Source organism: Metabacillus dongyingensis (assembly GCF_019933155.2).
Lineage (GTDB): Bacteria > Bacillota > Bacilli > Bacillales > Bacillaceae > Bacillus_P > Bacillus_P dongyingensis.
The window spans coordinates 4,812,572-4,870,242 of sequence record NZ_CP082944.1 but is presented as its reverse complement, the minus strand read 5'-3'; the positions used below and the strand labels follow the sequence as shown (position 1 = coordinate 4,870,242).

The 57,671-nt window shown below is 42.1% G+C and carries 49 protein-coding genes and 1 pseudogene (1 of these 50 cut by a window edge); 43 read left to right on the top strand and 7 right to left on the bottom strand.

The genetic code is table 11. The annotated features are described in order from the left end of the window. Nucleotides 1-41: 41 nt before the first annotated feature. Nucleotides 42-473, top strand: a complete 432-nt coding sequence (locus K8L98_RS24025; RefSeq protein ID WP_223438686.1) for a YwiB family protein — start codon at nt 42-44, stop codon at nt 471-473. Further along, a complete protein-coding gene (argS, locus tag K8L98_RS24020; RefSeq protein ID WP_223438685.1) occupies nt 470-2,140 on the top strand; it encodes an arginine--tRNA ligase in 1,671 nt (556 codons plus the stop codon). Before K8L98_RS24025 ends, argS begins: the two co-directional genes overlap by 4 nt. Before the next feature lie 2,050 nt (nt 2,141-4,190). Here the strand turns inward: argS and uvsE are convergent. Further along, nucleotides 4,191-5,147 carry a UV DNA damage repair endonuclease UvsE gene (gene uvsE, locus K8L98_RS24015; RefSeq protein ID WP_223438684.1) on the bottom strand — a complete coding sequence of 319 codons (957 nt, stop codon included), beginning with the start codon at nt 5,145-5,147 and terminating at the stop codon, nt 4,191-4,193. A gap of 29 nt (nt 5,148-5,176) precedes the next feature. Beyond that, nucleotides 5,177-6,370, bottom strand: coding sequence for a cardiolipin synthase (gene cls, locus K8L98_RS24010; protein WP_223443747.1), 1,194 nt, complete (start codon nt 6,368-6,370; stop codon nt 5,177-5,179). 210 nt (nt 6,371-6,580) lie between these two features. Between cls and K8L98_RS24005 the strand changes: the two genes are divergently transcribed. The 19 genes and pseudogenes from K8L98_RS24005 (at nt 6,581) to K8L98_RS23915 (ending at nt 31,056) form a co-directional block, all read left to right on the top strand. Then, on the top strand, nt 6,581-8,692 hold the full coding sequence (locus tag K8L98_RS24005; protein WP_223438683.1) for a (Fe-S)-binding protein: 2,112 nt from the start codon (nt 6,581-6,583) through the stop codon (nt 8,690-8,692). Nucleotides 8,693-8,847: 155 nt separating this feature from the next. Next, nucleotides 8,848-10,026: an acetyl-CoA C-acetyltransferase gene (locus K8L98_RS24000; RefSeq protein WP_223443744.1), complete on the top strand. Its 1,179-nt coding sequence runs from the start codon at nt 8,848-8,850 to the stop codon at nt 10,024-10,026. A 27-nt stretch (nt 10,027-10,053) separates the two neighbouring features. Continuing rightward, the gene (locus tag K8L98_RS23995) at nt 10,054-10,908 is read left to right on the top strand and encodes a 3-hydroxybutyryl-CoA dehydrogenase (protein ID WP_223438682.1); all 855 of its coding nucleotides are present in this window, start codon (nt 10,054-10,056) and stop codon (nt 10,906-10,908) included. Nucleotides 10,909-10,932: 24 nt separating this feature from the next. Then, a complete protein-coding gene (locus tag K8L98_RS23990; RefSeq protein ID WP_223438681.1) occupies nt 10,933-12,069 on the top strand; it encodes an acyl-CoA dehydrogenase in 1,137 nt (378 codons plus the stop codon). Between the two features lie 21 nt (nt 12,070-12,090). Then, on the top strand, nt 12,091-13,230 hold the full coding sequence (locus K8L98_RS23985; protein WP_223438680.1) for an acyl-CoA dehydrogenase: 1,140 nt from the start codon (nt 12,091-12,093) through the stop codon (nt 13,228-13,230). Between the two features lie 31 nt (nt 13,231-13,261). After that, the gene (locus K8L98_RS23980) at nt 13,262-13,900 is read left to right on the top strand and encodes a TetR/AcrR family transcriptional regulator (protein WP_223438679.1); all 639 of its coding nucleotides are present in this window, start codon (nt 13,262-13,264) and stop codon (nt 13,898-13,900) included. A gap of 25 nt (nt 13,901-13,925) precedes the next feature. Next, nucleotides 13,926-17,189, top strand: a complete 3,264-nt coding sequence (gene icmF, locus K8L98_RS23975) for a fused isobutyryl-CoA mutase/GTPase IcmF (RefSeq protein ID WP_223438678.1) — start codon at nt 13,926-13,928, stop codon at nt 17,187-17,189. A gap of 529 nt (nt 17,190-17,718) precedes the next feature. After that, nucleotides 17,719-18,732 carry an ATP-grasp domain-containing protein gene (locus K8L98_RS23970; protein WP_223438677.1) on the top strand — a complete coding sequence of 338 codons (1,014 nt, stop codon included), beginning with the start codon at nt 17,719-17,721 and terminating at the stop codon, nt 18,730-18,732. A 219-nt stretch (nt 18,733-18,951) separates the two neighbouring features. Beyond that, a complete protein-coding gene (locus K8L98_RS23965; protein ID WP_223438676.1) occupies nt 18,952-19,560 on the top strand; it encodes a TerD family protein in 609 nt (202 codons plus the stop codon). Between the two features lie 43 nt (nt 19,561-19,603). Beyond that, nucleotides 19,604-20,182 carry a TerD family protein gene (locus K8L98_RS23960; RefSeq protein WP_223438675.1) on the top strand — a complete coding sequence of 193 codons (579 nt, stop codon included), beginning with the start codon at nt 19,604-19,606 and terminating at the stop codon, nt 20,180-20,182. A 373-nt stretch (nt 20,183-20,555) separates the two neighbouring features. Further along, nucleotides 20,556-21,773 carry an HpcH/HpaI aldolase/citrate lyase family protein gene (locus K8L98_RS23955; protein ID WP_223438674.1) on the top strand — a complete coding sequence of 406 codons (1,218 nt, stop codon included), beginning with the start codon at nt 20,556-20,558 and terminating at the stop codon, nt 21,771-21,773. Beyond that, nucleotides 21,712-23,079: a phosphoribosyltransferase family protein gene (locus K8L98_RS23950; protein ID WP_223438673.1), complete on the top strand. Its 1,368-nt coding sequence runs from the start codon at nt 21,712-21,714 to the stop codon at nt 23,077-23,079. The genes K8L98_RS23955 and K8L98_RS23950 overlap by 62 nt, the downstream gene beginning before the upstream one ends. After that, entirely contained in the window at nt 23,072-24,190 is a 1,119-nt protein-coding gene (locus K8L98_RS23945; RefSeq protein WP_223438672.1) for a cysteine protease StiP family protein, read from the top strand. Before K8L98_RS23950 ends, K8L98_RS23945 begins: the two co-directional genes overlap by 8 nt. A gap of 12 nt (nt 24,191-24,202) precedes the next feature. Next, nucleotides 24,203-25,018, top strand: a complete 816-nt coding sequence (locus K8L98_RS23940) for an HAD family hydrolase (protein ID WP_223438671.1) — start codon at nt 24,203-24,205, stop codon at nt 25,016-25,018. A gap of 128 nt (nt 25,019-25,146) precedes the next feature. Beyond that, nucleotides 25,147-25,332 (top strand): annotated as a pseudogene (locus K8L98_RS23935) (helix-turn-helix domain-containing protein); the annotation flags it as partial. Between the two features lie 91 nt (nt 25,333-25,423). Continuing rightward, nucleotides 25,424-27,031 carry a YceG family protein gene (locus K8L98_RS23930; protein WP_223438670.1) on the top strand — a complete coding sequence of 536 codons (1,608 nt, stop codon included), beginning with the start codon at nt 25,424-25,426 and terminating at the stop codon, nt 27,029-27,031. A 26-nt stretch (nt 27,032-27,057) separates the two neighbouring features. Next, nucleotides 27,058-28,146: a toxic anion resistance protein gene (locus tag K8L98_RS23925; RefSeq protein WP_223438669.1), complete on the top strand. Its 1,089-nt coding sequence runs from the start codon at nt 27,058-27,060 to the stop codon at nt 28,144-28,146. A gap of 283 nt (nt 28,147-28,429) precedes the next feature. Beyond that, nucleotides 28,430-28,984: a DNA-directed RNA polymerase subunit delta gene (rpoE, locus tag K8L98_RS23920; protein ID WP_223438668.1), complete on the top strand. Its 555-nt coding sequence runs from the start codon at nt 28,430-28,432 to the stop codon at nt 28,982-28,984. A 467-nt stretch (nt 28,985-29,451) separates the two neighbouring features. After that, a complete protein-coding gene (locus K8L98_RS23915; protein WP_223438667.1) occupies nt 29,452-31,056 on the top strand; it encodes a CTP synthase in 1,605 nt (534 codons plus the stop codon). 342 nt (nt 31,057-31,398) lie between these two features. Here the strand turns inward: K8L98_RS23915 and K8L98_RS23910 are convergent, their stop codons facing one another. After that, a complete protein-coding gene (locus tag K8L98_RS23910; RefSeq protein WP_223438666.1) occupies nt 31,399-31,932 on the bottom strand; it encodes a DUF2529 domain-containing protein in 534 nt (177 codons plus the stop codon). Nucleotides 31,933-32,333: 401 nt separating this feature from the next. On the opposite strand from K8L98_RS23910, the gene K8L98_RS23905 reads away from it, so the two are divergent. The 9 genes from K8L98_RS23905 to K8L98_RS23865 all read left to right on the top strand — a co-directional run bounded on the left by K8L98_RS23905 (nt 32,334) and on the right by K8L98_RS23865 (nt 40,565). Further along, a complete protein-coding gene (locus K8L98_RS23905) occupies nt 32,334-32,705 on the top strand; it encodes a response regulator (RefSeq protein ID WP_223438665.1) in 372 nt (123 codons plus the stop codon). Between the two features lie 188 nt (nt 32,706-32,893). Continuing rightward, the gene (locus K8L98_RS23900; RefSeq protein WP_223438664.1) at nt 32,894-33,751 is read left to right on the top strand and encodes a class II fructose-bisphosphate aldolase; all 858 of its coding nucleotides are present in this window, start codon (nt 32,894-32,896) and stop codon (nt 33,749-33,751) included. Nucleotides 33,752-33,872: 121 nt separating this feature from the next. Next, nucleotides 33,873-34,517, top strand: a complete 645-nt coding sequence (gene fsa, locus K8L98_RS23895; RefSeq protein ID WP_223438663.1) for a fructose-6-phosphate aldolase — start codon at nt 33,873-33,875, stop codon at nt 34,515-34,517. A gap of 356 nt (nt 34,518-34,873) precedes the next feature. Continuing rightward, nucleotides 34,874-36,163, top strand: coding sequence for a UDP-N-acetylglucosamine 1-carboxyvinyltransferase (locus K8L98_RS23890; protein ID WP_223438662.1), 1,290 nt, complete (start codon nt 34,874-34,876; stop codon nt 36,161-36,163). 158 nt (nt 36,164-36,321) lie between these two features. Then, nucleotides 36,322-37,284, top strand: coding sequence for a class II fructose-bisphosphatase (glpX, locus tag K8L98_RS23885; RefSeq protein ID WP_223438661.1), 963 nt, complete (start codon nt 36,322-36,324; stop codon nt 37,282-37,284). 317 nt (nt 37,285-37,601) lie between these two features. Next, nucleotides 37,602-38,885, top strand: a complete 1,284-nt coding sequence (gene rho, locus K8L98_RS23880; protein WP_223438660.1) for a transcription termination factor Rho — start codon at nt 37,602-37,604, stop codon at nt 38,883-38,885. 134 nt (nt 38,886-39,019) lie between these two features. Then, nucleotides 39,020-39,220, top strand: a complete 201-nt coding sequence (gene rpmE, locus K8L98_RS23875) for a 50S ribosomal protein L31 (RefSeq protein WP_029283312.1) — start codon at nt 39,020-39,022, stop codon at nt 39,218-39,220. Between the two features lie 229 nt (nt 39,221-39,449). After that, on the top strand, nt 39,450-40,070 hold the full coding sequence (locus tag K8L98_RS23870) for a thymidine kinase (RefSeq protein ID WP_223438659.1): 621 nt from the start codon (nt 39,450-39,452) through the stop codon (nt 40,068-40,070). A gap of 84 nt (nt 40,071-40,154) precedes the next feature. After that, nucleotides 40,155-40,565 carry a hypothetical protein gene (locus K8L98_RS23865; protein WP_223438658.1) on the top strand — a complete coding sequence of 137 codons (411 nt, stop codon included), beginning with the start codon at nt 40,155-40,157 and terminating at the stop codon, nt 40,563-40,565. Between the two features lie 33 nt (nt 40,566-40,598). Here K8L98_RS23865 and K8L98_RS23860 read toward each other — a convergent pair whose 3' ends face one another. Both K8L98_RS23860 and gloA2 read right to left on the bottom strand, forming a co-directional pair. Continuing rightward, entirely contained in the window at nt 40,599-41,117 is a 519-nt protein-coding gene (locus K8L98_RS23860; RefSeq protein ID WP_223438657.1) for a MerR family transcriptional regulator, read from the bottom strand. A 127-nt stretch (nt 41,118-41,244) separates the two neighbouring features. Beyond that, nucleotides 41,245-41,658, bottom strand: a complete 414-nt coding sequence (gene gloA2, locus K8L98_RS23855) for an SMU1112c/YaeR family gloxylase I-like metalloprotein (RefSeq protein ID WP_223438656.1) — start codon at nt 41,656-41,658, stop codon at nt 41,245-41,247. A 228-nt stretch (nt 41,659-41,886) separates the two neighbouring features. On the opposite strand from gloA2, the gene prfA reads away from it, so the two are divergent. Further along, entirely contained in the window at nt 41,887-42,957 is a 1,071-nt protein-coding gene (prfA, locus tag K8L98_RS23850; protein WP_223438655.1) for a peptide chain release factor 1, read from the top strand. Between the two features lie 5 nt (nt 42,958-42,962). Beyond that, nucleotides 42,963-43,829 carry a peptide chain release factor N(5)-glutamine methyltransferase gene (gene prmC / locus K8L98_RS23845; protein ID WP_223443741.1) on the top strand — a complete coding sequence of 289 codons (867 nt, stop codon included), beginning with the start codon at nt 42,963-42,965 and terminating at the stop codon, nt 43,827-43,829. Here the strand turns inward: prmC and K8L98_RS23840 are convergent. Continuing rightward, the gene (locus K8L98_RS23840) at nt 43,823-44,818 is read right to left on the bottom strand and encodes a nuclease-related domain-containing protein (RefSeq protein ID WP_223438654.1); all 996 of its coding nucleotides are present in this window, start codon (nt 44,816-44,818) and stop codon (nt 43,823-43,825) included. The two genes, prmC and K8L98_RS23840, sit on opposite strands and share 7 nt — an antisense overlap. Nucleotides 44,819-46,375: 1,557 nt before the next feature. On the opposite strand from K8L98_RS23840, the gene spoIIR reads away from it, so the two are divergent. The 8 genes from spoIIR (at nt 46,376) to K8L98_RS23800 (ending at nt 52,600) form a co-directional block, all read left to right on the top strand. After that, nucleotides 46,376-47,047, top strand: coding sequence for a stage II sporulation protein R (spoIIR, locus tag K8L98_RS23835; RefSeq protein WP_223438653.1), 672 nt, complete (start codon nt 46,376-46,378; stop codon nt 47,045-47,047). A 234-nt stretch (nt 47,048-47,281) separates the two neighbouring features. Continuing rightward, complete coding sequence (locus K8L98_RS23830; protein WP_223438652.1) at nt 47,282-47,725, top strand: hypothetical protein; 444 nt, start codon at nt 47,282-47,284, stop codon at nt 47,723-47,725. A gap of 163 nt (nt 47,726-47,888) precedes the next feature. Beyond that, nucleotides 47,889-48,929, top strand: a complete 1,041-nt coding sequence (locus K8L98_RS23825; protein WP_223438651.1) for an L-threonylcarbamoyladenylate synthase — start codon at nt 47,889-47,891, stop codon at nt 48,927-48,929. Nucleotides 48,930-49,004: 75 nt separating this feature from the next. Then, a complete protein-coding gene (locus K8L98_RS23820; protein ID WP_420828808.1) occupies nt 49,005-49,565 on the top strand; it encodes a manganese efflux pump MntP in 561 nt (186 codons plus the stop codon). A 106-nt stretch (nt 49,566-49,671) separates the two neighbouring features. Beyond that, nucleotides 49,672-50,121, top strand: coding sequence for a low molecular weight protein arginine phosphatase (locus K8L98_RS23815; RefSeq protein ID WP_275976728.1), 450 nt, complete (start codon nt 49,672-49,674; stop codon nt 50,119-50,121). Between the two features lie 20 nt (nt 50,122-50,141). Further along, nucleotides 50,142-50,591, top strand: a complete 450-nt coding sequence (rpiB, locus tag K8L98_RS23810; protein ID WP_223438650.1) for a ribose 5-phosphate isomerase B — start codon at nt 50,142-50,144, stop codon at nt 50,589-50,591. A gap of 5 nt (nt 50,592-50,596) precedes the next feature. After that, nucleotides 50,597-51,169, top strand: coding sequence for a TIGR01440 family protein (locus K8L98_RS23805; RefSeq protein ID WP_223438649.1), 573 nt, complete (start codon nt 50,597-50,599; stop codon nt 51,167-51,169). Between the two features lie 195 nt (nt 51,170-51,364). Beyond that, nucleotides 51,365-52,600, top strand: a complete 1,236-nt coding sequence (locus K8L98_RS23800; RefSeq protein WP_223438648.1) for a serine hydroxymethyltransferase — start codon at nt 51,365-51,367, stop codon at nt 52,598-52,600. A gap of 79 nt (nt 52,601-52,679) precedes the next feature. Here the strand turns inward: K8L98_RS23800 and K8L98_RS23795 are convergent, their stop codons facing one another. Next, nucleotides 52,680-53,507: an undecaprenyl-diphosphate phosphatase gene (locus tag K8L98_RS23795; RefSeq protein WP_223438647.1), complete on the bottom strand. Its 828-nt coding sequence runs from the start codon at nt 53,505-53,507 to the stop codon at nt 52,680-52,682. 374 nt (nt 53,508-53,881) lie between these two features. Between K8L98_RS23795 and K8L98_RS23790 the strand changes: the two genes are divergently transcribed. The 3 genes from K8L98_RS23790 to K8L98_RS23780 all read left to right on the top strand — a co-directional run. Continuing rightward, entirely contained in the window at nt 53,882-56,008 is a 2,127-nt protein-coding gene (locus K8L98_RS23790; RefSeq protein WP_223438646.1) for an alpha-amylase family glycosyl hydrolase, read from the top strand. Nucleotides 56,009-56,243: 235 nt separating this feature from the next. Continuing rightward, nucleotides 56,244-56,873, top strand: a complete 630-nt coding sequence (gene upp / locus K8L98_RS23785; protein ID WP_070877078.1) for a uracil phosphoribosyltransferase — start codon at nt 56,244-56,246, stop codon at nt 56,871-56,873. A 210-nt stretch (nt 56,874-57,083) separates the two neighbouring features. Then, nucleotides 57,084-57,671 carry the 5' portion of a S8 family serine peptidase gene (locus K8L98_RS23780; protein WP_275976727.1) on the top strand. It continues 1,641 nt past the right edge of the window, so only the first 588 of its 2,229 coding nucleotides appear in the window; it begins with the start codon at nt 57,084-57,086; the stop codon falls past the right edge of the window.

The following is a 57,671-nucleotide window of genomic DNA, read 5'->3' as shown; positions in this document are numbered from 1 at the left end:
TAGATAAGTTAATAGCGGATACTTTAAAAGGATGTGTCAAAATGACAGTCAGTAAACCAGTTCAAATTATCGTGAAAACCGAGATCAGCCAGGGTGATGATTCAGAGAACCTGGAGCTTTTTACGAACGGTGAACACTATGTTAAAAATAACGCCTCCTATTTAAGCTATCACGAGGAACACGAGTACGGAAAAGTAAAAACCGTCGTTAAATTCAAAGACGACGAGGTTTTTATTATGAGGTCCGGATCCATCTCAATGAAGCAGCGCTTTATTGTAGGAACCGAAACGATCACGAATTATCAGACACAATTCGGACAGCTCCAGCTTGAAACCACTACTGCAGCGATTTCCGTCCGCACAATGGAAGGGAAATCAAACGGCATCATCAAAGTTGATTATGAATTGCAGATTGGCGAAGAAGATTCGCATTTACATACTTTACATATCATGTTTAGGGAGGAAAAAGGATGAACATCGTTGATCAAGTAAAAGAACGGTTAAAAGGTGAAATTAAAGCGTCAGTGCTTAAGGCAGGCCTGGCAGAAGAAAGTCAAATTCCGGATGCTATTCTTGAGCTGCCTAAGGATAAAGCCCATGGAGACTATTCCACAAATATGGCGATGCAGCTTGCACGCGTTGCTAAGAAAGCACCTCGCGCAATTGCAGAAGACATTGTTGCTTCGTTTGATAAAGGAAAAGCATCTATAGAAAAAATTGAAATCGCAGGACCAGGATTTATCAATTTTTATATGAACAACTCATACTTAACAGATCTTATCCCATCCATTCTTGAAGCTGGTGACTCTTATGGAGAGGTCAATATCGGCAATAAAGAGAAGCTTCAAGTTGAATTTGTATCTGCTAATCCGACTGGAACTTTGCATTTAGGACATGCGCGCGGCGCAGCAGTCGGCGACTCTCTTTGCAATATTCTTGAAAAAGCGGGCTATGATGTTTCACGTGAATACTACATCAATGATGCAGGAAACCAGATTAACAACCTTGCACTTTCAGTTGAAGCCCGTTATTTGCAGGCTCTCGGACAAGATGCAGCAATGCCTGAGGACGGCTATCATGGTCAGGATATCATCGAAATCGGCAAAAAGCTTGCTGATGAATTCGGCGATCGTTTTGCAAATGAAAGCAAAGAAGAGCGTCTTGGATTTTTCCGTGAATACGGATTGAAATTCGAGATGGATAAATTGAAAAGGGACCTGGAAGAATTCCGTGTACCATTTGATGTGTGGTATTCAGAAACTTCCCTTTACCATAACGGAAAAATTGATCAGGCTCTTCAAGTACTCCGTGAAAAAGGCCATATTTTCGAAGAAGATGGCGCAACATGGTTCCGTTCCACTGTGTTCGGAGACGACAAAGACCGTGTATTAATTAAAAATGACGGCTCTTACACGTATTTAACCCCGGATATCGCTTACCACAAAGATAAGCTTGACCGTGGATTTACGAAGCTGATCAACATTTGGGGAGCAGATCATCATGGCTACATCCCGCGCATGAAGGCTGCTATTGAAGCCCTTGGCTATGAAAAGGATACTCTTGAGGTTGAAATTATTCAGCTTGTTCACCTTTACAAAAACGGCGAGAAAATGAAAATGAGCAAACGTACAGGCAAAGCTGTTACAATGCGTGACCTGATGGAAGAAGTAGGTCTTGACGCTGTTCGTTATTTCTTCGCAATGAGAAGCGCTGACACACACATGGATTTTGATATGGACCTTGCTGCATCACAATCCAATGAAAATCCAGTTTTCTATGCACAGTATGCACATGCACGGATTGAAAGCATGCTGCGTCAAGGAGCAGAACAAGGATTATCTTATGACGCTGTTTTGAATTTCACAGATGTTTCATCTGAAAAAGAAATTGAACTGCTGAAAATACTCGGTGAATTCCCGCAGGCAGTGGCAGAAGCAGCAACAAAACGCATTCCGCATCGCATCACAAATTACGTGAATGATGTGGCATCTGCTCTGCACAGCTTCTATAATGCAGAAAAAGTACTGGATCCAGAAAATGAAGAGAAAAGTAAAGCGCGCTTGGCTCTAATGAGAGCAACGCAAATTACGCTGAAAAATTCACTTTCATTAATCGGTGTTTCTGCACCAGAAAAGATGTAATTTTGTAGGAACGGCCATTGGCCGTTCTTTTTTTGTTTTCTAGGTTGTGCGAGTTGGATGCCAGTTTCCGCGAGTTGAACCGTGATTCTTGCGAGTAGGAGAAGGATTTTTGCTAATTGAAAGGCGTTTTTTGCGAGTTGAGTGCTTTGGATCCGGGTCTGAGACCCAATGCAGCTGAATTTGTTTTATAAAGTTAGCTTATCTACGATAAAATAGCCAACGGCAGCTAGAAACAGGCATTTTTATGTAGTTTTTTCGTTTGAAATCGAGGTTTGAGAGTTGGATGATCTTTTCCGCGAGTTGAACCGAGATTCTTGCAAGTTGGAGAAGGGTTTTTGCTAATTGAAAGGCGTTTTTTGCGAGTTGAGTGCTTTTGAACCGGGTCTGAGACCCAATGCAGCTGGATTTCTCTTTATATAGTCAGCTGCATCTACGATAAAATAGCCAACGGCAGCTAGAAACAGGCATTTTTATGTAGTTTTTTCGTTTGAAATCGAGGTTTGCGGGTTGGATGATCTTTTTCGCGAGTTGAACCGTGATTCTTACAAGTTGGATAAGGGTTTTTGCTAATTGAAAGGCGTTTTTTGCGAGTTGAGTGCTTTGGATCCGGGTCTGAGACCCAATGCAGCTGAATTTCTCTTTATAAAGTCAGCTGCATCTACGATAAAATGGCCAACGGCAGCTAGAAACAGGCATTTTTATGTAGTTTTCTCGTTTGAAATTGAGGTTTGCGAGTTGGATGATCCTTTTCGCGAGTTGAACCGTGATTCTTGCAAGTTGGAGAAGGGTTTTTGCTAATTGAAAGGCGTTTTTTGCGAATTGAGTGCTTTGGAACCGGGTCTGAGACCCAATGCAGCTGAATTTTTCTTTATATAGTCAGCTGCATCTACGATAAAATGGCCAACGGCAGCTAGAAACAGGCATTTTTATGTAGTTTTTTCGTTTGAAATCGAGGTTTGCGAGTTGGATGATCTTTTTCGCGAGTTGAACCGTGATTCTTGCAAGTTGGATAAGGGTTTTTGCTAATTGAAAGGCGTTTTTTGCGAATTGAGTGCTTTGGAACCAGGTCTGAGACCCAATGCAGCTGAATTTTTCTTTATATAGTCAGCTGCATCTACGATAAAATAGCCAACGGCAGCTAGAAACAGGCATTTTTATGTAGTTTTTTCGTTTGAAATCGAGGTATGCGGGTTGGATGATCTTTTTCGCGAGTTGAACCGTGATTCTTACAAGTTGGATAAGGGTTTTTGCTAATTGAAAGGCGTTTTTTGCGAGTTGAGTGCTTTGGATCCGGGTCTGAGACCCAATGCAGCTGAATTTCTCTTTATAAAGTCAGCTGCATCTACGATAAAATAGCCAACGGCAGCTAGAAACAGGCATTTTTATGTAGTTTTCTCGTTTGAAATTGAGGTTTGCGAGTTGGATGATCTTTTTCGCGAGTTGAACCGTGATTCCTGCGAGTAGGAGAAGGGTTTTTGCTAATTGAAAGGCGTTTTTTGCGAATTGAGTGCTTTGGATCCGGGTCTGAGACCCAATGCAGCTGAATTTTTCTTTATATAGTCAGCTGCATCTACGATAAAATGGCCAACGGCAGCTAGAAACAGGCATTTTTATGTAGTTTTTTCGTTTGAAATCGAGGTTTGCGAGTTGGATGATCTTTTTCGCGAGTTGAACCGAGATTCCTGCGAGTAGGAGAAGGGTTTTTGCTAATAGAATGGCGTTTTTTGCGAGTTGAGTGCTTTGGAACCGGGTCTAAAACCCAATGCAGCTGAATTTTTCTTTATATAGTCAGCTGCATCTACGATAAAATAGCCAACGGCAGCTAGAAACAGGCATTTTTATGTAGTTTTTTCGTTTGAAATTGAGGTATGCGAGTTGGATGATCTTTTTCGCGAGTTGAACCGTGATTCCTGCGAGTAGAAGAAGGGTTTTTGCTAATAGAATGGCGTTTTTTGCGAGTTGGGTTTTATAGGACCGGGTTTCAAACCCAATACAATAAGTATTGGCTTTTCATAAAAACAGAATCACAGGGCAAAACCCTGTGATTCTGTTACCAATTGATTGAACCGCCGCTTAGCCGTTTTACCCCGCGAATAGCTGAAATCTCTTCAACAAGCTTCAAAACAGCTCGGTCCTTCTGCTTCGCCTCAATCATAAAATCACAATCCATTTCCATCTCCTTCAGCTTTTTCAGAAGGGGCATGATAAAATCCAGATCTACGTAATCAGCGTGGCTTCTGAATTCTTTTTCAGTCTTAGGGGAGGATATATGTATTTTTGGCTTGGCCCCTTTGCCTTTCCACGTTTTTTCAAATCTTACCAGCAGCTCTTCCAAATCATCTTCATCTAATTTGTTCGCGCAGTAGTGATGATAATCAAACATAAGCGGAATTCCTTCATTTTCACAAATGGCAAGCGTTTCAGATGCAGTATATGTTTTGTCGTCATTTTCAAGAGTCATCCGCTGCTTGATATCCTGTGGAAGCTTCTTTATATTGCTGTAAAACCGTTCTGTTGCTGTTTTTTTATCCCCATAGGCTCCGCCAACGTGAATATTGATATAACCTTCTTTTTCAAGTCCCATGCCTTTTAGCAGGTCATAATGGTACTGCATATCGATAACCGCATTCTCCGTAATATGAGGCTTGTCGCTTGTGAATAATGTAAACTGATTCGGATGAAAACTTGTTCTCAGGCTGTTTCTTCGTACAAGATCCCCGATTTCTTTTAAAATGTCCCGAAAAGGGGTGAGAAAATCCCATTTCACATCTGGATGAGTGGCAAGCGGAACCAGGGATGATGAGAAACGGTAAAGTTCGATTTGATGTGCGATATTGTAATGAATCATCCGCAGAGTATGCTCCAAATTCTGCTTTGTAACCGAATGGAGCGCTTCTATCCCAGCCTCTTCATCAAGCTTGGAATAGCGGGCAAACGTCAGTGATTTTGAAGGAGAGCAGTCCCACAAGTTTAATGCACTTGATACATATCCGAATCGAATGAACATATAACTGCTCCCTTTCCTTATGAAATGGCCTATAAAAAATGAGAAATCATGGTGGCAACTGCTTCTAATCCTTTTTGTGCAATAGGTCTTTGAGTAAATTTGTCATAGGTCAGCTGCACAGAACCTCTAATATCATCGTTCACCGTAGTCTTCACATATTTAATAAATTCCTTGTCATAAATAAGACAGTTCATCTCATCATTTAAATAAAGGCTGCGCTTATCAAAATTAGCTGTTCCAATATCGCATAGCTTATCATCAACAACAATGACTTTTGCGTGATAAAAACCATAATAATATTGATAAATCTCACAGCCCGAAAGAATCAGGGGGCCAAAGTAAGGAAAGGAGGCCTCTTTGACAAAAGGATGGTCCGCCCTCATTGGCACAAGTATTTTAATATCTACTCCGCGCCTCCTTGCTTTTATCAGCTCTTCCTGTATTTGTTTGCCCGGTATAAAATAAGGCGTGCAAATCATAAGCTCTTTTTGTGCCTGCTTGATGAACGATAAAAAATGGCCTTCTAAACTTTGACCGTAGGTAGAAAGGAATTGATGTTCAAGCGTGCCTTGTGAGAGGGGAGGAAAGTAAGCTTGAACAGTCTTAAGATCTTCATCTGTCGCTTCATGCCAATCACGTAAAAATTGTGATTGGAGATCCTGCACACCTTCACTTGTTACGCGCAGGTGATAATCCCGCCAAAAACCAAGCTTAGGGTCCTTTCCTAAATACTCTTTTCCAATATTGAATCCTCCAGAATAACCGATTTTTCCGTCAATAACAGTTATCTTACGGTGATTGCGTGCCTGAAGAGTATAAAAAAAGTAAGGAGGAGCGGGGTTATGTGTATACGAAAATGAAATTCCGCTCTTTTTTAATTCTTCAATTTTCTCTTTTTTAAGTGATTTGCTTCCAACATAGTCCAGAAGGAGTCTGACCTCGATGCCCTGTTCTGCTTTTTTAATGAGAAGGGCAAGAAAGTCGTCGCTGTCAGGGTCATTTTTTACAATATAAAATAACACATGGATCGAATGTGTGCTATTTTCGATGTCCGCAAACAATTTTTTATAAAAGTGTTCACCCACAATATATAATTCAATATCACTTTTTCTCAGGGGATACTTCATTTCATTTAAGCTGCGGAGATGTTTTTTTCTTCCAAAGTAATAGTCGAGCCTCAGCCAAACAACAAATATCAATGCGATTAATCCTATTAGTAACATGCTGTTCAACGTAAGCCCTCCTTATCGCTTTATCATCTACCTATTATGTTTTACGTCTTGCAGAAAAATTATCAGCATAAAATCATTGACTGAATGCTCATTCATTATTATCATGTAAATATAGGGTAAGATTCAGAAAATTACATGGATTTTAAGTTTTTAGAATGATGGGGCAATGGGAGTATTCAGCACAGAAACGGGGGAGACAAATTGGAAGCACTGTTATGGATCAATTTTGCTGCATTCATACTTGTAACCGCTTACGGAGCGAGTTTGTTTATTTACTTAATCCGTTCAAGAATGGCATACATCAAGCTCGGGAAGAAAACAGAGTTTGATCAGCAGTTAAATGAAAGACTGAAGAACATTATGGTCAATGTTTTCGGTCAAAAGAAGCTCCTCAAGGATAAAAAAAGCGGCATCATGCATGTGATGTTCTTTTACGGGTTTATTCTGGTACAGTTTGGAGCGCTTGACTTTATTATTAAAGGCTTACTGCCAGACAAACACCTTCCCCTTGGACCGCTTTATCCAGGCTTCACTTTCTTTCAGGAACTTGTCACTTTGATGATCCTGGTTGCGGTAGTATGGGCTTTTTACCGCAGGTACATTGAGAAGCTTGTGCGGTTAAAGAAAAACTTTAAAGCAGGTCTTGTTTTAATCTTTATCGGCGGCTTAATGCTGTCGGTTCTGCTCGGTAACGGAATGAACCTGATCTGGCACAATCATGAATTAACATGGACAGAACCAATTGCTTCAAGCTTTGCCTATTTGCTGAGCTTTGTCGGCGAGACAGGCGCTGCTGTTATCTTCTACATTTCATGGTGGGTGCATTTGCTGATTCTTTTAACGTTCTTAGTTTATGTGCCTCAATCAAAGCATGCTCACTTGCTTGCGGGTCCGGCGAATGTTTACTTCGGCCGTCTTTCAAACCCTGGAAAGCTTGAGAAGATTGATTTTGAGGATGAATCACAGGAATCATTCGGTGTTGGGAAAATTGAGGATTTCAAACAAACACAGCTGATTGATTTATATGCGTGTGTCGAATGCGGACGCTGTACAAATATGTGTCCTGCAACGGGAACAGGCAAAATGCTTTCTCCGATGGATTTAATTTTAAGGCTGCGTGATCATTTAACGGAAAAAGGGGCAGCAGTAACGTCAATGTCACCATGGGTGCCAACGTATGCTTTTGCCGGCACTAAGGGCAATCAGCTTGCAGCCATGGCATCAGGACAGGGCTCTCAGGAAGCAGCAGCGACGATTGAATATAACCCAAGCCTCATTGGCGAAATCATCACAGAAGAAGAAATCTGGGCTTGTACAACATGCCGCAACTGTGAAGATCAGTGTCCTGTTATGAATGAGCATGTAGACAAAATTATTGATATGCGCCGTTATCTAGTCTTGACAGAAGGAAAAATGGATCCTGATGCTCAGCGCGCCATGACAAACATCGAACGTCAGGGCAATCCATGGGGCCTTAACCGAAAAGAGCGTGAAGATTGGCGCGAGGCGCGCGACGACGTTCATGTTCCAACGGTAAAAGAAATGAGTAAAGCAGGCGAAGAGTTTGAATACCTGTTTTGGGTTGGATCCATGGGATCTTACGATAACCGCAGCCAGAAAATCGCATTATCTTTTGCGAAGCTTCTAAATGAAGCTGGAGTGAAGTTTGCGATTCTTGGAAACAAGGAAAAGAACTCGGGAGACACGCCTCGCCGCCTTGGAAATGAATTTTTATTCCAGGAGCTTGCGACGAAAAATATTGATGAATTTCAGAAGAATGAGATCAGGAAAATTGTCACCATTGATCCGCATGCGTACAATATTTTCAAAAATGAGTATCCTGATTTTGGACTAGAGGCAGAAGTGTTCCACCATACAGAGCTTCTAGCCAAGCTTGTAGAGGAAGGAAGACTTGTTCCTAAATTTGAAGTGAATGAGACGATTACCTTCCATGATTCCTGCTATTTGGGACGCTACAACGAAGTATATGAGCCGCCTCGCGAAATTTTGAAGTCCATACCGGGTGTGAAGCTTGTTGAAATGACCCGAAACCGTGAAACGGGAATGTGCTGCGGTGCAGGCGGCGGACTTATGTGGATGGAAGAGGATGCCGGTTCACGTATAAACGTGGCAAGAACAAATCAGGCGCTTGAAGTGAACCCGACCGTCATCAGCTCTGGCTGTCCATATTGCTTAACGATGCTGAGCGACGGAACGAAGGCAAAAGAAGTTGAAGAAACAGTAAGCACGTATGATGTAGCAGAACTTCTTGAAAAAGCGGTTCTCGGCGAGAAAAAAGAGAGCGTTGCTTAAAAGGAATTTCAGCATAAATGGAGAATGACAGAGATAGATATATAGGAAGGTGGAGCGATTTCGTTTCACCTTCTTCCCTGGGGGTAAGCTGAGCGAGCGTTCAATCGGAATTTTGTAAACGTTTTCTTATAAAAGAATTGAGGGGATGAAGAATGATGAATCGAACAGTGATCGTAAGCGGTGTTAGAACACCATTTGGAAAATTTGGAGGAGGCCTCAGTTCCCTTACGGCCTCAGAGCTTGGAGGCATTGCCATTAAAGAAGCCTTGAAGCGTGCAAATGTAAACGCGGAAGAGGTGGATGAAGTTATTATGGGATCTGTTCTGCAAGGCGGTCAGGGGCAAATTCCTTCCCGTCAGGCTGCAAGACATGCAGACATTCCCTGGAACGTAAAAACAGAAACCATCAACAAAGTATGTGCATCAGGAATGAGAAGTGTCACGCTGGCTGATCAAATCATCCGTGCAGGAGATGAAGAGGTCATTGTAGCAGGCGGAATGGAATCAATGAGCAATGCTCCGTACATCATGCCTAAAGCAAGATGGGGCTTGCGTATGGGAGATGCCAAGGTTCAGGATTTAATGGTCCATGATGGTCTTACGTGCAGCTTTACTGGGGTTCACATGGGCACGTACGGAAATGAAACAGCATCAGACTTGGAAATTTCAAGAGAAGCACAGGATGAGTGGGCACTAAGAAGCCACAAACGTACAGTTGCAGCGATCGAATCAGGGAAATTGGGCGAAGAAATCGTGAGTGTAGAGATTCCGCAGCGTAAAGGGGATCCCCTTAAAATAGAGCACGATGAAGCTCCGAGAAAAGATACATCGATTGAAAGATTGTCTAAGTTAAAACCAGTCTTTAATCAAGCCGGCACCATTACGGCAGGAAATGCACCGGGAGTCAATGACGGCGCGGGAGCTCTTGTACTGATGAGCGAAGAACGTGCAAAGCAAGAAGGAAAGCAGCCGATTGCGGCGATTATCGGTCATACATCCATTGCGCTTGAAGCGAAGGATTTTCCGAAAACACCAGGACTTGTCATTCTTGAGCTTCTGAAAAAAACAGGCAAGAAGCTTGAAGAAATTGATTTGTTTGAAATAAATGAGGCATTTTCAGCAGTCGCTTTAGCAAGCAATCAGCTGGCGGGACTCGATCCTGAAAAAGTAAATGTAAACGGCGGAGCCGTAGCTCTAGGGCATCCAATTGGAGCGAGCGGGGCACGAATCATTATTACATTAATTCATGAGCTGAAAAGACGCGGCGGCGGAATCGGCATTGCGGCAATCTGCAGCGGCGGAGGCCAGGGCGACGCAATTATGGTAGAAGTATAAGCGTTAAAACGAACAAGGGGGATGTACATGAGTATTCAAAATGTAATGGTTATCGGGGCAGGTCAAATGGGTGCAGGCATTGCGCAGGTTTGTGCAATGGCAGGATACAAGGTTTACTTGAATGATTTAAAAGAAGAATTCGTTCAAAAGGGATTTGCTGCGATTGATAAAAATCTTCAAAGACAAGTAGATAAAGAAAAAATGACAGCGGAGCAAAAGCACGAAATCTTAGGCAGATTGACAGCTTCCATAGATCTTCAGGATGCAGCACAAACAGATTTAGTGATTGAGGCAGCTGTTGAAAATATGAAGATCAAATCAGATATTTTTGCGAAGCTTGATGAGGTTACACCAGAGCAGACCATTCTTGCGACAAATACTTCTTCTTTGCCAATTACAGAGATCGCAGCCGCAACAAAGCGTCCTGAAAAAGTAATCGGCATGCATTTTATGAATCCGGTGCCTGTGATGAAGCTGGTTGAAATTATCCGCGGTCTTGCAACGAGTGAAGAAGTCTATCAGGCGATTGAAGATATGACGAAAACATTGAAAAAGGTTCCGGTTGAAGTCAATGATTTTCCGGGTTTCGTCTCAAACAGAATTCTGATGCCGATGATCAATGAAGCCATCTACACTCTGTACGAAGGGGTTGCAGAGAAAGAAGCGATTGATGAAGTGATGAAGCTCGGAATGAATCATCCGATGGGCCCGCTCACACTTGCTGACTTTATCGGTCTTGATACATGTCTTTATATTATGGAAACACTTCACGAAGGCTTTGGCGATGATAAATACCGTCCATGTCCGCTTCTCAGAAAATATGTAAAAGCTGGATGGCTTGGCCGCAAAACTGGCAGAGGTTTTTATTCATACGAGGGTTAATCAGACATCACAGGGGGACAGGACATGAATATTCGCTTCACAGAAGAGCAGGAAATGATGAGGAAGATGGTTCGGGATTTTGCTCAAACAGAAATCGAGCCGTTTGTTGAAAAAATGGAGCAGGGAGAATTTCCAAAAGAGATTCTCCGTAAAATGGGTTCACTTGGTCTAATGGGAATTCCAATACCTGAGGAATACGGCGGGGCAGGTATGGATTTTACCTCTTACATTATTGCCATCCACGAGCTATCAAAAGTAAGTGCGACAGTCGGGGTCATTCTAAGCGTTCATACATCAGTCGGCACAAATCCGATTCTTTATTTTGGATCAGAAGAGCAGAAAAAGAAGTATATTCCAAAGCTTGCAAGCGGCGAATACTTAGGGGCTTTCTGTTTAACGGAGCCAGGATCAGGATCTGACGCAGGCAGTTTAAAAACAAAAGCGGTTAAAAAAGACGACAAATACATTTTGAATGGATCTAAGGTGTTTATTACAAATGGAGGAGAAGCAGACACGTATATCGTGTTTGCGTCAACAAATCACGCGGCGGGCACAAAGGGGATTTCAGCATTTGTTGTTGAAAAGGATACGAAGGGCCTTGTGATTGGGAAAGATGAGCACAAAATGGGGCTTTATGGGTCACGGACTGTCCAGCTTTCCTTCGAAGATGCTGAGGTTCCGTTTGAAAACCTTCTTGGGGAAGAAGGAGACGGGTTTAAAATTGCCATGGCCAATCTGGATGTGGGGAGAATCGGAATCGCTGCCCAATCACTTGGCATCGCGCAGGCTGCGCTTGAGAACTCCATCAACTATGCAAAAGAGCGTGTTCAATTCGGCAAGCCGATCGCGGCTCAGCAAGGCATCGGTTTTAAACTTGCAGACATGGCAACAAGTGTTGAATCCTCTGAACTTCTGACATACAGAGCCGCTTTCTTAAGGCAGAACGGACTTCCTTGCGGAAAAGAAGCGTCAATGGCTAAGCTGTTCGCCTCAAAAACAGCGATGGAGGTTGCCATAGAAGCGATTCAAGTATACGGCGGCTATGGCTATACAAAAGATTATCCGGTCGAACGTTACTTCAGGGACGCAAAAGTGTGCGAGATTTATGAAGGAACCAGCGAGATTCAAAGAATCGTCATCAGTAAACATATCTTAAATTAATCAATACGGGGGATGAAATAGATGTTTTTTAAACTATCAGATGAGCATGAAATGATTCGCAAAATGGTAAGAGACTTCGCTAAAAATGAAGTAGAGCCTACAGCTGCAGAACGCGACGAGGAAGAGCGTTTTGACCGTGCACTTTTTGACAAAATGGCGGAGCTTGGCTTAACAGGCATTCCCTGGCCAGAAGAATACGGCGGCATTGGCAGCGACTACTTAGCGTATGTCATTGCGATTGAAGAGCTTTCACGAGTGTGCGCGTCGATTGGAGTTACCTTATCTGCCCATACATCACTTGCGGGCTGGCCTGTTTTCAAATTCGGAACAGAAGAACAAAAACAGAAGTATTTGAAGCCAATGGCACAGGGCGAAAAGATCGGCGCTTACGGATTAACTGAGCCAGGTTCAGGCTCTGACGCAGGCGGCATGAGAACGACGGCTAAATTAAACGGCGACCATTACGTACTTAATGGTTCTAAGATCTTCATCACAAACGGAGGAATTGCCGATACGTATATCGTGTTTGCTGTAACAGATCCTGAAAGCAAGCATAAAGGCACAAGCGCGTTTATCGTTGAAAAAGACTTCAAGGGCTTCTCTGTGGGCAAGAAAGAAAGCAAGCTTGGCATTCGTTCCTCGCCGACAACAGAAATCATCTTTGAAGATTGCATCGTGCCAAAAGAAAACCTGCTTGGTCAAGAAGGAGAAGGCTTTAAAATTGCCATGATGACACTTGACGGCGGCCGAAATGGAATTGCTGCTCAAGCTGTCGGAATCGCCCAAGGCGCTCTTGATGCTTCTGTTGCTTATGCGAAAGAACGCCAGCAGTTCGGAAAACCGATTGCGATGCAGCAGGGTATTGGCTTTAAATTGGCTGATATGGCTACAACGGTTGAAGCATCCCGTCTCTTAACCTATCAGGCTGCATGGCTTGAATCAGAAGGGCTGCCTTATGGAAAAGAATCGGCCATGTCAAAGCTTTTTGCAGGGGATACTGCAATGAAGGTGACAACAGAAGCTGTTCAGGTTTTCGGCGGCTACGGCTATACAAAAGATTACCCAGTAGAACGGTATATGAGGGATGCAAAAATCACTCAAATCTATGAGGGAACACAGGAGATTCAAAGACTGGTGATCTCTAGGATGATTACAAAATAAGAGGACAATTAAAACAGGGAGGCGGTGGAAGATGACGAAACGTGAAGTGCATGCTTCTGTCAAAGATGAGCGGCTTGTTCAAAAACGCCGTGACCAAATGATTAAAGGTGCGGTAAATCTCTTTAAGCAAAAAGGATTCCACCGCACAACCACAAGAGAAATTGCAAAGGCTGCGGGATTCAGCATCGGCACGCTGTATGAATACATCAGACAAAAGGAAGATGTGCTGTATCTAGTCTGTGACACGATTTATGACCAGGTTCGCGACAGACTGGAGAAAGACATTGATATTAAGCAGGGCACAATTGAAAGCTTAAAGGTTGCCATTGCAAACTATTTCAAAGTTGTCGATGAAATGCAGGATGAGGTGCTTGTCATGTACCAGGAGGCAAAGTCACTGTCGCGTGATGCTCTCCCGTACGTCCTGCAAAAAGAAATCGAAATGGTCGGGATGTTTGAAAAAGTGATTGCAGGCTGCGTGGATAAAGGAGAAATCTCGCTTTCCTTAAGGGAGCGGGAATTATTGGCGCACAATATATTCGTTCAGGGGCAAATGTGGGGGTTCAGAAGATGGGCTCTGCAAAGAAATTACACGTTGGATGAGTATATTGAAGTTCAGACAAAACTGATTCTTCAAGGGGTAGGAAAAAACGGGAATCATACGAAATAACGAGAGTAAAGGGGATGCGGGACGTATGCATAAACAGGAGACCTATAAACCGAAATATGCCGTTCGTTTTGTAACGGCTTCAAGTTTGTTTGACGGACACGATGCTTCGATTAACATTATGCGGAGAATTCTGCAGGCCAGCGGAGCAGAGGTCATTCATCTTGGACACAATCGTTCGGTTGAAGAAATCGTAAATGCAGCTATTCAGGAGGATGCGCAGGGGATAGCAATCTCTTCTTATCAAGGCGGACATGTTGAATTTTTTAAATACATGTATGACCTTTTAAAAGAAAGAGGAGCCTCGCATATCCGCCTGTACGGCGGAGGCGGCGGTGTCATCATTCCGCGTGAAATAAAAGAACTGCATGAATATGGCATTGCACGTATTTTTTCTCCTGAAGACGGCAGGGAGCTTGGTCTTCAGGGAATGATTGAGCTCATGATTAAAGAGTGCGATTTTCAAACAGTTACTAAAATTGAAGACGAAATCGAAAAGCTGAAAACTGGTGATGTTGGGGCGATTGCTAAGCTGATTACGGTTGCTGAATCACAGCTCGGAAGCAAAAACGAAGCAGCGGCAACAGCCGAAAAGGTGATTTCTGAAGTGAAGCAGCTTACTTCAGACGCTCCTGTTATTGGGATAACAGGTACTGGCGGCGCCGGGAAAAGTTCACTTACAGATGAACTGATCCGCAGATTTTTAAATGAAGTCCCTGAAATCAAAATTGCCGTCATCTCCATCGATCCTACAAAGCAAAAAACAGGCGGCGCCCTCCTGGGTGACCGTATCCGCATGAACGCTATCTTTTCGCCAAGGGTCTACATGAGAAGTCTTGCGACAAGACAATCTAGATCTGAATTGTCTCTTGCGATCAATGATGCGATTGCCGTTGTCAAAGGTGCAGGCTATGACCTGATTATTGTTGAAACAAGCGGAATCGGCCAAGGTGATGCAGCAATTACTGAAATCTGTGATCTCTCTTTATATGTCATGACAAGCGAATTCGGCGCCCCGTCCCAGCTGGAAAAAATAGATATGATTGATTATGCAGATCTGATTGTAATCAACAAGTTTGAAAGAAAAGGATCTCAGGATGCAAAGCGCCAGGTGCAAAAGCAATATCAGCGCAGCCACTTGCTGTTTGAAAGTCCATTCGAAGACTTGCCGGTTTATGGAACAATTGCAAGCCAGTTCAATGATCCAGGAACAAATACACTGTTTGTGGCCCTTTTAGATCTAATTAATAAAAAGGCAGACAAAAGCTGGTCTTCAACCCTTCCAGTCGTGAAGGATGTAGAAAAGCAAAACGTCATTATCCCGACAGACCGCCGCTACTATTTAAGAGAAATCAGCGAATCTGTACGCACCTATCATCAAAAAGCTGAATATCAGGCTGACATTGCGAGAAGGTTATTTCAGCTGCAGGGCGCGATCGAAAGTGTGAAAGAAAGAGACGCTGCACCAGAAGTGCTGGAATCATTGGAATCTATTAAAAAGAGTGTAGAAGAAGAACTTTCACAAGAATCAAAACGGATCTTAGATTCATGGGCGGAATTGAGAGAGAAATATGAAGCTGATCAATTTGTGACCAAAATCCGCGATAAAGAAATCGTGACAAAATTAAAAACGGTTTCTCTTTCAGGATTATCCATTCCTAAAGTATCTTTGCCGAAATACAAAGATTACGGTGAAATTTTGAAATGGGTATACAAAGAAAATGTTCCGGGTTCATTTCCATATACGGCCGGCGTTTTTCCATTCAAACGTGCAGAAGAAGACCCGAAGCGCCAATTTGCCGGAGAAGGAACACCTGAACGGACGAATCGCCGTTTTCACTATTTGTCCAAAGACGATCCTGCGAAGCGCCTGAGCACAGCATTTGACTCTGTTACACTTTACGGGGAAGATCCTGCTTACCGCCCTGATATTTACGGGAAAATCGGGGAAAGCGGTGTAAGCATCTGTACACTGGATGATATGAAAAAGCTTTATGCGGGATTTGATCTGTGTGCACCTGCAACTTCCGTTTCAATGACCATCAACGGTCCTGCACCTATCATTCTTGCAATGTTCATGAATACAGCGATTGAACAGCAGATTCAAAAACAGGAAAAAGAGCTTGGCCGGGCACTAACTGCAGATGAGCTGAAAGCGGTGAAGGAGAAAACGCTGCAAACAGTCCGCGGTACGGTTCAGGCAGATATATTAAAAGAAGATCAAGGTCAAAACACGTGTATTTTCTCTACTGAATTCGCACTTAAAATGATGGGTGACATTCAGGAATACTTTATCAATGAAAAAGTGAGAAACTACTATTCTGTTTCTATTTCGGGCTATCATATTGCTGAGGCCGGAGCTAATCCGATTTCCCAGCTGGCCTTTACTCTTGCCAATGGTTTCACTTACGTTGAATATTATTTAAGCCGGGGCATGAAAATCGATGATTTCGCACCGAATCTCTCTTTCTTCTTCAGCAATGGATTAGATCCGGAGTATACGGTGATTGGACGCGTCGCACGCCGCATCTGGTCAACGGTTATGAGAGAAAAATACGGCGCCAACGACCGAAGCCAAAAGCTGAAATATCATGTGCAGACATCAGGACGCTCTCTGCATGCACAGGAAATCGACTTTAACGATATCCGCACCACTCTGCAGGCATTAATGGCCTTGCAGGATAATTGCAACTCGCTTCATACGAACGCTTATGATGAAGCAATCACAACACCGACGGAAGAATCCGTCCGAAGAGCGATGGCCATTCAGCTGATTATTACAAAAGAACACGGATTAACGAAGAATGAAAATCCGCTTCAAGGATCCTTTATTATTGAAGAGTTAACAGATTTAGTAGAGGAAGCGGTTCTGAAGGAGTTCGATTCCATCAATGAGCGCGGCGGTGTACTGGGTGCCATGGAAACTCAGTATCAGCGCGGAAAAATTCAAGACGAGTCCATGCATTATGAAATGCAAAAACATTCAGGACAGCTGCCGATCATAGGTGTAAATACGTACATCAATCCAAATAAGCCGTCAGAAGAATCAGTCGATAACATGGAAATCGCACGCGCATCCAAAGAAGAAAAAGAAACTCAGATCCAAAACTTAAGAGCGTTCCAGGAGCGCAATGAGGCATACGCAGCCGAAGCAATTGACCGCTTAAAGCAAGCGGCCATCCACAATCAGAATATTTTCGCTGAATTGATGGAGACGGTAAAATTCGCAAGCTTAGGCCAAATCACGCAGGCATTATATGAAGTAGGCGGGCAGTATCGCCGCAATATGTAAGTGAATGGCCTCCCCGGAGTTCCGGGGAGGGTTTTTTATTTTCCGCAGAACAAGGGGTTTGGAAGTTGGATGCCCGTTTCTGGGTGCTGCGAAGTAATTCCCGTGAGTTAGAGGGGGAAATTCTTTAATTGGAGGGTGTTTTATGAGAGTTGAGTGTTAAAGATCCAAGATTGATTCTCAATACCCAGCCTGAATTTAGCAGGATTAACAATAAAATGGCCAGCAGCAGCTATAAATAGGTATTTTAAAGTGGTTTTACCATAGGAAATGCCGGCTTGCAAATTGGACGCCAGATTCTGAGAGTTGGGCTTTGATTCTCACGAGTTGAAGGGGGATTTTTGGCAATAGAAGTACAGTTTTTGCGAGCGGGATGCTTTGGTTCAGAATGGTGCCCAATACTAATCTGAATCTCTTTATGACAGAACAATTCTCCTTCCTGAATTTTTCATTTAGTTCATTCCATATTTAGTATAAAATGAAAGAACATAGAAAACTTCGGCACACGCTGAAGAGAGGGGTTTTCATAAAAATGAGTACATATAAAATATGGTTTAACCGCTGGTTCTCAGTTGCCTATCATTACATCGACATGATCCGGGCCAATGAAGACGGCATAAAGTTCGAAGTGTACGGTACGCACCCGGATCCTGACCACGTTATGCTTGCCAACTGCGATTATTCTGAAGTAGAGCCAAAGTTTGAAACAGACGGGGAGTACGTCAGGTATTGTCTGAATTTTTGTAAAAAACATGGGATTGAACTGTTTGTTCCAAGATATAAAATGCTGCCTATTGCCAAAGCTATAAAAGAGTTTGAAGCAATCGGCACAAAGGTATTAGTAAATAGAGACGCAAATCTATTAGAAACAATCGAAAATAAAGATGAATTTTATGATGTATGCAAAGAAAAAGGCATCTTTGAAATCCCCTCTTTTTATACGGCAAGCACAGCTGAAGAATTTAAAGAAACCTATGAAAAACTGAAAAATGAAGGTCTTGGCGTTTGCTATAAGCCGGTTGTAGGAGAAGGCGGCTATGGTTTTCGGATTATTGATGATGGGCTCGACCCTTTAAAAGAAGTGATGGCGCCGAGCTACCGCATTCCATTTCAAAGAGTGTACGATGGCCTGAAAGCTGTCCCGGAATTTCCTGAGCTGATGGTGATGGAGTTTTTAGAGGGCGAAGAATACAGCATTGACTGCCTGGCTTTTAACGGGGAATTGCTTGCTGCGGTTCCGCGGAAAAAAGGCGGGGGAAGAATCAGGATTTTAGAGAATAACAAAGAGCTTATCAGACTTGCAGAGGATTTCACAAAGGAATTTAAGCTGGATTATATTTTTAACATTCAAGTGAAATTCAATCATGGCTTGCCAAAATTACTGGAAATTAATCCGAGAATGTCAGGCGGACTCTATTTCAGCTGTTTATCCGGGGTGAATTTCCCGTATCTTGCTGTCAAATTGCTTCTTGGGGAAAAAGTGGGTAAGCAAGAAATGAAGCTTGATATTAAAGCGACATTCCTCGAAAAAGAAATCATTTTGTAAGCATTTAATATGAAACTTTTTTTTAATTAAATCGTATGAAAGATTAACACCTGCTAAAAAGGTTTTTAGTTTAAATTTTGTTAATTTATTGGTAGTATTAAACTTGTGGTCACGTTACCGTGATGATAGATCAAATGATCCATTTGTTCTATAAGAGTGACTTTGGTCTTGGTTTCAGACTTGCAAGTTTCCACATTACCCAAGAGGGAGAGTGAAGAAATGGCAATTACATTACAAAAGGGTCAGAAGATTGATCTGACAAAAGGCAATGCGGGCCTGAAGAATTTAATGGTAGGCCTTGGCTGGGACCCTGTACAGCAAAAAAGCGGCGGACTGCTTGGCGGCTTATTCGGCGGCGGAGGCGGAAGCAATGTGGATTGTGACGCATCTGTAATGATGCTGGATGAAAACGACCGTCTGCTTGACAAGAAAAGTGTGATTTATTTCGGCAACCTTACAAGCAAATGCGGTTCTGTCAAACATACAGGCGACAACTTAACAGGTGATGGCGATGGAGACGACGAGCAGGTTTTAATCGACCTCAGCAAAGTGCCGTCGAACGTGCATAAGATTGTGTTTGTTGTAAACATTTATCAAGCTGTGCAAAGAAAGCAGCATTTCGGAATGATTCAAAATGCGTTTATCCGTGTAGTGGATTCAGCAACTAAAACAGAGCTTGTGCATTACAACCTGTCTGATGACTATTCCGGCTTAACATCTCTTATTCCGGGAGAAATTTACCGTCACGGCGGCGAGTGGAAATTCGCAGCAGTCGGATCAGGCACTAAAGATGCATCAATCACTGAAATTGCAAATCGTCACTCATAATTATTAAAAATAAAAACTTATACATAAAAGGAGTCGAATCGAAATGGCAATCAGTTTATCTAAAGGTCAAAAAATCGATTTAACAAAATCAAATCCTGGTTTAACAAAAGTATTAGTAGGTCTTGGCTGGGACACAAACAAGTATGACGGCGGAAATGATTTTGACTTGGACACATCTATTTTCCTATTAGATGCAAACGGCAAAGCTGCAAGCGAAGCAGATTTCATTTTCTACAACAATCTTGTAGGCGGAAACGGTTCTGTTGAGCATACTGGGGACAACCGTACTGGAGAAGGTTCAGGCGATGATGAAGTAATCAAAGTAAACCTTTCTCAAGTACCATCAACAATCGACAAAATTGCGTTCACAATTACGATCCATGATGCTGAATCACGCAGCCAAAACTTCGGACAAGTTTCAAATGCATATGTACGCATTTTAAACGAAGAGAGTAATCAAGAATTAATCCGCTACGATTTAGGAGAAGATTTCTCTATCGAAACAGCGGTTGTAGTTGGCGAGTTATACCGTCACGGCGCTGAATGGAAATTCAACGCAATCGGAAGCGGCTACCAGGGCGGCTTAGGATCACTTGTAAAAGACTACGGTTTAGACGTTTAAAAACCGGACTGAAAAATAATGATGAGAGGTGCGTTGTTTTTATAAACAACGCGCCTTTTTAAAAAGAAAAAGTTTGAATGCACCGCTCAAAGGCTCCTCGGTCAGAACGGGTCCGTCAGCAAAGGCAAAAAGCGCCTTATCTGCCGGATCCTTATTTGCCTGCCCGAGTCTGCCCAGGGCGGTTCCGCTTTTCGATTGTCCAGCTGCACCGCCCAGCCCCTCGGTCAGAACGGATCCGTCAGTAAAGGCAAAAAGCGCCTTATCTGCCGGATCCTTATCTGCCTGCCCGAGTCTGCCCAGGGCGGTTCCGCTTTTCGCATAAGCAATTTACCACCTAGTACATCACGCAGAGGGTCTGAATGGAGGAACAAGCTTGAAGCATTTTCAATATTTATCAAAAGAAAAGCGAAATGAAATCTTTTTATACGAACCAATCCATTTTTCAAAAGAAACAGAACGGGAAACATTGGCCTATACGTTAGGTGCGACTCTCTACATGCCTGGTAATCGGACAGCAATTTCAAGCGATGTACTATCTGGTAAATTTCTTAATGGAAAGCATGAAGGATTAACTTCAATGGTTATTTGTCTTGAGGATTCAATCGGTGATACGGAAGTAGAATCAGCGGAAGAGAATACAGTCAGGCAAATCGAAGTAATCTCAAACAGCATCTTAAAAGGCCAGTTTGATCAGAGGAATCTGCCGCTTATTTTTGTGCGGATCAGAAGTGAAGACCAAATGAAACGCCTTGCCTCAAAGCTTAAGCATCATATCCAGCTTTTAAGCGGGTTTGTCTTCCCGAAATTCACTTCTGAAAATGGAAGAGGCTATTATGCTGCCCTGCAGGAGGTCGCCGCTCTTTATTCTGTCACACTGTATGGGATGCCTATTTTAGAGACGAAGGAAATTATTTATAAAGAGTCGCGTATAGCAGAATTGCTCGGCATCAAAGAGATTCTTGATGATTACTATGAACTCGTTCTGAATGTTCGCCTTGGCGGAACGGATTTATCAGGATTATTCGGCATCAGAAGAAGCCGAGATACAACCATTTATGATATTTCCGTCATTCGTGACTGCATTACGGACATCATTAATGTGTTTGGAAGATGTGAAAAAGAATATGTCATTTCAGGACCCGTTTGGGAATATTTTGGCGGAGGCCAGCGGATTTTAAAGCCTCAAATCAGACAGACTCCTTTTCAGCAGGCATACGGCACCGAGGGTCTTGAGTTCAGAGCAAACCTGATCGACCGTTATGACGATGGATTAATCCATGAAATCGTCCTTGATAATACGAATGGCCTTGTAGGCAAGACCATTATTCATCCGCTGCATATTAAAATAGTAAACGCGCTGAATGCCGTGACAAAGGAAGAATATTTGGATGCATCATCAATCCTTGATCAGGCGCAATCTTATAACGGCGTCATCAGAAGTGAGTTTTCAAATAAAATGAACGAAATTAAACCCCATTACAATTGGGCGCGGAAAATCATCTTGAAATCAAAAATATACGGGGTGTTCCATGAGCAGCAATCATTTATTGACCTTATCAGCGAAACAACAAACGAACAATTATACATTTGATTTATTAGGAAAGCTTTCTGTGGAAATTGAATTGACAAGCAATCCGTATCTTCTTCCTTTGGAAAACCTGTTTTCAATGGCAGCACGGATTAATAAAAAAAGAGGCTTCTTATTTGTGAGCAAAGTCCTCGGCAAACATATTCCTGTTGATCCTGCGCTTGCTCTTTTAACTGGACAAGCTCTTGCAGCAAGATATATGGAGGTTGTACACGGAGAAACCCATCCTGAAAGAGACCAAATCCTTGCTGGATTAAACGGAGAAGCGATTCAAAAGAGTGGGTACCGCTGCACTTTAAACGATCAGGCTCTATTTATAGGATTTGCTGAAACAGCAACTGCCCTTGGACATGCAGTTTTTGAAAACTTTGAAAATGCTTCTTTTTTTCATACGACAAGGGAATTGGTATCTGGAATGGATTCCATAATTAATTTTGAAGAAGAGCACTCTCATGCGACCTCTCACCGCTGTTATGTGGACAATAGTCTATTTGAAAATGACAGTCCGATCGTTTTAGTGGATGATGAAGTAACAACAGGGAAAACGGCTCTGAATATCATTGAATCTATCCAATCGAAGTATCCTCGCCGTGAATATACAGTCGTGTCTATTCTGGATTGGCGCTCAGAAGAGGATCAAAAAAGATTCAAAGAAACAGAAGAAAGACTTGGTGTTACGATTCATACTGTTTCTTTAATAACAGGTCTTATTTCAACAACCGGGAACCCGGTTGCAGAGAACCAGGCTGAAAAACGATCAGAACAGGTGTCTGAATCTGAGATAAATGAAATCTATATATCTGGTAATGATACGACTTCATATTCCTCTGAACTTCTTTCTGCACCCTATATAATACACACAGGCAGATTCGGTCTTTCAGATCAGGAGCAGCTTAGTGTCGATGATTATTGTCAAAGCGCAGCAGCCAGGCTTTTTGAATTCCGTAAAGGAAAGAAAACGCTATGCCTTGGTACAGGGGAATTTATGTATGTGCCTATGAAAACGGCATCCTTTATGGGAGAAGGGATCTTCTATCAATCAACCACCAGAAGTCCGATTCATCCGGTTGACAGGGAAGATTACGCGGTGAAAAGCGGTTATCCTTTTACAAGCCCGGAAGACGGAGAAACGGCTAATTTCTTTTATAATGCAGAACAGGGTCAATACGATGAAGTCTTTGTCTTTTTTGAACGGGCTGTTTTAAGTGATCATATGAAATCAATGATGAACCAGCTGAAAAGAGTTTTTCCAATCATCAATCTCGTTTTTTTCAGTACAAACAAAAAAGGAAGTGCAGCAGATGAATAAGGTGGAGCAGCAATTGCCAAAACCGGCAGCAATGGGAAGCTACTCGGAGCAGGACGTTATTTTCTTATTAAAGGATCTGAGTCAGGTCAGCCTTGAAAAATCAACCTTAGAAAGAGAGCAGGCAGTTCAAAGCGGAACCCATTACTCAGAAATGCTACCGATTGAATACAAGCCGACAGATGAATATTTACAGCTTTTTCATCATTCTTTAGATATGTACAAACAGAAACTGGCGATTGCAGTAGGAACAGTTGCAGAGCGCATCCTTAAAGTGAAGGGCCGCAGCATCGTTCTTGTATCACTTGCAAGAGCAGGTACACCGATCGGCATTTTGATGAAGAGATATCTGCTGAAAACCTATAATCTTAACGTTCCTCATTATAGTGTTTCCATCGTCAGAGGCCGCGGGATTGATGAAAATGCGATAAGATATATTGCTCAGAATCATCCGAATGATCATGTACAGTTTGTGGACGGCTGGACTGGTAAAGGCGCTATTACGAGAGAACTGACAGAGGCTGTCGCCGGCTTCAATAGGAAATACGAAATGAATATCGATGATTCACTTGCTGTCTTGGCAGATCCTGGTTATTGCACGGAGATTTACGGAACTAGAGAAGATTTCTTAATTCCAAGTGCCTGCTTGAATTCTACCGTTTCAGGATTGGTCAGCAGGACCGTATTAAATGACCAGTTCATTGGACCTGATGATTTTCACGGGGCTAAATATTATTCTGAACTGCTTCCTGAGGATGTTTCGAATCACTTTATTGACGTTGTCGTCTCTGAGTTTTCACATGTTTCGAAAGAAATCGCCGAGCAAGTGTTAAAGCTTGAGGCAGAGGATAAAGAACCGACTTGGAAAGGCATCCAGGACATTAAACAAATTCAGGATGATTTCAGCATTGAAAATATTCACCATGTTAAACCAGGGGTCGGAGAAACAACACGTGTGCTTTTGCGCCGAATACCATGGAAAATTCTTGTGAAAGATTTAAACAATAAGGATCTTGAACACATTTTCCTGCTTGCAAAAGAAAGAAACGTACCGGTCATCGAATACAAGAACATGTCATATTCATGCTGCGGCATTATTAAGCCCCTAAACTAGGAGGAACAATCTGTGATTTTTGCAAGTGATCTGGATCAAACACTCATTTATTCAAGAAGGTCCTTCCGGGAGCCGGTGAGCGAATCTGATATTCGCCTGATCGAAACGCTCGAAGGTCAGGAAATTTCATTTATGACGAAAAAAGCCATTTCCATGCTGAAGGAAATTGCGGAGCAAATGACATTTGTGCCCGTAACTACAAGAACCCCCTCACAATACGAGCGCATCACTGTTTTCCAGGAAGAAATTATCCCAGGCTATGCGGTCACCAGTAACGGTGGACATGTATTCAAGAACGGGAAGCTCGACTCGGAATGGAAAGAGCATTTAGAAAACCTGATGAAAAATGAATGCACAAGTTTAGAAGAGGTTTCCCTCAAGTTTCAGGAGATTGCAGCAGATGATTGGGTGTTAAAACAAAAAAATGCTGAAAATCTCTTTCTATATAATATTATCGATCGCGCTCTCATTCCTGAAGTGCGTCTGCAGGAATTTATCCTGTGGCTGGATCGACATGGCTGGAAGCACTCTCTGCAAGGGAGAAAGCTTTACTTTGTACCAAAGCCGATCAACAAATGGGATGCCGTTGCTTATGTCAAAGAAGCAATTGGTGCAAAAACTGTTATTACTGCGGGGGATTCACTGCTTGATCTATGCATGCTTGAAGGTGCAGATCATGCCTTTTCACCGCTGCACGGAGAATTGGGCGAATCAAATACACGTTTAGTAGAAACGATTAAAAGAACGAACAAAAATGGGATTTTTGCCTCTGAAGAAATTTTGGAAAACATATTGGCGAAAGTAAGCCCGGCACCAGCTGAGTTGTAAAATAGAAATATTTACCTCGTGCTGGTACAATAATAACAAGGTGTTCCGATTTCAAATGGCTGCAAGATTGATTTTCTTTAGATATTATTGGAGTGAACGTATTGGTTACATTAGAAAAGAACCATACAAATTTATTGGATAAGAATATTATGAGTTCCACTCAGGCCTGCCGGGAATGGGGAATAGACAATTCTGCCCTGCGTAAACGGATTGATCAATTCCCTAAAGGCACCATTCGAAAATTCGGGAAAACATGGGTTGTAACGAGTGAAGGAATGCAGCACGTTTTTGGCGAAAAGAGAACAGGCAGATAGACTCTTTTCTGGAACGTTACATTTCTGCTCGAATGAAACGTAAGAATATAAAATAGATAGCTGGATGTGACTTTTGGGGGAGGGAAGAGAGATGATTCGAACATATCAGCCAGTAGCAGCGGCTAATCTTGAAACAGATTGGCAAGCGCTTCTTTTTCAGCCGTTATCCGAGCGCTCGGGATTTGTGAATACTCCCTCTGAAATGAAAATCCCTCAAATAGCCATTCGGATGCTTGGAACACCTTTAGTGGAAGATGAGTATTTTCAAATGCTCTATGATCTTGTTCATAACGAAGAACTTGACCTTCACTTTATCAGTGAAAATCTCGACAAAACGATTCCGCAGGAAAAATTCCAGGCGATTCAGAACTTATTAATACTGCATGGAAAAGAAAAACTGTCAGTGAACCGGTTTGTCGCTTTTATGGACCGTGACCAGCTGCTTCCAATGCTTAAAAATCCTGAATTGAACCGCCATTTGAGAGCTTGTGTCATCAAAGTGCTGACTCCTTTTTTCGAGGAGCGCAAGGATGAAACAGGAGATTTCAGAAGAGTCATTGTGGATCTTGTTAAATGGACGTGGAATCATTTATATAAAGAACTTGAGAAAACTGCAAAGCAAGAAGACAGAATACCAGCATTTTTCTGGTATGGAAATGCGACGGCAAGCGAGCAATACTTTCTTACGTTCCTTATTCTTTTCGGCTGTGACGTCATCATTGCCCATCCGGAGGGAACAGATATAATGGCCGATGCAGATCCGGATGAAGCGATATGCAAGATCATTCGCTATCCGGGGACTCATCAACTGACAGCGTTTCCAAAAATAAGGCCTGAGCGAACTTCTACTATTGCTTATAAAGCATCGAAAGAAATAGACCAGGTACTTCATTCAGATGATTCCATGCTTTATAAGCCGTGGCAATTCAGAAATTATTCTCCTAATGCCATTACGCTGAAAACAACATACGACGAACTTTTCATTCTTATAAAAGAAAGAGCATTTTTAAGGCCGAATTTTGAAGTCCGGAACCAGACAGTGAATATACCGGCCATCTTTTCAAAAATTTTTGGGATGACAAAAAACCGGCGGGCTTACTGGAGCAAGATTCAGGACTTGGCCGATTATGAATATGCAGAGGTTATTAAACAATTTCCTTTTACTTGGGAAGCGAAAGGAAACCCTCACTTTCATTATCAAAATGCCCTGAGTGAAAAGCAGGAGCTCCAGGCTGAAAAAATGATGAACAGTCATTGGTGGAGATACAGCAACCTTCCAACCGGCCTGCAAAAGGGAATTGCTGAAGCAATCTCGAGATATTGCGCACATCCTAAATTGAAAAAACAAGATCAGGAAAGCTTATATGATCTGCAATTATATTTGTTTAATCAAGCTATGAATATTCCAAACAGCATGATTAAGCTGCTGCAGAATTTCGATTACTCTCAATATGTGCCGCGGGTTGTGCTTTACAATAATGAGAATAACGGCATCATGACACGTGCTGATGCAGCCATTCTGCTTTTAATGAATGAATTCGGACTGGATATCGTGATTTACAATCCGCCGGGTCATAATGACATAGAAAACTTTGTAGATGAACGATATTTTGACAGTCATTGGCTGGATGAAATGAGCTTTGGTGAAGCGTTTCAGGAGCCTTCGCGGCTGAAAAAATTCATCCGAAAAATGTTCTGATTTTATTATCGAGGGAGGATACCAACATGTCTCAAGTACCAGGACTGGGTAAAGTGGATCAAATGGAAGAGGTTCTGCAGCAAGGGCCGAACAATATGAAAGTGCAGCTGCAAAAAGAACCGGAAGTTCAAAAGCTTGCGCAAATGATTGACTACCGCAATCAAGTCGGCATGCTTGAATATGGAAAAGCGCCGGCGGATGAAATTTCCGCTTTTTCAGGAAAAATATTAAATACGATGCAGTCAAGCAGTATGGAAGAGTCAAGCGCTCTCCTCAAACATCTTGGCAAAATCATGGACCGCTTTGATCCAAAGGATTTTGCGGAAAATAAAGGGTTTATGAAGAAAATCTTTAACCGCGGCCAGAAAATGGTAGAGAAAATCATGTCCAAGTACCAGACGATGGGCGGGGAAATTGATAAAGTGTACATGGAAATCGTCAAATATGAAGATGAAATGAAGCGTTCAACCAATACACTAGAACAGCTGTATGAACAAAACTTCCAGTATTACATGGAGCTTGAAAAATATATCGTGGCCGGGGATATGAAAGCAGCTGAACTGAAGCAGCAGCTTCCGGCTTTAGAAACAAAAGCAGCATCAGGAGATCAGCTTGCACAAATGGAGCTTGATACAATGCGAAATGCGGTAGAAGTACTTGAACAAAGAGTTTATGACCTGGAGCTTGCCAAACAAGTTGCCTATCAGTCAGCGCCGCAAATTCGGCTTCTGCAAAGAGGAAATACAAAGCTGATAGGAAAAATCAACTCTGCTTTCGTCACAACCATTCCAATCTTTAAAACAGGTCTTATCAATGCTATTGCTGCAAAAAGACAGAAGCTTGTGGCCGATTCTATGAACGAGCTTGAAAAACGCACAAATGAAATGCTTGTCCGAAACGCTCAAAATATATCAAAGCAAAGTGTTGATATTGCAAGACTTTCAGGAAGTCCAAGCATTAAAATGGAAACAATCGAAGAAACCTGGAGCATTATCCTAAAAGGCATGCAGGAAACAAAGGCAATTGAAGATGAGAACAAACAGCTGCGCGAACAAGGCCGCGTCCGCCTTCAGGAGCTTCAGAACAACTTTAAACAAATCAAAAACAGCCGCTGAAAACTCGGGAATTCTTCCGAGTTTTTCTATGAAGATCTAAATTTTAATAGAAATGATGAAAATTATTCTGATTTATTACAAGGAAGAAGATTAAGGTAGCATAAAGTGTTAGAATTTGTTTATAATGAATGGTATGACTTGAATACATAGGATTCGGACGGTGCTATCAATCTCACTTCCGGATTTCTTATAGGGTGAGAAAAAACAGGCTGTCCAGCTGACAAAGCCGCTTGCGTTTTTTTTACCTCCAATAGATGAACGACGAGAAAGGGAGTGCCTCACTTTGAGTATTTCACAATATTCCAAGGAACAGCTTAAAGAATTGTCAATGGTTGAAGTTGCATACGACCTGATGACAGAAAAAAAACAGCCATATCTTTTTAAAGATTTAGTAAAAGAGATCAGCCAAATAATCGGCTTGACTCAAAGCCAGGTTGAAGATAAAATTTCACAATTCTACACGGATTTGAATATCGACGGACGTTATATTTGTGTTGGGGAAAATACTTGGGGACTGCGCAGCTGGTACCCATATGAACAAATCGAAGAAGAGGTTGTGCCAGTCGCTAAGCCTAAGAAGAAAAAAGCGAAAAAAGCGGTTGCTGAAGACCTTGAAATTGATGATTTCGATGAAGTGGATGAAGAAGAATTAGAATATGATGACATCGAAGAGTACGAAGACGATACTGACGATGACCTTGATGACGACGACGATCTGGATGACGATGCAGAAGAAATCGATGAAGTCATTGAAGACGAAGAGTTCGATCTTGAAGAAGAAGAGTTGGAAGAAGACCTGGACGAGGATCTTGAAGAAGAAGAGGAAGAAGATTTATAATCATCTTGACTTTCAGGAACCAACTAGGTAGAATCTTATTTGGGCTCTTTAAAAGCAATACCTATGGATTTTATATACCATGCTCCCTTTCGTAAAGCGGAAAGGGAGCTTTCTTATTTTTACAAAGCGCGGATCAATTCCTGCTGGCCATATATAGGCAGCCGAAAGCTGGCATTTTTACTGCCGGGCAAGTTACTTCCGCTTTATTTATTTACAGGCGAGAGCAAGTTTGAGCATTCATGTCTAGCTCCAGCGCCTAGCTCCTCGGTCAGAACGGCCCCGTCAGTAAAGGCAAAAAGCGCCTTATCTGCCGGATCCTTATCTGCCTGTCGGAGCTGAACAAGGCGCTTCCGCTTTTCTTTATAGCCCCCAAACAAAACTTATAAAGTAAAATCGTTCCCATTAGATTGGGAATGTTTTCTTTTGTGCACATTAATCTTATACATCACTTGAAGGGAGAAGAACACATGACAAAGTATATTTTTGTTACAGGAGGAGTTGTATCCTCATTAGGAAAAGGGATTACAGCTGCATCTCTTGGACGTTTGCTAAAGAACCGCGGATTAAAGGTGACAATCCAAAAGTTTGATCCATACATCAACGTGGATCCAGGAACGATGAGTCCTTATCAGCATGGAGAGGTCTTCGTAACGGACGATGGTGCTGAAACAGACTTGGACTTAGGACACTATGAGCGTTTCATTGATATAAATTTAAATAAATACAGCAACGTAACAACTGGTAAAATTTACTCGTCTGTATTAAAGAAAGAACGCCGCGGCGATTACCTTGGCGGAACAGTGCAGGTTATTCCTCATATTACAAATGAGATCAAAGACCGTGTATTCCGTGCAGGAAAAGAAACAAATGCGGATGTTGTTATTACTGAAATCGGAGGAACGGTAGGGGATATCGAGTCACTTCCATTCCTTGAAGCTATCCGTCAAATGAAGAGCGACATTGGCCGTGACAATGTCATGTACATCCACTGTACACTTGTTCCTTACATCAAAGCTGCAGGCGAAATGAAAACAAAGCCGACACAGCACAGTGTAAAAGAACTAAGAAGCTTGGGCATTCAGCCAAACGTAATCGTTCTTCGTACAGAAATGCCAATTTCACAGGACATGAAGGACAAAATTGCCTTATTCTGTGATATTGATACAAACGCAGTTATTGAATGCCGTGATGCAGATACTCTTTACTCCATCCCATTGGCACTTCAAGAACAGCATCTTGACCAAATCACTTGCGATCACTTAAAACTTGATTCACGCGAACCTGAAATGTCTGAGTGGATCGAGCTAGTTCAAAAAGTAACGAACCTGTCTAAAACAGTTCGCATTGCAATCGTCGGTAAATACGTAGAGCTTCAAGATGCTTACATTTCCGTTGTTGAAGCGTTGCGTCATGCAGGCTATGCATTTGATGCAGACATCAGCATCAAATGGATCAATGCTGAAGAAGTAACAGCATTGAACACAGAAGAGCTGCTTTCAGACGTGGATGGAATCCTTGTTCCAGGCGGATTCGGAGATCGCGGCGTAGAAGGGAAAATCCTTGCAACTCAATATGCTCGTGAGAACAAAGTGCCATTCTTTGGAATCTGTCTTGGCATGCAAGTAGCTTCAATTGAATATGCACGCAATGTTCTTGGACTGCAGGGTGCACATTCATCAGAGCTTGATCTTGCAACACCATACCCGGTTATTGACTTGCTTCCAGAGCAAAAAGATATCGAGGACCTTGGCGGCACACTTCGTCTTGGACTTTACCCGGCTAAGCTTGATCCATCATCACGTGCATTTGAGGCATATCAGGATGAAGTTATCTATGAGCGTCACCGTCATCGCTATGAGTTCAACAATGAATACCGTCAAGCAATGGAAGACGCAGGATTCATCTTCTCAGGTACAAGCCCTGACGGCAGACTGGTTGAAATCATCGAATTAAAAGATCATCCTTGGTTTGTGGCATCCCAGTTCCACCCGGAATTTACATCAAGACCAACAAGACCGCAGCCATTATTCCGTGAATTCGTGAATGCATCATTGATGGCTTCTGAAAAATAAATATGAGAAAACCCCTGACAGCTGAGCTGTCAGGGGTTTTTTGTCTTAGCTAACAGAGGATTTTGATGTTCCCGTGTTGTCCCAAGATAAATTTTGGCTAGTCCAGGCCAATTCTCAGAAATTAGAAAAAGTGCACAATTATTAAATGTAGCGGATAGTTCGAAAAAATGGCCGGCTAAATAAAACTCAAAATCGGCTAATAAAAACAGAAAACTGGCTATAAATTATTCCTTTTCCGCTAATAAAAGGGCGATTTTCGCTGAAAACTGTTTCTGCATGTTTGGAAGATGCAGCAGATTTCATTTTTCTGCGCTGGCAAGGCCTCCTTTCGGCACCGCATGTCTATTCATACTCACTAAGTATCTCTTTTAGTGTAAAACTCAGTGCATAATAGGCAAATAGCGATGTCATTAAAGCAGGATAGCCATAGCGGCTGCCATCCTCATCCGGAATCAGACCCTTTTTCAGCTTTGTATCAATATGAACATCCACAAGCTCATCAAGACTTGCATCTTCATCCTTCATCAAGCATGATACGCCGACTGTGCCGGCGCCGATTTCTTGCAGCTTCAGAGCAAGCTCTATCGCCTTCAGGTCATTCGACCGATGGGTAAACAGCAGTACGCGGTCTGCATCTGTCAGCTTATTCATTGAGCCGTCCTCAAGAAATAAAGATTTTGCACCAGGCAGGGGCTCAGCGCTTAACACCGCTTCACCAGTAATGCCGCCAAGTTCATCAAACCCATGTATATATATAGTGCCGCTTCCGACTGCAGCCTGTGCAAGCAGTCTTGCGCCGTCCTCTATTGCAGACTCTTCCTGCTCATGGATCCGGCTGAAGTGGCCATTCAATTGTGTCATGAAAATTTTCATCATAGAAAAAACACTCCTTTACATCCATTATTATAACGAATAATAATTAGAACTCCTAACAGGGCATTTCAGAATTTGTCGATAAAGTTCTTCTTATTTAAGCAGGAATAAGAATACGCAGAACCGAATAAATATCGTATGTTTCAGCGGACTGTCTTATACTAGGGAGAAAGCTCTCCGCAGGTTTAAGTAAACATAGCTGTTTTCGCATAGATTGTTGTTTCGCAGTAAAACTACGTATATAAAATGGTTTTCGTGCTCTTTGCCAGTTAAGCATTAGAGTCTTAAAAGTGCGGTGAGCACCTTAAATATCATTTGAAAGCAACAAGGATTCAGAAAAGAGCTTAAATAGAAATGGTCGGCAGTTTTTGCTGAATAATCCTAATATGAAGAGGTGCAGGGACATGAATGAAAAAATATTAATTGTGGACGATCAGTATGGAATCCGAATTTTGCTGAATGAGGTTTTTCAAAAAGCAGGATATCAGACATTCCAGGCGGCAAATGGCTTTCAGGCTTTGGAAATTGTTGACAAGCATAAACCGGATTTAGTGCTTTTAGATATGAAAATTCCTGGAATGGATGGAATTGAAATCCTAAAACGCATGAGGGTGGTTGAGCCTGACATCCGCGTTATCATTATGACTGCATATGGCGAGCTCGATATGATTCAGGAAGCGAAAGACCTTGGAGCGCTTACGCATTTCGCAAAACCATTTGATATAGATGAGATTCGTGATGCTGTGAGAAAGTACATTCCAATCAGATCAAATTAAATATTTACAGAAAATTCAGATTTATGTCGAAAAGTTGCCGTTTCTCTCATAAGTTGGTATGCTAGTTAATGAGAAAAGCCCGTATATCATTTCATCAGATTACATACATTGCAATCGTTCTGGTCATGCTAGATGTTACGTAAGCTTTTCGGTTTAGCAAATTAGCTGCATAGGGAGGATATTTCGACATGCCTTTAGTATCAATGACAGAAATGTTGAATAAAGCAAAAAGCGAAGGTTACGCTGTAGGTCAATTTAACCTGAACAACCTTGAGTTCACTCAAGCAATTCTTCAAGCTGCTGAAGAAGAAAAATCACCTGTAATCCTTGGTGTATCTGAGGGCGCTGCACGTTACATGAGCGGCTTCAAAACAGTTGTTAAAATGGTAGAAGGACTTATGGAAGACTTGAAAGTGACTGTTCCAGTTGCGATTCACCTTGACCATGGTTCAAGCTTTGAAAAATGTAAAGAAGCAATCGATGCTGGATTCACTTCAGTTATGATTGATGCTTCTCACCACCCATTTGAAGAAAACATCGAAACAACAGCTAAAGTTGTGGACTATGCTCATTCAAAAGGCGTTTCTGTTGAAGCTGAGCTTGGAACTGTCGGCGGACAAGAGGATGACGTAATTGCTGAAGGCGTTATTTACGCTGATCCTAAAGAGTGCGACGAAATGGTAAAACGCACAGGCATCGACTGCCTTGCTCCAGCACTTGGATCAGTACACGGTCCTTACAAAGGCGAGCCTAACTTAGGTTTCAAAGAGATGGAAGAAATCGGTAACCTTACAGGTATGCCTTTAGTTCTTCATGGCGGAACTGGTATCCCAACACACGATATCAAAAAAGCGATCTCTTTCGGTACAGCTAAAATCAACGTTAACACTGAAAACCAAATCGCTTCTGCAAAAGCAGTTCGCGAAACATTAGCAGCTAAGCCTAACGAATACGATCCACGTAAATACTTAGGACCTGCACGCGATGCAATTAAAGCTACAGTTGCAGGCAAAATGAAAGAATTCGGTTCTGCTGGCAGAGCTTAATTTTTCAAAAAAAGATAAAACCGCCTTTGATACACTTCAGAAACGATAAGGCGGTTTCTCTTTCAATAATAAGTAAGCGTAAACAAGATCAATTTTTCTGATATCTTAGGAGGATGGCAGAATGTTATTTTTCATTGATACGGCAAATGTCGAAGAAATAAAAGAAGCACAGTCTCTTGGAATTTTATCAGGTGTTACAACGAATCCGAGTTTAGTAGCAAAAGAAAATGTATCCTTTCATGATCGCCTAAGAGAAATCACAGCAATCGTCTCAGGTTCAGTCAGTGCAGAAGTTATTTCCTTAAAGGCAGAGGAAATGATTGACGAGGGCAAGGAGCTTGCTAAGATTGCACCGAACATCACAGTGAAAGTTCCAATGACGCCAGACGGTTTGAAGGCTGTCAAAGCTTTAACAGACCTTGGCATTAAAACGAATGTTACACTGATTTTCAATGCAAATCAGGCATTGCTTGCTGCAAGAGCCGGTGCTACATATGTATCACCATTTGTGGGCCGATTGGATGACATTGGACAAAATGGCATGGAGCTGATTTCTACAATCTCGCAAATGTTTGATATTCACGGAATCGAATCTCAAATCATTGCAGCATCCATCAGACATCCAATGCACGTGACAGAAGCAGCTCTTCACGGTGCACATATTGCCACTATTCCATTCAACGTCATTAATCAGCTTTGCAAGCATCCTTTAACAGATCAGGGAATCGAAAAGTTTTTAGCAGACTGGAATAATCGTATACAATAGATTGCAATGACTATAGACTTAATGAATGGCAAGCATAGTGCTTGCCATTTGTCTCTTAAATTAAGAACCTTCTATTCGCTTATAAATTCCCCCTGCCAAATGACCTCTTCATTAAATTAAATGGTATCTAAAAAAATTTCATATGTCATAATGAATAAAAGAAAAAAAATCTTGAACTTGTATTCTTTGCCGCATTAATGGAAAATATTTGTTGAAAAGAGATCTTTTCCAGAGTCTCTTTCATTTTTAATCGTGCAGGTTAGGGTTTTTAGACTTAAGAACCACCATTTTAATCTCATAACACGATGGCTTTTAGCTTGAGCAATAAGCCAACTTCTCTGAGAAAGGAGACTATCATGGAAAAGTTAAAAATAGCAGGCGGATATCCTTTAAAAGGAACGGTTAATATAAGCGGTGCCAAAAACAGTGCGGTTGCATTAATACCCGCTACCATCCTTGCGCAATCACCCGTGACGATTGAAGGTTTACCCGATATTTCGGATGTACATATTTTAAAAGGGCTTCTCGAAGAAATTGGAGGGACAGCTGAATTTAAGGATAACGAAATGTATGTGAATCCGGCAGAGATGATCTCCATGCCTCTTCCAAGCGGGAAGGTCAAAAAGCTGCGCGCTTCTTATTATTTAATGGGTGCGATGCTTGGACGTTTTAAAAAGGCAGTTATCGGTTTGCCTGGAGGATGCCACCTTGGGCCTCGACCAATTGATCAGCATATTAAAGGTTTCGAAGCTTTAGGGGCACAGGTAACAAATGAACAAGGTGCCATCTATTTGCGCGCTGAGGAATTAAAAGGTGCACGAATCTATTTGGACGTTGTAAGTGTTGGTGCAACCATTAATATTATGCTTGCTGCTGTGCTTGCAAAAGGACAGACGATTATTGAGAATGCAGCAAAAGAGCCGGAGATTATTGATGTTGCTACGCTTTTATCCAGCATGGGCGCAAGAATAAAAGGCGCAGGTACAGATGTCATCCGCATTGATGGTGTTGAAAGTCTTCATGGCTGCAGACACTCCATTATTCCGGACAGAATTGAAGCTGGAACGTATATGATTATCGGGGCAGCAATGGGTCAGGAAGTGCTGATTGATAATGTAATTCCGCTTCACCTTGAATCTCTCATTGCCAAATTCAGAGAGATGGGCATCCACGTTGAAACAAATAATGATCAGATCTGGATTGTCGGCGGCCAGAAGGAACTAAAAGCAGTAGATATTAAAACGCTTGTTTATCCAGGTTTTCCGACAGATCTGCAGCAGCCATTTACATCCTTGTTAACGAAGTCTTCTGGGACAAGTGTTGTGACGGATACGATCTATTCTGCGCGCTTTAAGCATATTGATGAATTGCGCCGGATGGGAGCAAAGATTAAGGTGGAAGGCAGATCAGCGATTGTGTCAGGGCCAACAAAGCTTCAAGGCGCCAAAGTAAAGGCAAGCGATCTTCGCGCAGGTGCTGCATTGGTGGCAGCCGGTTTGATTGCAGAAGGAGTGACAGAGGTCACGGGTCTCGAGCACATTGACCGCGGCTACAGCCAGCTTGAAGAAAAGCTGACAAGCCTCGGGGCAACAATTTGGCGTGAAAAGCTGACAGAACAGGAAATTGAGCAGCTGCAAAGCTCATAAATAAAGGCTGATTTTGCAGAGATAGTTGCTTTCCGTATTTAATTTTCTCACGTATAGAGGTATATATCGTGCTCTTTTTCCAATATAAGCAACAATAATTATGAAAAGAGCTTAGATAAATAAAAATCACAGCATGGGATACATGGGAGGAACGAACAATGGAGAGAAGTTTATCGATGGAACTGGTCCGCGTAACGGAGGCAGCAGCACTTGCTTCTGCACGCTGGATGGGAAGAGGCAAAAAAGATGAAGCTGATGATGCAGCAACATCCGCAATGAGAGACGTATTTGATACCATTCCGATGAAAGGCACAGTTGTAATCGGAGAAGGCGAGATGGACGAAGCGCCAATGCTCTACATCGGCGAAAAGCTTGGGACAGGCTATGGACCGCGTGTAGACGTTGCTGTTGATCCGCTTGAGGGCACAAATATCGTTGCATCAGGAGGCTGGAATGCACTTGCAGTCATTGCAATTGCAGATCACGGAAATCTTCTGAATGCACCGGATATGTACATGGATAAAATTGCGGTTGGACCTGAAGCAGTAGGCTGCATTGATATTAATGCTCCAATCATCGATAACTTAAAGGCTGTTGCAAAAGCAAAGAATAAAAACATTGAGGATGTCGTTGCAACGATCTTAAACCGTGAAAGACACGAGCATATCATTAAAGAGCTTCGCGAGGCTGGCGCCCGCATTAAGCTGATCAATGATGGCGACGTTGCTGGTGCGATCAATACAGCATTTGATCATACGGGTGTAGATATCCTGTTTGGATCAGGCGGTGCGCCTGAGGGCGTATTGGCAGCAGTGGCGCTAAAGTGCCTTGGGGGAGAAATCCAAGGCAAACTGCTCCCGCAAAATGATGAAGAACGCGAAAGATGCGAAAAGATGGGTCTAGACGTTAACAAGGTACTCCTCATGGAAGACCTGGTAAAAGGCGAAGATGCCATTTTTGCTGCAACAGGCGTTACTGACGGGGAACTCCTTAAAGGGGTTCAGTTCAAAGCTTCTATCGGAACAACTCAATCACTTGTTATGCGTGCAAAATCAGGAACTGTTCGTTTTATTGACGGCACACACAGCTTAAGCAAAAAACCAAATCTAGTAATGAAATAAACCACAATAATGAAAAAAGCAGAGCGGCTTCGGCTGCTCGCTTCTTTTTTGTAGAATAATCTAAGGTCTGTGCAAGCCGTTTCAGCTTTTCTGGGTTTATTTCAAAATCATTTCAATGTGTGAAATATATTGATTAAATTCAGCAAATAAGGTAAAACTAAAGAGTGCTGCGTAAATGAAAGATTATCTTTCACACTGCTTTTCCTACTTCAAGCCTATCTTCTATTTCTTCTCTATATCTGATCCATTTTCTAATTTTTTACGAATATAGATGGAAGAACCAATGTTTTTTATAATTTATAAAGTGTGGTGTTGACATGAGCGAGGTTTCAATTTCCAATCTCGAACATATGAAATTAAAAGAGTTATATGAACTTGCGCGTCATTATAAAATTTCATATTACAGTAAACTGACAAAAAAAGAATTGATCTTTGCCATTTTAAAAGCAAACGCTGAACAAGAGGACTTATTGTTCATGGAAGGCGTTCTTGAAATTATTCAATCAGAGGGATTTGGGTTCTTAAGACCTATCAATTATTCCCCGAGTTCTGAAGATATCTATATTTCAGCTTCGCAAATCCGCCGTTTTGATTTAAGAAACGGAGACAAGGTTTCCGGTAAAGTGCGTCCGCCGAAGGAAAATGAACGCTATTACGGATTGCTTCACGTAGAGGCAGTAAATGGGGACGACCCTGAATCTGCAAAAGAGCGTGTTCATTTTCCGGCTTTGACACCGCTGTACCCGAACAGACAAATTATTCTTGAAACAAAACCAAATGACCTTTCGACACGCATCATGGACGTGATTGCTCCTGTTGGATTTGGACAGCGCGGACTAATCGTTGCTCCTCCTAAAGCGGGTAAAACGATGTTATTAAAAGAAATCGCTAACAGTGTGACAACGAATCATCCTGAAGCTGAATTGATCGTTCTTCTGATCGATGAGCGTCCTGAGGAAGTAACGGATATTGAACGTTCTGTAGCGGGCGATGTCGTGAGCTCAACATTTGATGAAGTTCCTGAGAACCATATCAAAGTTGCAGAGCTCGTACTTGAACGTGCAATGCGCCTTGTCGAGCATAAGAAAGACGTCATCATCCTTATGGACAGCATCACTCGCCTTGCGCGTGCTTATAACCTTGTTATTCCGCCGAGCGGACGTACGCTGTCAGGCGGCATCGATCCGGCTGCGTTTCACCGTCCGAAGCGGTTTTTTGGAGCGGCAAGAAACATTGAAGAAGGCGGCAGCCTGACAATTCTTGCAACAGCTCTAGTAGATACAGGTTCACGTATGGATGATGTGATCTATGAGGAGTTTAAAGGAACGGGCAACATGGAACTTCACCTTGATCGTTCTCTTGCTGAAAAACGCATCTTCCCGGCAATCGATATCCGCCGTTCTGGAACGCGTAAAGAAGAATTGCTTATTCCTAGAGAGCATCTTGAAAAACTTTGGGCGATCCGCAAATCAATGTCAGATTCACCTGACTTTGCTGAAAAATTCCTTAAAAAATTGCGTAATTCAAAATCCAATGAAGAATTCTTCAGCATTTTAGATGCTGAATGGAAAGCGGCAGGTGTCTCGGGAAAACGATTGTAAATTTTATTCCGAACTAGTTGCAAATAAATTGGAAGCTTGTTATAATTTTTTTATGTGCTTTTCCGGAAGTCAATCTTCTGGAATTGATAACTCTGTTTCGACAAACGATTCAGGGCGGAAGGAGATGAAACGGAATGAAAGCAGCTATACATCCTAACTACAAAAAAGTTATGGTTAAATGTGCTTGTGGAAATGAATTTGAAACTGGTTCTGTAAAAGACGAGGTGCGCATCGAGGTTTGCTCTGAGTGCCATCCATTCTACACAGGACGTCAAAAATTCGCTTCTGCTGACGGTCGTGTTGATCGCTTCAACAAAAAATACGGTCTTAAATAATCATAGATTAAAGGAAACAGGCAAGATTTCTGTCTTGCCTGTTTTTTTACGCCATTTCCCGCGAATTCTTGGGAAAAACAGCCATAATAAGAGTGGAATAAGCACTTTTACATATGGATTCATACGAGACTTATAAACCGCTGCGGTTTATTTTACGATAGAAATGTGACGTCATAAAGGGCGCTCAACCATAGAAACAGGTTTAATCATGAAGGGAGAGGCCGTTTTCATGTATGTTATGAAACAAAGCGGGTGGCTTGAGGTCATCTGCGGAAGCATGTTCTCGGGGAAATCTGAAGAGCTAATCAGAAGAGTCCGCCGGGCGCAATTTGCCAAACAGCAAGTTAAGGTGTTTAAGCCCGCCATCGATAATCGCTACAGTGACGAAGAGGTTGTTTCACATAATGGGACTGCGATGATCAGTCATGCCGTTGCCTCTTCAAGTGATCTATTTAAATATATTACACCCGAAACAGACGTTATCGCTGTTGATGAGGTTCAATTTTTTGATGAAGGAATTGTGGATGTTGTCACAACGCTTGCCAATCAAGGATACCGTGTGATTGCTGCAGGACTTGATCAAGATTTCAGAGGAGAGCCATTCAGCACAGTTCCAGCACTAATGGCTGTCGCTGAGCTCGTAACAAAGCTTCAGGCTGTCTGCTCTGTTTGCGGATCTCCTGCAAGCCGAACCCAAAGACTGATTAATGGCAAACCGGCATCGTACAACGATCCAATCATTCTTGTCGGTGCATCTGAATCGTACGAGCCAAGATGCCGCCATCATCATGAAGTACCCGAAAAACCTGTAAAAGCATTTCGAAGTGAACAGGAAACTCAGAACTTATAATAAAACACCAAAGCTGCCGATAATTTTTATCAGGCAGCTTTTTTTATGAGGAATTTGGGCACCTTAAAAATGGAGGTGTTCATAATGAAAGTTGTTTGGATGGTCATTATATTGCTTTTACTGGGAGCGTGTTCAAATCCAAGCGGGAAGTCCGAAATTCAGCCTGAATCGCATAAAGGCAGTGAGCTGAAACAAACAGGGGAAGGGGTATCAAATGAACGCGGAACAACTGAACAGAACCCCAATTTTTTAAATCTGTCAAAAAACCGCGAGCAAAACGAAGATGAAATGGATAAACTTCAAGAAGCCATCCGGAATGACAAGTCTCTTAAAATCAACAACGTCACGATGAATGGAAACACAATTTGGGTGGATGTAGCATCTGATTCAGAACTCACAGAGGATGAAAAACAAAAGAAGCAGGCAGAACTTCAAACAAAAATGCAGAATATCATTCCGCGTTACGATATTAAAGTGAATCTTGAAACAAAATAAAAACTCGTTTCTGTGTAAACGAGTTTTTTCATGCTAGAAACTGAAGATGGAGCTGATCAGATTTCTGCGCTTTTGTTTTTTAGGTGCTTTGATATGATCGAAAACAAGAGGATGCTGGGCAGGATGCTTATCTTTTTGTTTTTCGAAGCTTTCAATCTTAGCTTCCAGTTCAGCGATTCGCTCGTTTAATTCCTCAATTTCCCTGCGGTGCTGCAAAAGCTGGTATGAGACAACACTGTCTGCTTTGCTGTTTACTTTTTGATCAAGCTCAGCAATCTTTTGCAATAGTTCATCGAAATCAGGATCGGATTCAGCTGCTTCTGTTTTCATAATTCCTTTTCTAGGAGATTTCTTTTCCGCAACCTTTACTTCATGAAAAAGGATCCCCTGATTTAATTGATCTTTAATATCCCTTAAGGTATTAATATCTTCATCTGTAAACAAATAATGGCCGAGCTCATTCCGTTCCATCTGCAAATTCAGCTGCTTTACCCAGCGCTGTACGGTTTTCGGCGACACACCCAATAACTTCGCGACCTGGCTTGTATTCATCTTTTTCCCCCTATCTTAATCGATCCGAAACATACGAAACACGATAATCAACATGTTCGATAAGGGGAAGATGCATCCCTTCTATGCAGACAAAAGAAGAATGGATTCGTCAAAGAAAGTGAAGATTTTACGATTTGTGACTCGCTGTTTCGACGGGATCCTCATATAATTCCAGCGGCAATCCATCTGGATCCTGGAAAAAGGTGAAGTGTCTGTTTGTGAAGGGATCAACCCGTATCGGCTCTGTTTCGATTCCCAGTTTACTCAAATGACTCACTGTCTCATGAATATTTTCAATAGAAAAAGCCAGATGTCTAAGGCCTGCTGCTTCTGGGCGTGAAGGACGTTCCGGGGGTGATGGAAAAGAGAACAGCTCAATTTGAGTGTGATCTCCAACAGCCAGATCCAATTTATACGAATCCCTTTCGGCACGGTAAAATTCATGGATTACTTCAAATCCAAGCTTATTCACATAAAAGTCCTTTGACAAGGCATAATCGGTACATATAACGGCAACATGATGCACTTTTCTTATTTTCATTTTTCTTCCCTTGCTTTCTGGAGTTTTAAGAATGTATTAGATTTTTCGATTCGACGGCAAGCGTAATGAATCCGCCAGTAAAGCCAATAAGCGTCTTTTCTATCGAATCCTTATTTGTCTGCCTGCACTAAACGGGCGTTTGCACTTTTCTTAGTCAATTTGCTTTTGACGCTTGGGTTAACCTATACTATAATTATAACGTTATGGACGAAAATTGAGGTGAATAACGTGTTAGATCGCTTACAATCCGTAGAAGACCGCTACGAAAAATTAAATGGGCTGCTGATGGATCCTGATATTATCAGCGATTCTAAGAAGCTTCGTGAATATTCAAAAGAACAATCTGACCTGCAGGAAACTGTTGAAGTATACCGTGAATATAAATCTGTGAAAGAGCAGATCGATGACGCAAAAATCATGCTTGATGACAAGCTTGATGCAGATATGCGTGAAATGGTGAAAGAAGAGCTTTCTGAGCTTCAGGCACAGGAAAAAGGGCTCTCTGAACGTTTGAAAATCCTTCTTGTTCCAAAAGATCCGAACGATGACAAAAACGTAATCATGGAGATTCGCGGTGCAGCAGGCGGAGACGAGGCAGCCTTATTTGCAGGCGATCTTTACCGCATGTATAGCCGTTTTGCTGAAGCCCAAGGCTGGAAAACAGAAGTGATGGAAGCAAACTCAACAGGAGTCGGCGGCTACAAAGAGATCATTTTCATGATTAACGGAAGAGGCGCATTCTCAAAGCTGAAATATGAGAATGGGGCACACCGTGTACAGCGCGTTCCTGAAACAGAATCAGGCGGAAGAATCCATACTTCAACAGCTACCGTTGCATGCTTGCCGGAAGCAGAAGAAGTAGAGATTGAGATCCATGAAAAAGACATTCGTGTAGATACATTCACATCAAGCGGACCGGGCGGACAAAGTGTAAACACGACAATGTCAGCTGTTCGCTTAACGCATCTTCCAACAGGAACAGTCGTTTCATGTCAGGATGAAAAATCCCAGATCAAAAACAAAGAAAAAGCAATGAAAGTATTGCGAGCACGCGTTTATGATAAATTTCAGCGAGAAGCACAGGCTGAATACGACCAAACCCGCAAGCTTGCGGTCGGTACAGGTGACCGATCAGAACGGATCCGCACGTATAACTTCCCGCAAAACCGTGTAACAGACCACCGCATTGGCCTGACGATCCAAAAGCTTGATCAGATTCTGCAAGGGAAACTTGATGAGTTTGTCGATGCTCTTATCGTTGAAGATCAATCGAGCAGACTCGATCAGGCAGACCAGTAAGCGTGATTAAGATATACGAAGCCCTGAAGTGGGCTTCTTCTTTTTTGGCGGAGGCAGAACGGGATCACAATGCGGGGGAACTCCTTCTGCGCCACCACTTAAATATGAGCCGTGCAGAAATGCTGGCTAACCTTAGAACGGATCTTCCTGACGGAGTCTGGGAAAGCTTTAAAACAGATATAAATCGTCATGCTGAAGGGATACCCGTTCAGCATATGATCGGATCAGAAGAATTTTACGGCCGCTCATTTGTGGTTAACAAAGAAGTCCTCATACCTCGACCGGAAACCGAGGAGCTGGTAGAAGGAATTTTGTTAAAAGCAAAATACTTGTTTAATGGATATGCTTCAGTGGAAGCAGCGGATATCGGGACAGGGAGCGGTGCCATTGCTATTTCCCTTGCTTTGGAAAATTCAATGTTCAAGCTAAGAGCGGTCGATATTGCACCCGAATCACTTGAAGTCGCTCAGCTGAATGCGAAAAATCTTGGAGCAGAGGTCCAATTTTTACACGGAGATCTGTTATCCCCGATTTTAAATAGCGGCAAAAAGCTTGATGTCGTCGTGTCTAATCCGCCTTACATCCCGGATGCTGACATTTTGGAGCTGTCTCCAGTTGTGAAGGACCATGAACCCCTTCGCGCACTGGCAGGCGGCGAGGACGGACTGGATTTCTACCGCAGACTCGCCGCAGAAATTCCACACGTTATCAACGAACGCGCCCTGATTGCATTCGAAGTCGGAGCAGGACAAGGCGAAGATGTAAAAGCTTTGCTGCTGGACAAGCTGCCGCATGCAGAAGCAGAAGTAAAATACGATATAAACGGTAAAGATCGCATGGTATTTGCTGTAGTGAATGGAACGTCTCAGTGATGAGGCGTTTTTGTTTTGTTTAGTGGGAGGAGATGGTATTTGCGGTGGCGGTAGGAGCCTATGGTTTCGAGCTTTAATTGTTTCAGAAGATATGCAGCAGTTGAAACAGAAGAGATTTTTAGAAATTTACGTAATTCTTGATTGGTGATGATAGCGGAAATTAGAAGACTATAATCATCTAATGCTGCCACATGGGCATTCTTACTCGAGATTTTGCAACTTGAACAGATCCAAGAACCATTTACTCTGTGCATCTCAAGGTTTTTACAATTCGGGCATAGAATACCTCTAAGAAGATCTTTATCCTCTAATTGAAAGTGAGACAGAATATCTGGATTATGAGGAGAATGCAGTTTTAATAGTAAACGGGAAAGTTTATTTATCTCTCTGGTACTTAGCACATCATCTTTCACTCGCAGATTGATATGTTCAATTTTTGAGTGAAGATGTGAAGCGTGGATCACTTTTCTTGTTACTTCGTCTGAATATGCTGGAATCGATTTAATAAGGGTTGCAGGATTACTTATAACAATTAGGGGATAAATAGGAAGTGAGGGGATATGATTAGAAACTAGCCATTGATGCAAATGGTTTTTCTGACGTTTTACTTGGGTGATAGGATCTGGAAATGCTTCTTCTCTACCATTTAAAGCCCTAATCAGTTGATGAAACTTTTGATCAAAGCACAATGTTCCGTTCATATTTTTTATCTCAAGTATGACAATATAGCTGCTTGTCAGTAATAAAATATCCATTTGAAAATACTCATTATTACTATGCTGGAGCCTTACATCATGAAAAATAAAAAATCTCTTTTCATCCAATGAATTTAAATAGTAGTCAATTGACTTTTCACCTCGAAATCCAGCTCGAATTTTGGCATATTCCTCTTCGACTTTACTTCTTCTTGGATGATTTACCGGCAATCTTCTAAGAAGAGCCTCTAGTTTTCTTAATTTAATTGGTATTTCACGTTCCTTTTTTATCAATGGGATGCTCCTTTTATTTTAGTCTTTTTTTATTTCTGCAGCAGGGCTTGGAATCCTTCTTCTTCTGCAAATTAGGATTTTCATCGATGGAATTTAACTTTTCTATAGGTGAATTATTCAATTTATCCGACTTTTATGTCCATTTTTACTTGAAAATTGGGCTTTACAAAATGCCTCTGGCAAATTAGTCATAGATGCAGCTAAAAATATGAAAGAAATTCAGGCTGCATCAGGTACCAGACTTGAATGAGAAGTGCCCAACTCGTAAAGACCGCCATTCAATTAGCAAAAATCAATCTCCAACTCGCAGGAATTTCGTTTCAATTCTCAAAAACGGTGATCCAACTCCTAAACCTTGATTTCGCACGAAAAAACCGCATAAAAATGCCTGTAACTAGCTGCGGTTAGCAAATTTATCTATGGTACAGCTAAAAAATTCAGCTGCAAAGGGTATCAGACTCGGAACTGAAGCACCCAACTCGCAGAAACCGCCATTCAATTAGCAAAAACCCATCTTCAATTCGCAAGAATCACGTTTCAATTCTCAAAAACGGTGATCCAACTCACAAATCTCAATTTCAAACGAAAAAACCGCATAAAAAAGCCTGTTACTAGCTGCGGTTGGCCAATTTATCAAAGATGTAGCTAAAAGTACTAAAGCATAGGGTATCAGACTCGGAACTGAAGCACCCAACTCGCAGAAACCGCCATCCAATTAGCAAAAACCCATCTTCAATTCGCAAGAACCACGTTTCAATTCTCAAAAACGGTCATCCAACTCACAAACCTGGATTTCGAGCGGAAAAACCACATAAAAATGCCAGTAACTAGCTGCGATTGGCCAATTTATCAAAGATGCAGCTAAAATTACTAAAGCATAGGGTATCAGACTCGGATCTGAAGTACCCAACTCGCAGAAACCGCCATCCAATTAGCAAAAACCCATCTTCAATTCGCAAGAATCACGTTTCAATTCTCAAAAACGGTGATCCAACTCGCAAACCTTGATTTCGCACGAAAAAACCGCATAAAAATGCCTTTTACTAGCTGCGATTGGCCAATTTATCGAAGATGCAGCTAAAAATATGAAAGAAATTCAGCTGCATATGGTATTAGACTCGGAACTGAAGCACCCAACTCGCAGAAACCGCCATCCAATTAGCAAAAACCCATCTTCAATTCGCAAGAACCACGTTTCAATTCTCAAAAACGGTCATCCAACTCGCAAAGCTCAATTTCAAACGAAAAAACCGCAAAATAATGCCAATTACTTGCTGCGGTTGGCCAATTTATCGTAGATACAGCCCAGAATATTAAAGAAATTCAGCTTCATAGGATATCAGACTCGGATCTGAAGCACCCAACTCGCAGAAACCGCCATCCAATTAGCAAAAACCCATCTCCAACTCGCAGAAATCACATTTCAATTCACACAAATGGCAGTCCAATTCGCAATCCAGGTTTTCCAGCAAAAAAATAGATTACTAGACTCAAAAAACTAGTTTAAGAATCTAAATCCCTGTCCATACTGTTTCCTAGAAGGGGATGGTGAGGGAAATGAAGAAACAGCATATCGCATTTATCTATATTTTATTATTATTACTTGGTGCAATAATGAACGTATATAAAGAACCGCTTTCGGCTGAAGCCAAGCAGCAGGGATCGGAACCGGTTGTGATTCCGGAAGAGGCGATTCGTCTCCGCATTTTGGCCAACAGCGATTCTGATGAGGATCAGGCTTTAAAACGCAAAATCCGCGACGAAGTAAATAAAGAGATTACGGTGTGGGTTGAGAAGCTCACTTCTATAGAGGCGGCACGTGAATTAATTCAGTCAAGACTTCCTGAGATTGAGAAAATTGTTCAGTCTGTTTTAGTGAAAGAGAACAAGGAGCAGGAATTCAGCGTTGATTTTGATAATGTCAGTTTTCCGACAAAGATGTATGGCAGCTATATTTACCCGGCAGGTGACTATGAGGCAATTCTGATCACGCTCGGTGAAGGGAAAGGGGCCAACTGGTGGTGCGTGCTGTTTCCGCCGCTTTGCTTCCTTGATTTTTCTAACGGGCAAGCTGTCCAGGCAGCTGAGATCGAAGAAGAGGACAAAAGAGCAGAAGCTGAAAAAACGTCCGAAGAGCTTAGTGCTCTAATTGTAGATGAAGAAGAAGAAAAAGAAGAAGTAGAAGTCAAATTCTTTCTGGTTGAATGGTTTTCGAACTTATTCTCATGATGGACTTAAGGGAAAATCCTTAAGTCTTTCTTTTTTTTCTAGTAGTAAGAAATGATAAAAATTTGCGCTTTGATCCTCAACAAATCCGGCATAATAGTCAAACCCGGACTTTTCTGCCGGAAACTTATCTGTCTTACGGAGCTAAACGGGTGCTTTCACTTTTCTTATTATTGAGTGCATAAAATTCATTCCCCGTCATAGATTTGAAGTAGAAAAGAAAAACGGGGTGAAATGATGTACTATCAATTGCGGATTGCAGAGAAAAAAGATGTACAAGCCATAAAATCATTTATCGAAAAAGCGGGTTTGATCTCTGATGGAATAGAGGACATTGCCGAATACTTTGTCGTATTGGAAAGTGATGAAAATACAATCGTTGCAAGCTTGGGAATTGAACCTGTGAATGGAGACGGTTTACTGCGTTCCCTTGTCGTTTCTGAAAATATAAATCAGGCTCATCTTCTTTCATTATTTGAAAGTATCCATGCATTGGGAAAAGAAAAGGGGCTTCTCGGAAGCTACCTCGTCACCAATAAGAAAAATTCTATCGAATTTCTTAAGCTCATTGGTTATCAGTCTGTGGAACAAAACGAGATTCCTAAGCACTTATTAAAATCGGCTCATTTTAAAGAATCATTGGAAAAGGAGCATGCCGTTGTGATGGTAAAAACCTCCTGATGTGGATATATCCACATAGTTATCCACCGATTCACAAGCTTTATCCACAAAATGTGGATAAAGCTTGTTTTATTTGGGGTCATCTTTTATACTTTCATGAGGAATGGAAGAAAAGGTCGGGAAATATAAAGTTATTCACATGTTAGACAGGAGAGTTATAAGAATGGAAACAAAAGTTTGGATTGTGGATAATTTAAAGGATTTATCCTTAAGTTATCCACAAATTGCACAGGCAGCAGCCAAATTAAGAGAGAATGAGGTTGTGGCTTTCCCAACTGAGACCGTATATGGCCTTGGCGCAAACGCAAAGTCGGATCTCGCTGTGGGTAAGATTTATGAAGCAAAAGGAAGGCCGAGCGATAATCCACTGATTGTCCACATTGCGACAAAAGAACAGCTGCATGAAATTGCTGCTGAAGTGCCTGTTTATGTGGAAAAGTTAATCGATGTTTTGTGGCCTGGCCCGATAACATTTGTCTTGCCGAAGAAACCCGGGCTGTCTGATCGTGTAACAGCAGGACTTGATACGGTAGCTGTAAGGATGCCAGATCATCCGTTGGCACTTGCCATTATCAAAGAAACAGATCTGCCGATTGCTGCACCTAGTGCGAATCTATCTGGAAAGCCAAGTCCTACACGCGCTGCTCATGTATATGATGATTTAAATGGCAGAATCGCCGGGATTATGGACGGAGGGGCAACTGGTGTAGGTGTGGAGTCTACTGTCTTAGACTGCACTCAGCAGATTCCGGTCATTTTAAGACCGGGCGGAGTGACGCAGGAACAGCTTGAAAGCCTAATTGGAAAAGTTATAATGGATCAGGCTTTAATAGAAGAAGGGCATACTCCAAAGTCGCCTGGAATGAAATATACCCACTATGCACCGAAAGCACCATTAATAATTGTTGAAGGCTCTTTAACTTTTTTTCAAAAAACAATTGATGCTGCAAGACGAGAAGGGAAAAAAGTTGGTGTGCTTGCAACAAAAGAAAAAGCAGAAAGCTATCAGGCCGACACTGTTTTAGTTTGCGGAAGCAGAGATGACATGCAGACAGTTGCAGCCGGACTCTACGATGTGCTGCGTGAATTCGACGCGGCGGAAGTAGATTGTATTTACAGTGAAAGCTTTTCAAATAAAGGTGTCGGGCAAGCGGTGATGAACCGTTTACTGAAGGCTGCAGGACAGCAGGTTGTGAAGGAATAAGAAGACTTAGAAGATGTTCTAAGCAAACTCGGACTTGCATAAGTTTGAATGAGGCGTGTCCGAGGAGGCTTTAAAATGAATATAGAGGCATTAATTGGGGAACTCATTACCTTATTTATGATGGCATTTGCACTTGGAATGGATGCTTTTTCAGTCGGGCTTGGGATGGGGCTGATTAAACTCCGGTTAAGGGAGATTTTTTATATTGGTCTGACGATTGGTCTGTTCCATTTATGGATGCCTCTTGCCGGAATGTGGATCGGAAAAGTGCTTTCCAGTACGTTTGGGAATATTGCCTCGATTGCAGGCGGTGCTCTGCTGATCCTTCTCGGAGTGCAGATGATTTTCGCTTCATTTAAAAAAGATAATGAACCTATGATTACGCCGGTAGGCTTTGGGCTCCTTTTTTTTGCGCTCAGCGTAAGCCTGGACAGCTTTTCAGTCGGTTTAAGTCTTGGAATTTACGGTGCAAGAACGTTCCTGACAATCGCAATGTTCGGCCTTGTCAGCATGGTGCTCACATGGATTGGCCTTCTGATTGGAAGAAGAGTTCAAAACTGGCTAGGTACATACGGTGAAGCTCTTGGCGGAAGCATTCTATTAGGTTTTGGCCTGAAGCTGATTTTTCCAATATAGATGATAACAGGTCCAATAATGGCCTGTTTTTTGTTTTTCTAAGGAAGTCCCAATGACTACTTTCCTAATCATAATTGGATTATAATAAAACAAAGGAGGCAGATGAATGATTAATATCCTTTTTGTTTGTACCGGAAATACATGCAGAAGCCCAATGGCCGAAGCATTATTGAATCATATGAAAGAAAACGATCTCCTATCGGTCAAATCTGCAGGTGTGTTTGCAAGTGACGGAAGTGATGCTTCCATTCATGCAAAACAGGCCCTTGATGAAAAAGGAATTGTATGCAATCACCGGTCGGCCCTTTTGAATGAAGAGCACATCCGTTGGGCAACGTACATTTTAACAATGACTGACAGCCATAAAGAGCTGATATTTGAACGATATCCGCAGGCGATCGAAAAAACCTTTACTCTATCTGAATTTGTGATGGAGGGTGAACAGAATCGGCGCGATGTCATGGATCCGTTCGGAGGTTCAATTGAGATTTACAGAATGACCCGTGAAGATTTAGAAAAAATGATTATGCTTCTGATTAAGAAATTAGAAAATTAAGCGTTCTGGAGGGTTCAAAAATGAAGATTGCAATTGCTTCTGACCATGGCGGACTGAATCTCCGCGAGGAAATCAAGCAGCTGATGGATGAAATGAAAATACAGTATGAAGATTTTGGCTGTGAATGCGAAACGTCTGTAGATTATCCGGACTATGCGCTTCCGGTAGCAGAAAAAGTGGCAAGCGGGGAATTTGACCGCGGAATTTTGATTTGCGGCACGGGCATCGGCATGAGCATTTCTGCCAATAAAGTAAAAGGGATCCGCTGCGCGCTTGTACATGATACATTCAGTGCAAAAGCAACTAGAGAGCACAATAACAGCAATATGCTTGCTATGGGCGAGCGTGTTATCGGTCCTGGTCTGGCCCGTGAAATTGCAAGAATCTGGCTGACAACCGAATTTGAAGGCGGAAGACACGAAAATCGCGTCAGCAAAATCACTGCATTTGAAAATAAACTGCAGGGGTGAGCGAAATGACAACGATTGGGGAGTGGAAGAAACAGCTGCGTACGATGCTCGCTGATTTAGAAGAGCAGTCTTCCTTTCGCGCGGGAAACATCTTTGTGGTTGGCTGCAGCACGAGTGAAGTGATTGGAGAAAAGATAGGTACGGCAGGTACGATTGAAGCCGCAGAAATGATTTTTGAAGAATTAAAGGCGTTTAAAGAACGAACAGGCATGCATCTTGCTTTTCAATGCTGCGAGCATTTGAACAGAGCTTTAGTAGTTGAGCATGAGACAGCTGCTTCCTATAACCTTGAAGCAGTAACAGTTACACCTGTCCGAGCGGCTGGCGGAGCGATGGCGACATATGCTTATTCAGCTTTTAAAGAGCCTGTTGTGGTTGAATTCATTAAAGCTGACGGCGGCATTGATATCGGTGATACTTTTATCGGCATGCATCTTTTGCATGTTGCGGTTCCGGTCAGGAGCTCTGTAAATCAGGTTGGACATGCTCATGTTACAATGGCAAAGACACGTCCGAAGCTGATCGGCGGAGAAAGAGCCGTGTATGCAGCCATGGAAGAAAACAGGAAGTGCACGTAATAAATACGAACAATATAAAAAAATTGTGTAGTTATCATTCGTTATTTTAGTGCTATTTTCTCAAAAAACACCGTTCTCGATAAAAAATATACATAAATCTATTACAATCTTGATCATGAACGTGTACAATAAAGTTGAATTGAATGTGAAAATTGTCTGCAAAATCAGATGAAATGGATAGGGGGATTCTAAAACATGAAACATTTAAGCAAGCAGGATACAAGTGTATTTGAAGCAATTCAGGATGAATTACAGCGTCAGCGCACGAAAATCGAATTGATTGCTTCTGAAAACTTTGTGACAGAAGCCGTAATGGAAGCTCAAGGATCTGTCCTTACGAACAAATATGCAGAAGGATACCCTGGCCGACGTTATTACGGAGGCTGTGAGCATGTGGATGTTGTAGAAAATATCGCTAGAGACCGTGCAAAAGAAATTTTCGGTGCAGAGCATGTTAACGTGCAGCCTCATTCAGGTGCACAGGCAAACATGGCTGTGTACTTCACAATCCTTGAACAGGGTGATACAGTTCTTGGCATGAACTTATCTCATGGCGGTCACTTAACTCACGGAAGCCCTGTTAACTTCAGCGGCGTGCAATACAATTTCGTTGAGTATGGTGTGGATCAAGAAACACATCGCATTAACTATGAAGATGTATTAGAAAAAGCCCGCTTGCATAAGCCGAAGCTTATTGTTGCAGGAGCAAGTGCATATCCTCGTGCAATTGATTTCAAGAAATTCCGTGAAATTGCGGATGAAGTCGGAGCTTATTTCATGGTAGACATGGCTCATATTGCAGGACTTGTAGCGGCAGGCCTGCATCAAAATCCTGTTCCTTATGCTGATTTTGTTACAACAACAACACATAAAACATTGCGAGGACCTCGCGGCGGTATGATTCTCTGCAAAGAAGAATTCGCTAAAAAGATTGATAAGTCGATTTTTCCTGGAATCCAAGGCGGACCGCTTATGCATGTTATTGCTGCAAAAGCTGTTTCATTTGGAGAAGTCCTTCAAGACGACTTCAAAACATATGCATCTAACATCATTGCTAATGCAAATCGTCTTGCTGAAAGCTTGAAGAACCAAGGATTAACGCTAGTATCAGACGGAACAGACAATCACTTGATTTTAATTGATGTTCGTTCTTTGAATCTGACTGGCAAAATTGCAGAAAAAGTGTTGGATGATATCGGAATTACAGTGAACAAAAACACGATTCCTTTTGATCCGGAAAGTCCATTCGTGACAAGCGGAGTCCGCATCGGTACTGCTGCTGTAACAAGCAGAGGCTTCGGTCTTGAAGATATGGATGAAATCGCTGCGATCATGGGTCTTGCTCTAAGCAACCCTGAAGATGAAGCAAAATTAGAAGAAGCAAAGAACAGAGTAGAAGCTTTAACTTCTAAGTTTTCTTTGTATGTATAATTGATTGGGCTGACTTGTTCAGCCCTTTTTTTGACCAAAAAAAGAGCAAATCCAGATGAACCGGAGTTGCTCTTTTCTCTTATAGAAATACAAAATAAATCACTGCTGCTAAAATAATGCGGTAAATGGCAAACGGCACTAATTTAATTTTGTTGATAAGGGACAGGAAGAAACGAATTGAAATTAAAGCGACAACGAATGCGCTGATAAAACCTGCAATAAAGAATGGAAGTGCGTCCAGCGTGAAGTGCTCCCAATTCTTAAGAAGCGACAGTCCGCTTGCACCTGCCATAATTGGCACGGCCATGATGAAGGTGAAGTCAGAAGCAGTTCTATGATTCATGCCAAGCATAACGCCGCCGGAAATCGTCGATCCGGAACGCGAAAATCCTGGCCATAACGATAAACATTGGATCAGCCCTACAAGCAGAGCCTGTTTGTATGTGATTTTATCCACGGTTTCTGTTGTAATGGTTCTTTTGCGCTGAACGAAATCAGCAGCCAGCATCAAGAACGCGCCAATTACTAAGCCAATTAAAACTGTATGGATAGAAAATAAATATTCATCGATATAATCTTCAAATAGAAGACCAAGAACAGCAGCAGGCAGCAAACCTACGATGACTTGTGTTAATTTTAACTTTGTTCGTTTTTCTTCAGCTGATTCTTTTTTCAGACCGAGCAAGCTGATAAAACGCTCTCTGAAAATAATGACGACCGCAAGAATGGATCCTAGCTGAATCACGATTTTAAACGTATTTGCAACAGGTGCACCAAAAAGGTCTTTCGATTGAAACAGCAAATCATCAAATATAATCATATGTCCAGTAGAGGATACTGGAGCAAATTCCGTTAAACCTTCCACAATTCCTAATACAACAGCAACAAAAATCTCCCATAAATTCAAGTTTAAATCCACCTCTTTAACTAGTTCAATTTAAAAAACGCTCTTTGATGATTTTAAACGTTTCATAGATAGAAGTCTATGAATTTCATGAAAATGGTAATCTGTGTAAAGTGAAATTCTCTGAGGATGGGCCAAAATACTTAAAAGCTAAAAGTGGAAAATGAGTATTTAGAATATTGTGTAAACGATTAAATCTATTTAATATCATTCTTAGATAACTGCAACCCGTACCTGCAACATAACCTGAGGGCTATGCATTGTCCTGATATGGACAACAACCCCGTTATTCTTTATGAATAACGGGGTTTTATTATGGAAAGGAGGACGCAGCAATAGGAAGTACAGGAAAACATGATCAAGGGAGAGATGGCTGGATGTTAAAAAAAGCAATGAGTTTAACAGTTGGTTTTGTTCTTATTTTTAGTTTGTATGGACCGTTTGCGGATAATTATGCAAACGCTTCCACTGATAATAAAGTAAACTATTCGAACGATGTTATCTATCAGATTATGACGGATCGATTCAGTGATGGGAACGCTAATAACAACCCGACAGGCAGCTTGTTCAGCGCAGACTGCTCGAATTTAAGAAAATACTGCGGCGGTGACTGGCAGGGAATTATTAATAAATTGAATGACGGATATTTCACGGATATGGGGATTACGGCGTTATGGATATCTCAGCCTGTTGAAAATGTTTATTCCGTTTTGAATGATACAGCAGGCACGACATCCTATCATGGATATTGGGCGAGGGATTTTAAAAAGACAAACCCTTTTTTTGGCACGATGCAAGAGTTTCAGACCCTTATCAATACAGCACATCAAAAGGGAATAAAGGTCATTATTGATTTTGCGCCAAATCACACCTCTCCAGCATCTGAAGACACTCCATCTTATATGGAAAACGGAAGGCTATATGATAACGGATCGCTTGTTGGCGGCTATTCAAACGATGCGAAAGACTTATTCCATCATAATGGCGGAACGGATTTTTCTTCTATTGAAGATGGAATTTACAGAAATCTCTATGATCTGGCAGATTTCAACCATCAGAACCCGACAGTGGATAAATACTTAAAGGATTCTGTGAAGCTTTGGCTCGATATGGGAATCGACGGTATCAGGGTAGATGCAGTAAAGCACATGCCGTTCGGCTGGCAAAAGACCTTTATGGAAACCATCTACAGCTATAAACCGGTGTTTACGTTCGGAGAATGGTTCCTTGGGGAAAATGAGGTGGATCAAAATTATTATAACTTTGCCAACACCGCAGGAATGTCACTTCTTGATTTCCGTTTTGGCCAAAAACTGAGACAGGTATTGAGAAACGGCTCTGACAACTGGAATGGCTTTAACTCGATGATTACTGAGTCGGAAGCGAAGTATGAACAGGCTGCCGATCAGGTTACCTTCCTCGATAACCACGATATGGACCGCTTTCACTTTGACGGGGCGGATGTAAAAAATACAGATCTTGCTTTAGCTGTCATGCTCACTTCAAGAGGTGTGCCGAACGTTTATTACGGAACCGAGCAATATATGACAGGCAATGGAGACCCGAACAACCGGAAAAAACAAACATCGTTCAATAAAACAACAAAGGCCTATCAGATTATCAGCAAGCTTGCAGCCCTGCGTAAATCGAACCAGGCTTTAGGCTACGGAAAGACAAAAGAAAGATGGATTAATAATGATGTCTATATCTATGAAAGAACATTTGGCAAAGATGTAGTATTGGTAGCAGTGAATAAAAGCAAAACAGCATCTTACAATATAACAAATCTCACAACGGCCCTGTCTGCAGGGAGTTATTCTGATCAGCTGACTTCCTTATTGAATGGCAATAGTTTATCAGTGGGCAGCGGAGGAGCTGTTTCTGCATTTGACCTTTCACCAGGGGAAGCAGGCGTCTATTCTTCCAACGGAACCGCAGCCGCACCGGCAATCGGTCAAATCGGACCGGTCATGGCAGTGCCTGGAAGCACCATCACAATCAGCGGAGAATCCTTCGGCACATCTGTTGGTTCAGTGAAGGTTGGAACAGGAAATGCAGCCGTATTATCCTGGTCTAATACAGAAATTCGTGCACAGGTGCCAGTTTTAGCTGGAGGCAATTATCAGGTGTCTGTCACTTCATCCGGAGGGGCTGTAAGCAATACGTACGGTCCAGTTGAGGTTTTATCCGGAAAGCAGTCATCTGTACGGTTTATAGTGAACAATGCAACAACTAGTCCTGGCCAGTCAGTATATATAGTAGGAAATGTAAGCGAGCTTGGAAACTGGGATGCAGCGAAGGCTATTGGACCGATGTATAACCAGGTAATCACAAAGTATCCGGGCTGGTATTATGACGTCAGCGTGCCGGCTGGCCGTAATGTTGAATTTAAGTTTATTAAAAAGGATGCAAGCGGAAATGTTGTCTGGGAAAGCGGAGCGAACCATTTTTACACGACCCCATCAAGCGGACCGGGGACATCTATTTCTAATTTCCAGAACTAATAATGATCAGCTCACCTGTTTGAGGGGTGAGCTGTTTTTCATTCATGAGTAAGACTGATAAAAGGGAGAACTGCCTCGGAGTTACACCGATAAATGTTCTGAAAGAAATTTTATTATTATCTGCGGTCTAACGGTCCTTTTAAAGAATCCTGCAAATAAATCTCCCATCCTTCTTGAAACAGATCTGCTTTTTCTGTAAAATCTATTGAAGTGTCATAGAAAAGGAGATGAGCCGATGGGCAAAGTATACGTTTTTGATCATCCACTTATTCAGCATAAGCTAACATATATCCGTGATGTAAAGACAGGTACGAAAGAATTTCGTGAGCTTGTTGATGAAGTTGCGAGCTTGATGATGTTTGAAATTACAAGAGACATGCCGCTTGAAGAAGTGGAAGTTGAAACACCGGTGCAAGTAGCAAAATCAAAGGTTTTGGCTGGCAAAAAGCTTGCGATTGTCCCTATTCTCCGAGCTGGTCTTGGAATGGTTGACGGAATCATTAAACTGATCCCGGCTGCAAAAGTTGGACATGTAGGGTTATACCGCGATCCAGAGACGTTAAAGCCGATCGAGTATTATGTGAAACTCCCTTCTGACGTGGAAGAGCGCGAATTTATCGTTGTTGATCCAATGCTTGCAACAGGCGGATCTGCTGTTGAAGCAATCAACAGTGTGAAAAAACGCGGCGCTAAAAATATCAAATTCATGTGTTTAATCGCGGCTCCAGAAGGTGTGGAGATTGTGAAGGAAGCACATCCTGATGTTGATATTTACATTGCAGCACTTGATGAAAAATTAAATGATCATGGATATATTGTCCCTGGCCTAGGTGATGCCGGAGACCGCATGTTCGGAACGAAATAATAGAAAAGAAATCCTCCTTTATAAAAAAGGGGGATTTTTAGTTTTATACAGGATAAAAAATTTCGCATGGCTGTCAAACTGCAGCGCCTCTAGAACGGCTCCGCCAAAAAAGTCAAACCCGGTCATTTCTGTCGGAGCATCGCTTGGCGCTTCCGCTTTTCTTACATGAAAGAACCTTCCTTAGAAAAGAATAAGAGGGAGGTGACAAAAATGGGCCGAAAATGCACGATTTCTTTTATATTTTTCATGCTGATTTCTTTTTCAGCACAGGCAAAAACTATCCCTGCTATTCCTAAGGAATCACCAAATAAGACAGAAACAATCATGATTGTAGTTGAAAAAGAACATGCAGAGGCCGTATCCCGAAAAATAACGCAATCTTATCCAAATGTTCACATTCGCCGTACCTATAAAAAAGTATTCAGCGGCTTCACAGTTGAAGGAAAGCATAAAGACCTGACAGCTATTCAGAAAGAACCCCATGTATTGCACGCGAGCCCGGTTACAGCCTATTATGCCGACATTGAAGAAAGTGTCCCGTTTATCGGCGGTAATGAAGTTCGCGGAAAATTCGATTCTCACCATAAAAGGCTGACAGGCAAGGGAGTGAAGGTCGGCATTATTGATACAGGGATAGATTATACGCATCCGGATTTGTTCCGCAGCTATCACGGCGGATCAGATCTCATTGACGGTGACAGTGATCCGATGGAAACAAAAGCGACTGATGGAACGGAAACACTGCACGGTACACATGTGGCCGGAATCATTGCAGCGAATGGAAAACTTCAGGGTGTA

What these genes read in the sequence shown, in the direction of transcription:
- K8L98_RS23960 (WP_223438675.1), top strand. Translation starts at nt 19,604, where the DNA reads ATGGCAATCAGTTTATCTAAAGGTCAAAAAATCGATTTAACAAAATCA.
- upp (WP_070877078.1), top strand. Translation starts at nt 56,244, where the DNA reads ATGGGCAAAGTATACGTTTTTGATCATCCACTTATTCAGCATAAGCTA.
- K8L98_RS23900 (WP_223438664.1), top strand. Translation starts at nt 32,894, where the DNA reads ATGCCTTTAGTATCAATGACAGAAATGTTGAATAAAGCAAAAAGCGAA.
- K8L98_RS23930 (WP_223438670.1), top strand. Translation starts at nt 25,424, where the DNA reads ATGATTCGAACATATCAGCCAGTAGCAGCGGCTAATCTTGAAACAGAT.
- glpX (WP_223438661.1), top strand. Translation starts at nt 36,322, where the DNA reads ATGGAGAGAAGTTTATCGATGGAACTGGTCCGCGTAACGGAGGCAGCA.
- cls (WP_223443747.1), bottom strand. Translation starts at nt 6,370, where the DNA reads ATGTTACTAATAGGATTAATCGCATTGATATTTGTTGTTTGGCTGAGG.
- K8L98_RS23965 (WP_223438676.1), top strand. Translation starts at nt 18,952, where the DNA reads ATGGCAATTACATTACAAAAGGGTCAGAAGATTGATCTGACAAAAGGC.
- K8L98_RS23910 (WP_223438666.1), bottom strand. Translation starts at nt 31,932, where the DNA reads ATGATGAAAATTTTCATGACACAATTGAATGGCCACTTCAGCCGGATC.
- K8L98_RS23790 (WP_223438646.1), top strand. Translation starts at nt 53,882, where the DNA reads ATGTTAAAAAAAGCAATGAGTTTAACAGTTGGTTTTGTTCTTATTTTT.
- K8L98_RS23830 (WP_223438652.1), top strand. Translation starts at nt 47,282, where the DNA reads ATGTACTATCAATTGCGGATTGCAGAGAAAAAAGATGTACAAGCCATA.
- K8L98_RS23905 (WP_223438665.1), top strand. Translation starts at nt 32,334, where the DNA reads ATGAATGAAAAAATATTAATTGTGGACGATCAGTATGGAATCCGAATT.
- K8L98_RS23980 (WP_223438679.1), top strand. Translation starts at nt 13,262, where the DNA reads ATGACGAAACGTGAAGTGCATGCTTCTGTCAAAGATGAGCGGCTTGTT.
- K8L98_RS23870 (WP_223438659.1), top strand. Translation starts at nt 39,450, where the DNA reads ATGTATGTTATGAAACAAAGCGGGTGGCTTGAGGTCATCTGCGGAAGC.
- K8L98_RS23990 (WP_223438681.1), top strand. Translation starts at nt 10,933, where the DNA reads ATGAATATTCGCTTCACAGAAGAGCAGGAAATGATGAGGAAGATGGTT.
- K8L98_RS23950 (WP_223438673.1), top strand. Translation starts at nt 21,712, where the DNA reads ATGAGCAGCAATCATTTATTGACCTTATCAGCGAAACAACAAACGAAC.
- K8L98_RS23815 (WP_275976728.1), top strand. Translation starts at nt 49,672, where the DNA reads ATGATTAATATCCTTTTTGTTTGTACCGGAAATACATGCAGAAGCCCA.
- K8L98_RS24000 (WP_223443744.1), top strand. Translation starts at nt 8,848, where the DNA reads ATGAATCGAACAGTGATCGTAAGCGGTGTTAGAACACCATTTGGAAAA.
- K8L98_RS23945 (WP_223438672.1), top strand. Translation starts at nt 23,072, where the DNA reads ATGAATAAGGTGGAGCAGCAATTGCCAAAACCGGCAGCAATGGGAAGC.
- argS (WP_223438685.1), top strand. Translation starts at nt 470, where the DNA reads ATGAACATCGTTGATCAAGTAAAAGAACGGTTAAAAGGTGAAATTAAA.
- K8L98_RS23865 (WP_223438658.1), top strand. Translation starts at nt 40,155, where the DNA reads ATGAAAGTTGTTTGGATGGTCATTATATTGCTTTTACTGGGAGCGTGT.
- K8L98_RS23925 (WP_223438669.1), top strand. Translation starts at nt 27,058, where the DNA reads ATGTCTCAAGTACCAGGACTGGGTAAAGTGGATCAAATGGAAGAGGTT.
- K8L98_RS23805 (WP_223438649.1), top strand. Translation starts at nt 50,597, where the DNA reads ATGACAACGATTGGGGAGTGGAAGAAACAGCTGCGTACGATGCTCGCT.
- K8L98_RS23985 (WP_223438680.1), top strand. Translation starts at nt 12,091, where the DNA reads ATGTTTTTTAAACTATCAGATGAGCATGAAATGATTCGCAAAATGGTA.
- K8L98_RS23860 (WP_223438657.1), bottom strand. Translation starts at nt 41,117, where the DNA reads ATGAATACAAGCCAGGTCGCGAAGTTATTGGGTGTGTCGCCGAAAACC.
- rpiB (WP_223438650.1), top strand. Translation starts at nt 50,142, where the DNA reads ATGAAGATTGCAATTGCTTCTGACCATGGCGGACTGAATCTCCGCGAG.
- K8L98_RS23825 (WP_223438651.1), top strand. Translation starts at nt 47,889, where the DNA reads ATGGAAACAAAAGTTTGGATTGTGGATAATTTAAAGGATTTATCCTTA.
- K8L98_RS23890 (WP_223438662.1), top strand. Translation starts at nt 34,874, where the DNA reads ATGGAAAAGTTAAAAATAGCAGGCGGATATCCTTTAAAAGGAACGGTT.
- K8L98_RS23820 (WP_420828808.1), top strand. Translation starts at nt 49,005, where the DNA reads ATGAATATAGAGGCATTAATTGGGGAACTCATTACCTTATTTATGATG.
- icmF (WP_223438678.1), top strand. Translation starts at nt 13,926, where the DNA reads ATGCATAAACAGGAGACCTATAAACCGAAATATGCCGTTCGTTTTGTA.
- rpmE (WP_029283312.1), top strand. Translation starts at nt 39,020, where the DNA reads ATGAAAGCAGCTATACATCCTAACTACAAAAAAGTTATGGTTAAATGT.
- K8L98_RS23995 (WP_223438682.1), top strand. Translation starts at nt 10,054, where the DNA reads ATGAGTATTCAAAATGTAATGGTTATCGGGGCAGGTCAAATGGGTGCA.
- gloA2 (WP_223438656.1), bottom strand. Translation starts at nt 41,658, where the DNA reads ATGAAAATAAGAAAAGTGCATCATGTTGCCGTTATATGTACCGATTAT.
- K8L98_RS23915 (WP_223438667.1), top strand. Translation starts at nt 29,452, where the DNA reads ATGACAAAGTATATTTTTGTTACAGGAGGAGTTGTATCCTCATTAGGA.
- K8L98_RS23970 (WP_223438677.1), top strand. Translation starts at nt 17,719, where the DNA reads ATGAGTACATATAAAATATGGTTTAACCGCTGGTTCTCAGTTGCCTAT.
- K8L98_RS23800 (WP_223438648.1), top strand. Translation starts at nt 51,365, where the DNA reads ATGAAACATTTAAGCAAGCAGGATACAAGTGTATTTGAAGCAATTCAG.
- K8L98_RS24025 (WP_223438686.1), top strand. Translation starts at nt 42, where the DNA reads ATGACAGTCAGTAAACCAGTTCAAATTATCGTGAAAACCGAGATCAGC.
- fsa (WP_223438663.1), top strand. Translation starts at nt 33,873, where the DNA reads ATGTTATTTTTCATTGATACGGCAAATGTCGAAGAAATAAAAGAAGCA.
- uvsE (WP_223438684.1), bottom strand. Translation starts at nt 5,147, where the DNA reads ATGTTCATTCGATTCGGATATGTATCAAGTGCATTAAACTTGTGGGAC.
- spoIIR (WP_223438653.1), top strand. Translation starts at nt 46,376, where the DNA reads ATGAAGAAACAGCATATCGCATTTATCTATATTTTATTATTATTACTT.
- rho (WP_223438660.1), top strand. Translation starts at nt 37,602, where the DNA reads ATGAGCGAGGTTTCAATTTCCAATCTCGAACATATGAAATTAAAAGAG.